The sequence below is a fragment of the Thiosocius teredinicola genome (assembly GCF_002009425.1).
In the GTDB taxonomy this organism is placed as follows: domain Bacteria; phylum Pseudomonadota; class Gammaproteobacteria; order Chromatiales; family Chromatiaceae; genus Thiosocius; species Thiosocius teredinicola.
This window is the reverse complement of the sequence record NZ_CP019936.1, coordinates 2091584-2149254: the sequence shown is the minus strand read 5'-3', so window position 1 is coordinate 2149254 and position 57671 is coordinate 2091584. Positions and strand designations below refer to the sequence as shown.

Annotated in this window: 48 protein-coding genes (2 of these 48 running past the window's edge); 30 read left to right on the top strand and 18 right to left on the bottom strand. The window is 58.5% G+C overall.

What is annotated here, in order from left to right:
- A protein-coding gene (gene ald, locus B1781_RS10300; protein WP_334223956.1) for an alanine dehydrogenase crosses the window boundary here: on the bottom strand, window positions 1-829 show its 5' portion. Its footprint begins 230 nt before the window's first position; the window shows 829 of its 1059 coding nt (coding positions 1-829); it begins with the start codon at window positions 827-829; its stop codon lies off the left edge, out of view.
- Window positions 830-944: 115 nt separating this feature from the next.
- Here ald and trxB point away from each other — a divergent pair, with 115 nt between their 5' ends.
- On the top strand, window positions 945-1907 hold the full coding sequence (gene trxB, locus B1781_RS10295; RefSeq protein ID WP_078119594.1) for a thioredoxin-disulfide reductase: 963 nt from the start codon (window positions 945-947) through the stop codon (window positions 1905-1907).
- A gap of 95 nt (window positions 1908-2002) precedes the next feature.
- Here trxB and B1781_RS22935 read toward each other — a convergent pair whose 3' ends face one another.
- Window positions 2003-2698: a flagellar brake protein gene (locus B1781_RS22935; RefSeq protein WP_164513331.1), complete on the bottom strand. Its 696-nt coding sequence runs from the start codon at window positions 2696-2698 to the stop codon at window positions 2003-2005.
- Between the two features lie 229 nt (window positions 2699-2927).
- On the opposite strand from B1781_RS22935, the gene B1781_RS10285 reads away from it, so the two are divergent.
- The 4 genes from B1781_RS10285 to infA all read left to right on the top strand — a co-directional run bounded on the left by B1781_RS10285 (window position 2928) and on the right by infA (window position 5827).
- Complete coding sequence (locus B1781_RS10285; protein ID WP_334223955.1) at window positions 2928-4076, top strand: GNAT family N-acetyltransferase; 1149 nt, start codon at window positions 2928-2930, stop codon at window positions 4074-4076.
- Window positions 4073-4795, top strand: coding sequence for a leucyl/phenylalanyl-tRNA--protein transferase (aat, locus tag B1781_RS10280; RefSeq protein WP_334223954.1), 723 nt, complete (start codon window positions 4073-4075; stop codon window positions 4793-4795). Before B1781_RS10285 ends, aat begins: the two co-directional genes overlap by 4 nt.
- Complete coding sequence (locus B1781_RS10275; RefSeq protein WP_078119591.1) at window positions 4792-5523, top strand: arginyltransferase; 732 nt, start codon at window positions 4792-4794, stop codon at window positions 5521-5523. Before aat ends, B1781_RS10275 begins: the two co-directional genes overlap by 4 nt.
- 85 nt (window positions 5524-5608) lie before the next feature.
- Entirely contained in the window at window positions 5609-5827 is a 219-nt protein-coding gene (gene infA / locus B1781_RS10270; protein WP_078119590.1) for a translation initiation factor IF-1, read from the top strand.
- Window positions 5828-5863: 36 nt separating this feature from the next.
- On the opposite strand, the gene clpA is transcribed toward infA, so the two are convergent.
- Window positions 5864-8125 (bottom strand): ATP-dependent Clp protease ATP-binding subunit ClpA, encoded by a 2262-nt coding sequence (gene clpA / locus B1781_RS10265; RefSeq protein WP_078119589.1) that lies wholly within the window; start codon window positions 8123-8125, stop codon window positions 5864-5866.
- Between the two features lie 77 nt (window positions 8126-8202).
- Window positions 8203-8526: an ATP-dependent Clp protease adapter ClpS gene (gene clpS, locus B1781_RS10260; protein ID WP_078119588.1), complete on the bottom strand. Its 324-nt coding sequence runs from the start codon at window positions 8524-8526 to the stop codon at window positions 8203-8205.
- A gap of 463 nt (window positions 8527-8989) precedes the next feature.
- On the opposite strand from clpS, the gene B1781_RS10255 reads away from it, so the two are divergent.
- Window positions 8990-9202 carry a cold-shock protein gene (locus tag B1781_RS10255; protein ID WP_078119587.1) on the top strand — a complete coding sequence of 71 codons (213 nt, stop codon included), beginning with the start codon at window positions 8990-8992 and terminating at the stop codon, window positions 9200-9202.
- 100 nt (window positions 9203-9302) lie between these two features.
- Here B1781_RS10255 and icd read toward each other — a convergent pair whose 3' ends face one another.
- Window positions 9303-10559, bottom strand: a complete 1257-nt coding sequence (icd, locus tag B1781_RS10250) for an NADP-dependent isocitrate dehydrogenase (protein WP_078119586.1) — start codon at window positions 10557-10559, stop codon at window positions 9303-9305.
- Window positions 10560-10629: 70 nt separating this feature from the next.
- On the opposite strand from icd, the gene B1781_RS10245 reads away from it, so the two are divergent.
- The 7 genes from B1781_RS10245 to purB all read left to right on the top strand — a co-directional run bounded on the left by B1781_RS10245 (window position 10630) and on the right by purB (window position 16195).
- On the top strand, window positions 10630-11250 hold the full coding sequence (locus tag B1781_RS10245; protein ID WP_078119585.1) for a pseudouridine synthase: 621 nt from the start codon (window positions 10630-10632) through the stop codon (window positions 11248-11250).
- Between the two features lie 18 nt (window positions 11251-11268).
- Complete coding sequence (locus tag B1781_RS10240; RefSeq protein WP_078119584.1) at window positions 11269-11715, top strand: NUDIX hydrolase; 447 nt, start codon at window positions 11269-11271, stop codon at window positions 11713-11715.
- The gene (locus tag B1781_RS10235; protein ID WP_078119583.1) at window positions 11702-12334 is read left to right on the top strand and encodes a hypothetical protein; all 633 of its coding nucleotides are present in this window, start codon (window positions 11702-11704) and stop codon (window positions 12332-12334) included. The genes B1781_RS10240 and B1781_RS10235 overlap by 14 nt, the downstream gene beginning before the upstream one ends.
- Window positions 12335-12404: 70 nt before the next feature.
- Complete coding sequence (gene mnmA / locus B1781_RS10230) at window positions 12405-13475, top strand: tRNA 2-thiouridine(34) synthase MnmA (RefSeq protein WP_078119582.1); 1071 nt, start codon at window positions 12405-12407, stop codon at window positions 13473-13475.
- Window positions 13456-14112: a high frequency lysogenization protein HflD gene (hflD, locus tag B1781_RS10225; protein WP_164513330.1), complete on the top strand. Its 657-nt coding sequence runs from the start codon at window positions 13456-13458 to the stop codon at window positions 14110-14112. The genes mnmA and hflD overlap by 20 nt, the downstream gene beginning before the upstream one ends.
- 69 nt (window positions 14113-14181) lie before the next feature.
- Entirely contained in the window at window positions 14182-14685 is a 504-nt protein-coding gene (locus B1781_RS10220; protein WP_078119580.1) for a hypothetical protein, read from the top strand.
- Window positions 14686-14827: 142 nt separating this feature from the next.
- The gene (gene purB / locus B1781_RS10215) at window positions 14828-16195 is read left to right on the top strand and encodes an adenylosuccinate lyase (RefSeq protein WP_078119579.1); all 1368 of its coding nucleotides are present in this window, start codon (window positions 14828-14830) and stop codon (window positions 16193-16195) included.
- Between the two features lie 100 nt (window positions 16196-16295).
- Here purB and B1781_RS10210 read toward each other — a convergent pair whose 3' ends face one another.
- Window positions 16296-17039, bottom strand: coding sequence for an OmpA family protein (locus B1781_RS10210; protein WP_078119578.1), 744 nt, complete (start codon window positions 17037-17039; stop codon window positions 16296-16298).
- 259 nt (window positions 17040-17298) lie between these two features.
- Between B1781_RS10210 and B1781_RS10205 the strand changes: the two genes are divergently transcribed.
- From B1781_RS10205 to B1781_RS22930, 7 genes are all read left to right on the top strand, one after another.
- Window positions 17299-18180: a DMT family transporter gene (locus B1781_RS10205; RefSeq protein WP_078119577.1), complete on the top strand. Its 882-nt coding sequence runs from the start codon at window positions 17299-17301 to the stop codon at window positions 18178-18180.
- Window positions 18181-18371: 191 nt separating this feature from the next.
- Window positions 18372-19559, top strand: coding sequence for a JmjC domain-containing protein (locus tag B1781_RS10200; RefSeq protein WP_078119576.1), 1188 nt, complete (start codon window positions 18372-18374; stop codon window positions 19557-19559).
- Window positions 19552-19992 carry a GNAT family N-acetyltransferase gene (locus B1781_RS10195; RefSeq protein WP_334223953.1) on the top strand — a complete coding sequence of 147 codons (441 nt, stop codon included), beginning with the start codon at window positions 19552-19554 and terminating at the stop codon, window positions 19990-19992. The genes B1781_RS10200 and B1781_RS10195 overlap by 8 nt, the downstream gene beginning before the upstream one ends.
- 82 nt (window positions 19993-20074) lie before the next feature.
- Window positions 20075-20830 carry a secretin N-terminal domain-containing protein gene (locus B1781_RS10190; RefSeq protein ID WP_164513329.1) on the top strand — a complete coding sequence of 252 codons (756 nt, stop codon included), beginning with the start codon at window positions 20075-20077 and terminating at the stop codon, window positions 20828-20830.
- Window positions 20831-21026: 196 nt separating this feature from the next.
- A complete protein-coding gene (locus tag B1781_RS10185; protein ID WP_078119573.1) occupies window positions 21027-22610 on the top strand; it encodes a GNAT family N-acetyltransferase in 1584 nt (527 codons plus the stop codon).
- 353 nt (window positions 22611-22963) lie between these two features.
- Entirely contained in the window at window positions 22964-23554 is a 591-nt protein-coding gene (locus B1781_RS10180) for an EF-hand domain-containing protein (RefSeq protein ID WP_078119572.1), read from the top strand.
- A 539-nt stretch (window positions 23555-24093) separates the two neighbouring features.
- On the top strand, window positions 24094-24330 hold the full coding sequence (locus tag B1781_RS22930; protein ID WP_125932011.1) for a hypothetical protein: 237 nt from the start codon (window positions 24094-24096) through the stop codon (window positions 24328-24330).
- Window positions 24331-24773: 443 nt separating this feature from the next.
- Here the strand turns inward: B1781_RS22930 and B1781_RS10175 are convergent, their stop codons facing one another.
- On the bottom strand, window positions 24774-25049 hold the full coding sequence (locus tag B1781_RS10175) for a hypothetical protein (protein WP_078119571.1): 276 nt from the start codon (window positions 25047-25049) through the stop codon (window positions 24774-24776).
- Window positions 25050-25874: 825 nt separating this feature from the next.
- Between B1781_RS10175 and B1781_RS10170 the strand changes: the two genes are divergently transcribed.
- The gene (locus B1781_RS10170; protein ID WP_078119570.1) at window positions 25875-27284 is read left to right on the top strand and encodes an undecaprenyl-phosphate glucose phosphotransferase; all 1410 of its coding nucleotides are present in this window, start codon (window positions 25875-25877) and stop codon (window positions 27282-27284) included.
- A gap of 101 nt (window positions 27285-27385) precedes the next feature.
- Here B1781_RS10170 and B1781_RS10165 read toward each other — a convergent pair whose 3' ends face one another.
- The 6 genes from B1781_RS10165 to B1781_RS10140 are packed head-to-tail and all read right to left on the bottom strand — an operon-like array spanning window position 27386 to window position 33443.
- Window positions 27386-28216: a glycosyltransferase family 2 protein gene (locus B1781_RS10165; RefSeq protein ID WP_078119569.1), complete on the bottom strand. Its 831-nt coding sequence runs from the start codon at window positions 28214-28216 to the stop codon at window positions 27386-27388.
- The gene (locus tag B1781_RS10160) at window positions 28213-29247 is read right to left on the bottom strand and encodes a glycosyltransferase family 4 protein (RefSeq protein ID WP_078119568.1); all 1035 of its coding nucleotides are present in this window, start codon (window positions 29245-29247) and stop codon (window positions 28213-28215) included. The genes B1781_RS10165 and B1781_RS10160 overlap by 4 nt, the downstream gene beginning before the upstream one ends.
- A 15-nt stretch (window positions 29248-29262) precedes the next feature.
- A complete protein-coding gene (locus B1781_RS10155) occupies window positions 29263-30120 on the bottom strand; it encodes a glycosyltransferase family 2 protein (RefSeq protein ID WP_334223952.1) in 858 nt (285 codons plus the stop codon).
- On the bottom strand, window positions 30117-31328 hold the full coding sequence (locus tag B1781_RS10150) for a hypothetical protein (RefSeq protein ID WP_078119566.1): 1212 nt from the start codon (window positions 31326-31328) through the stop codon (window positions 30117-30119). The genes B1781_RS10155 and B1781_RS10150 overlap by 4 nt, the downstream gene beginning before the upstream one ends.
- A 16-nt stretch (window positions 31329-31344) precedes the next feature.
- The gene (locus B1781_RS10145; protein WP_164513328.1) at window positions 31345-32217 is read right to left on the bottom strand and encodes a hypothetical protein; all 873 of its coding nucleotides are present in this window, start codon (window positions 32215-32217) and stop codon (window positions 31345-31347) included.
- The gene (locus B1781_RS10140) at window positions 32214-33443 is read right to left on the bottom strand and encodes a glycosyltransferase (RefSeq protein ID WP_078119565.1); all 1230 of its coding nucleotides are present in this window, start codon (window positions 33441-33443) and stop codon (window positions 32214-32216) included. The genes B1781_RS10145 and B1781_RS10140 overlap by 4 nt, the downstream gene beginning before the upstream one ends.
- A 1340-nt stretch (window positions 33444-34783) precedes the next feature.
- Between B1781_RS10140 and B1781_RS10130 the strand changes: the two genes are divergently transcribed.
- The 6 genes from B1781_RS10130 to epsG all read left to right on the top strand — a co-directional run bounded on the left by B1781_RS10130 (window position 34784) and on the right by epsG (window position 43601).
- Window positions 34784-38122, top strand: coding sequence for a DUF4838 domain-containing protein (locus tag B1781_RS10130; RefSeq protein ID WP_078119563.1), 3339 nt, complete (start codon window positions 34784-34786; stop codon window positions 38120-38122).
- A gap of 53 nt (window positions 38123-38175) precedes the next feature.
- A complete protein-coding gene (locus B1781_RS10125) occupies window positions 38176-38862 on the top strand; it encodes a sulfotransferase family 2 domain-containing protein (protein ID WP_078119562.1) in 687 nt (228 codons plus the stop codon).
- Window positions 38863-38920: 58 nt separating this feature from the next.
- Window positions 38921-40159 (top strand): XrtB/PEP-CTERM-associated polysaccharide biosynthesis outer membrane protein EpsL, encoded by a 1239-nt coding sequence (epsL, locus tag B1781_RS10120; protein ID WP_125932010.1) that lies wholly within the window; start codon window positions 38921-38923, stop codon window positions 40157-40159.
- Between the two features lie 251 nt (window positions 40160-40410).
- On the top strand, window positions 40411-41259 hold the full coding sequence (gene epsE, locus B1781_RS10110) for a polysaccharide export protein EpsE (RefSeq protein ID WP_334223951.1): 849 nt from the start codon (window positions 40411-40413) through the stop codon (window positions 41257-41259).
- Between the two features lie 15 nt (window positions 41260-41274).
- Window positions 41275-42636 carry a chain length determinant protein EpsF gene (epsF, locus tag B1781_RS10105; RefSeq protein ID WP_078119558.1) on the top strand — a complete coding sequence of 454 codons (1362 nt, stop codon included), beginning with the start codon at window positions 41275-41277 and terminating at the stop codon, window positions 42634-42636.
- Window positions 42637-42722: 86 nt separating this feature from the next.
- Window positions 42723-43601 carry a chain length determinant protein tyrosine kinase EpsG gene (gene epsG, locus B1781_RS10100; RefSeq protein WP_334223950.1) on the top strand — a complete coding sequence of 293 codons (879 nt, stop codon included), beginning with the start codon at window positions 42723-42725 and terminating at the stop codon, window positions 43599-43601.
- A 292-nt stretch (window positions 43602-43893) separates the two neighbouring features.
- On the opposite strand, the gene B1781_RS10095 is transcribed toward epsG, so the two are convergent.
- On the bottom strand, window positions 43894-44619 hold the full coding sequence (locus B1781_RS10095; RefSeq protein ID WP_125932009.1) for a hypothetical protein: 726 nt from the start codon (window positions 44617-44619) through the stop codon (window positions 43894-43896).
- Between the two features lie 746 nt (window positions 44620-45365).
- Here B1781_RS10095 and B1781_RS10090 point away from each other — a divergent pair.
- Together B1781_RS10090 and B1781_RS10085 are read left to right on the top strand one after the other, a co-directional pair.
- On the top strand, window positions 45366-46940 hold the full coding sequence (locus B1781_RS10090) for a serine/threonine protein kinase (RefSeq protein WP_164513327.1): 1575 nt from the start codon (window positions 45366-45368) through the stop codon (window positions 46938-46940).
- Between the two features lie 25 nt (window positions 46941-46965).
- Window positions 46966-47901: a GGDEF domain-containing protein gene (locus tag B1781_RS10085; RefSeq protein ID WP_078119554.1), complete on the top strand. Its 936-nt coding sequence runs from the start codon at window positions 46966-46968 to the stop codon at window positions 47899-47901.
- On the opposite strand, the gene B1781_RS10080 is transcribed toward B1781_RS10085, so the two are convergent.
- The 4 genes from B1781_RS10080 to B1781_RS10065 all read right to left on the bottom strand — a co-directional run bounded on the left by B1781_RS10080 (window position 47889) and on the right by B1781_RS10065 (window position 56342).
- The gene (locus B1781_RS10080; RefSeq protein ID WP_334223949.1) at window positions 47889-48560 is read right to left on the bottom strand and encodes a transposase; all 672 of its coding nucleotides are present in this window, start codon (window positions 48558-48560) and stop codon (window positions 47889-47891) included. The two genes, B1781_RS10085 and B1781_RS10080, sit on opposite strands and share 13 nt — an antisense overlap.
- Window positions 48561-48871: 311 nt before the next feature.
- The gene (locus tag B1781_RS10075; protein WP_125932008.1) at window positions 48872-49183 is read right to left on the bottom strand and encodes a hypothetical protein; all 312 of its coding nucleotides are present in this window, start codon (window positions 49181-49183) and stop codon (window positions 48872-48874) included.
- Window positions 49183-55908 carry an RHS repeat-associated core domain-containing protein gene (locus B1781_RS10070; RefSeq protein WP_078119551.1) on the bottom strand — a complete coding sequence of 2242 codons (6726 nt, stop codon included), beginning with the start codon at window positions 55906-55908 and terminating at the stop codon, window positions 49183-49185. The genes B1781_RS10075 and B1781_RS10070 overlap by 1 nt, the downstream gene beginning before the upstream one ends.
- Before the next feature lie 53 nt (window positions 55909-55961).
- Complete coding sequence (locus tag B1781_RS10065) at window positions 55962-56342, bottom strand: hypothetical protein (RefSeq protein WP_125932007.1); 381 nt, start codon at window positions 56340-56342, stop codon at window positions 55962-55964.
- 443 nt (window positions 56343-56785) lie between these two features.
- Between B1781_RS10065 and gspE the strand changes: the two genes are divergently transcribed.
- Window positions 56786-57671 carry the 5' portion of a type II secretion system ATPase GspE gene (gspE, locus tag B1781_RS10060; protein ID WP_078119549.1) on the top strand. Its footprint extends 797 nt past the window's final position, so 886 of the gene's 1683 nt are visible here — the first part of the coding sequence; the start codon lies at window positions 56786-56788; its stop codon lies off the right edge, out of view.

Here is a 57671-nt window from a genome sequence, read left to right as displayed (position 1 = left end):
TCTCCACACACCCGCCCTGGTCGACCGAGATATCGACGATCACGCTACCCGGCCGCATCTGCGCGACCTGTGCGCGAGAGACGACGCGTGGCGCAGCAGCGCCCGGCAGCAGCACTGCACCGACGACCAGATCGGCGTCGGCAACCTTCTCGTCGACCACCGATTTGGTCGGCACCAGCGCCGTGATGTTCGGAGCCAGGTGATGCATGTGCGCCAGTTGCTGCGGGTTCTTGTCGAACACGGTAACGTTCGCGCCCAATGCCGAGGCAGCGCGTACGGCTGCACCGCCGGCCGTACCGGCGCCGAACACTACCACGTTGCCCCGCTCCACCGCCGCCAGCCCGCCGAGCAGAATGCCGGGGCCACCCTGCGGAATATGCAGCAGGTGCGCGCCGACCTGGATCGCGATACGACCGGCGATGTCGCTCATCGGCACCAGGATCGGCAGACGACCCTGATCGACCACCGTCTCGAAGGCGATCGCGGTCAACCCGATATCGCACAGTTTCCGGGTGAGCGTCGGGTTCGGTGCAAGATGCAGGTAGCAGAACAGCAGGTGATTGCGCTTGAGCCGATGCAACTCCGGTTCAATCGGCTCCTTGACCTTCACCACCAGCTCGGCCCAGTCGTACAACGCGTCTGCATCGGGCAGGATCTGCACGCCGTGATGTGCGTAATCGCTGTCTGGATAGCCACTCGGAATGCCCGCGCCACTCTCGATACCGACCTCGATCCCTTGGTGGGTCAGGTCGCCAGCCGCGGTTGGCGTCAGGGCCACACGCCCTTCGAGCGGTTTGATTTCCTTCGGTACACCCACCTTCAAACTCATGGTTTTACCTCCGTACGGGGTCTCTTATAGTATGGCCGGCCGTGAGCCGATACCATCGCGCATCGCCGCGCCACAGGCGCGCTCAAAAAAGCCGTAATAGACAGGAGACACTCGCATGAGCGAAACCAAGCATTGCAGACTGCTGATTCTGGGATCCGGCCCTGCCGGTTATTCCGCAGCCGTCTACGCCGCCCGCGCCAACCTGAACCCGGTACTGGTCACCGGCATGGAGCAAGGCGGCCAGCTCATGACGACCACCGATGTCGACAACTGGCCCGGCGACAACGACGGCGTCCAGGGGCCGGACCTGATGGCGCGCATGCAAAAGCACGCCGAACGCTTCGAGACCGAGATCATTTTCGATTACATCTCCGAAGTCGACTTGAGCCAGCGGCCGTTCCAGCTCAAGGGCGACAGCCAGCGTTACACCGCCGATGCGCTGATCATCTCTACCGGTGCATCCGCCCAGTACCTCGGCCTGCCGTCGGAAGAGGCCTTCAAGGGCAAAGGCGTGTCGGCCTGCGCAACCTGTGACGGTTTCTTCTACCGCAATCAAAAGGTGGCCGTGATCGGTGGCGGCAACACCGCCGTCGAAGAGGCCCTGTATCTTTCGAACATCGCCTCAGAGGTCATCCTGGTGCACCGTCGCGATGCCTTGCGCTCTGAGAAGATCCTGCAGGACCATCTGTTCGAAAAAGAAAAGAGCGGTAACGTCACGATCGAGTGGAACCATGTGCTCGACGAGGTTCTCGGAGACGACAGCGGCGTGACCGGCATGCGCATCAAGAGCACCGTCGACGACAGCACCAAGGACGTCGATATCCACGGCCTGTTCATCGCCATCGGCCACAAGCCGAACACCGACATCTTTGTCGACCAGCTCGAGATGCATAACGGCTACATCAAGGTCAAAAGCGGCACCGAAGGCAACGCCACCGCAACCTCGGTCGAAGGGGTGTTTGCCGCAGGCGACGTGATGGACCACGTATACCGTCAAGCCATCACCTCGGCCGGTAGCGGCTGCATGGCCGCACTCGATGCCGAGAAATACCTCGACGCACTCGAAAAGAAAGGCTGAGATTGCGCTGATTACAGCGAAAACGGCGGTGCCAGAAAGGCGCCGCCGTTTTTGTTTGCATCGGATTCGAACGGTGCGCGTCAGGCGCGGCGGTTTCAGTCCCGCTGGCCCCACAAGGCATCTTTCAGCACCTGGTTGGTCACCCAGGCATGCAGCAGGATCTGCTGGAACCGGCTCAGCGCACGAAACTGCACGCCGGTATAGAACACCGAGTGTTCTATGCCTTCGTTTTCCTCTATGCGCTCGGTTGCATTGCGCACGTCGGCCAACAGGCCCAGTTCCTCTTTGCCGCCCGAGATCAGCAGGTGGAACTTCATGTGCAGGCGCTCGCCATCCTCCGCCACCTCGACATCCGTGGCGATCTTGGCGCCGGTCTCGCTGAGGTCGACAATCGTGCCGGGCCGAAAGTTCTGGTCGATGTTCTCGTCCTTGGTGTTGCGCACCGACACGTCGATATCGGCGCTGACCCGCGAACCGTTGCGGATCAGTATCTGTTCGACCTCTTCCGGGTATTCGAAATGCAGATGGGGGTAAGGACGCATCGCGGTGTCGAGCACCCGTGCCTTGAAACCCAGCACCCGCTCACCCTTGAGTACGCGGATATTGAACCGCTGACCTTCACGCAGGATGCTGACCCGGCCATTGTGCGTCGGCGCGGTGGTCACAAGGCTGCCGCCCGGCAGATAGCCGATCAGGCGCACCGAATGTCGCGGTGCATTCTCCGGCGAGGCCGATTGGATCTGCAGCACCGATCCGGGCGGAATACTCAATAGATCAGTTTTCGGGTTCACGGCCATTATGTCGGTAACCGAGCGAGAATCTTTATCCCACCCGCTACCCAGACCGCTGGCGATCGAAGTATTGGGTTGAGCACCAGCCGCGGCGCTTGCGAAAAACTGCTCAAAGCATCGCGGCACCGCGATCGAACACAAAGGCATTTTTGAGCTGCCTTCTGGTTGACCGGCCGGCACAGAGATCATACCGTTTCTCTCATCATTCGCTACATTCGCAAGTGCAGGTGTGACTTTGCGATTGAAGATCGTCGAACACATCGCCGAGATCGACCGCGACGCATGGAACGCACTCGGCGTTGCCGCCTATCCGTTTCTGCGACACGAGTTTCTCGCCGCCCTCGAAGCCGAAGGCTGCCTCGGTGAACGCTACGGCTGGTTACCGCGTCACCTCGCCTTGTGGAACGACGATGGGCAACTGGTCGGCGCCGCGCCGCTTTACCTCAAGTTCAACTCCTACGGCGAGTTCGTGTTCGACTGGGCGTGGGCGGATGCCTACGCGCGCCAGGGACTCGAGTACTATCCCAAGCTGGTCAGCGCCTCGCCGTATACGCCGGCGACCGGCCCCAAGCTGCTCACCCACCCGAACGCACCCGAGGGCACCGCAACGGGCTTGATCGCTGCCGGCCAGGAGCTTGCCGAGCAGATGGGCGTATCGTCGCTGCATTGGTTGTTCACATTGCCGCACGAGACCGAGGCGCTCGAAGACATCGGCCTGATGCGTCGCGTCGGCTGCCAGTTTCATTGGGAGAACCAGGGCTACGCGGATTTCGAGGCGTTCCTGGCGACCCTGAGCTCCGGCAAACGCAAGAACATCCGCAAGGAGCGGCGGCGCGTGGTCGAGGCCGGGGTCACTTTCCGCCTGCTCGATGGGCATACGGCCACGCCGGAGGACTGGCGCATCTTCCACCACTTCTACGAGTCGACGTTCGACAAGCGTGGCGGTATACCAACCTTGTCGCTCGGCTTCTTCGAATCGCTCGCGCGCTCGTTGCCGGATGGCGTGCTGCTGGTCATGGCCGATCACGACGCTCATCCGGTGGCCGCAGCGTTCTGCCTGGTCGGTGAAAACACCCTGTACGGCCGACACTGGGGCTGCAGTGAATTCTTCGACAACCTGCACTTCGAGGCCTGCTATTACCAGGGCCTGGACTTCTGCATCCAACGCGGTCTGCAACGCTTCGAGCCCGGCGCCCAGGGCGAGCACAAGGTGGCACGCGGATTCCTGCCGACCGAGACCTTGTCGGCCCACTGGGTCGCCGATCCACGCTTCCGCGAGGCGATTGCAAAACATCTCGACTACGAACGTGCCGGGATGCAGGATTACATCAACGAGATGCAAACCCGCAGTCCCTACCGGGTGACGGACACAAGGTGATATTCGATTTGGATGGCACGCCGCCGGACGTCGGTTTTCCCGAAACGCGCCTGGCGGAGAAAGACCCGAACGGCCTGCTCGCCATCGGCGGCGACCTGTTGCAGGAAAGGATTCTGACGGCCTACCGGCAGGGCATCTTTCCGTGGTACAGCGCAGGCCAGCCCATTCTGTGGTGGAGCCCCGCCCCGCGCATGGTGTTGCACCCGGACGAGGTGCACGTGTCACGCAGCCTGCGCAAGGTGATGCGCCAAGGCGCTTTCGAGGTCAGCATCAACCACGACTTCGAGGGTGTCATCCGCGCCTGCGCCGCACCGCGCAGCCAGCAGGAAGGTACCTGGCTGGTACCTGAGATGATCCGTGCCTATTGCGAACTGCATCGCAACGGATACGCCCACTCGCTCGAGATTTGGCAAGGTGAATCTTTGGTCGGCGGTCTGTATGGTGTCGCTATCGGCGAAATGTTCTATGGTGAATCCATGTTCAGTCGCAAGCCCAACGCCTCCAAGCTGGCCTTCGCCAAGCTGGCCGAGATTGCCCTCGAACATCCCTTCCAGCTGATTGACTGCCAGATCCACACCGATCATCTCGCGAGCCTCGGCGCGCGCGAGATCGGCCGGGAGGCCTTTCATTCGAAGATCGCGGCTGCCGTCGACAAGCCGGGCCGCCCGCTCGGACGCATCGAACGCACCCCGGTTGCACACATGCGGTGGGCGCAATGAACCGCATGAAGCGTCACCTGCCCCTGTACCTGTCGGCGCCGCACGCCTGCAGCTACTTGCCCGGGCGACAGAGCAATACGCTGTTCACCGACCCCGACCAAGCGATGGACATGTCGACCTACAGCGAATTGCTGCGCTACGGTTTCCGACGCAGTGGCTCCATGGTGTATTCGCCACGCTGCGATCATTGCCAGCAGTGCGTTTCGGTACGCGTGCCGGTCGACGACTTCGCCCCACGTCGCGCCCACCGACGCGTGATCAAGGCCAATCGCGATATCGAGGTCTACGACCACCCGGCGGTATTCAACGACGAGCACTACGCGCTCTACCAACGCTACACGCGCGCCCGGCACGAGGATGGCGACATGGCCAACGCCTCGAGCGACGACTATATGAGCTTCCTGCAGACCGACTGGTGCGATACCCAGTTTCTGGAGTTTCGCCGCAGCAAGCAGTTGATGGCGGTTGCCGTTACCGACATGCCGACAGACGGCTTGTCGGCCGTGTACACCTTTTTCGATCCCGACTATGCGGATCGCTCGCTGGGCACCTTCGCCATCCTGAGCCAGATCCGCTACGCCCGCGCCCGCCGATTGTCCTACCTGTACCTGGGCTACTGGATCCAGGAATGCCGCAAGATGGCCTACAAGGTGAATTTCCGTCCGATCGAACTGTGGCAGCAGGGGCAATGGCTTCGGCTTGAAGCCGGCGTTCCTTTGCCCAGTTAAACGTTTCCAGCCCTACTTCGCTTTGCTATAATACCGCGCCTTGTGAGCGGCCCCTGGTCGGGTACGCATAATCGGACAGGAATACATGGCGAAAGAAGACGTTATCGAAATGGAAGGCACCGTGGTCGACACGTTGCCGAACACGATGTTCCGCGTTGAGCTCGAGAACGGGCACGTGGTAACTGCACATATCTCCGGCAAGATGCGCAAACACTACATCCGCATCCTCACCGGCGACAAAGTGAAGGTGGAACTCACCCCCTACGACCTCACCAAAGGCCGCATCGTCTACCGCGAACGCTGATTGCCGTTGCCCTTTATCAGGGCAGACAGCACCAGCTCAGTGCACCAGCGCCCCTTCAAAATCGAACGTCAGTTCACCGTCGGCAACCCCGATCCGCACAGCACCACCCTGCGATAGCCGGCCGAACAGCAGCTCCTCCGCCAACGCCTTCTTGATGTGCTCCTGGATCACCCGGGCCATCGGACGCGCACCCATCTTCGGATCGTAGCCTTTGCCTGCCAGCCACTCCCGCACCTCGGGCTCGACGCTCATCGCGACTTGCTTTTCATGCAGTTGCTGCTCGAGTTCGAACAGGAACTTGTCGACCACGTTCATGATGGTCTTCTGATCGAGACCGTTGAACTGAATAATCGAGTCGAGACGGTTGCGGAACTCGGGCGTGAACAGCTTTTCGATCGCACCTATCGCATCGCTGCTGTGATCCTGGGTCATGAACCCAATCGAGGCACGGCTCGATTCGCTGGCCCCGGCGTTGGTGGTCATGATGATGATCACGTTGCGGAAGTCGGCCTTGCGACCATTGTTGTCGGTCAACGTACCGTGATCCATGACCTGCAACAGCAGGTTGAACACATCTGGGTGCGCCTTTTCGATCTCGTCGAGCAGCAGCACCGAATGCGGATGCTTGTTGATCTCTTCGGTCAGCAGACCGCCCTGGTCGTAGCCGACGTAGCCGGGCGGCGCACCGATCAATCGCGACACCGTGTGCCGTTCCATGTACTCGGACATATCGAAACGGATCAGCTCCAGGCCGAGCACGCGCGCCAACTGCCGGGTCACCTCGGTCTTGCCGACACCGGTAGGACCGGCAAACAGGAAGCTGCCGACCGGCTTCTGATCCGTGCCCAGGCCTGAGCGGTTCATACGGATCGCCGCCGACAGGGCCTCGATTGCCTGGTTCTGACCGAACACGACCATCTCCAGGTCGCGCTGCAGGTTGCGCAGTGCCTCGGTATCGGTCGCCGACACCTTGCGCGGCGGAATGCGTGCGATCTTGGCGACGATTCCTTCGATGTCACCGACCGAGACGCTTTTCTTGCGTTTCGACACGGCGAGCAACTGGTTGGCCGCACCGGCTTCGTCGATCACGTCGATCGCCTTGTCGGGCATGTGCCGGTCGTTGATGTACTTGTCGGCGAGCTCGGCCGCCGCACGCAGCGCCTTGACCGAATACTTCACCTGGTGATGTTCTTCGAAGCGCGTCTTCAGCCCCTTGAGGATCTGAATCGTCTCCTCAACCGAAGGCTCGTTGATATCGATCTTCTGGAAGCGGCGCGCGAGTGCGCGGTCTTTTTCGAAGATGCCACGGTATTCCTGGTAAGTGGTCGAACCGATGCAGCGTAGCTCGCCCGACGCCAATACCGGCTTGATCAGGTTCGACGCGTCCATCACACCGCCGGAAGCCGCGCCGGCGCCGATGATCGTGTGGATCTCGTCGATGAACAGGATTGCCTCGGGCTGACGCTTGAGGTCGGCCAGCACCGCCTTCAAACGCTTCTCGAAATCGCCGCGATACTTGGTGCCCGCAACCAGCCCGCCCATATCGAGTGCGTATAGGGTGCAACCGGTCAACACATCGGGCACCTCGCCATCGACGATCTTCTTGGCGAGCCCTTCGGCGATTGCGGTTTTACCGACGCCGGCCTCACCGACGAACAACGGGTTGTTCTTGCGCCGGCGGCAGAGGATCTGCACGGTACGATCGACCTCGAGTTGACGGCCGATCAGCGGGTCGATTTTGCCGCGACGCGCCTGATCGTTGAGGTTGGTCGCGTAGGTTTCGAGCGCACTTTCCTGGCGACCTTCGCCGGTTTCTGCATCCGCCGCTTCGTTGTCGGCGGCATGATCGCTCGGTTCGTCGCTCGATACCTTCGAGATTCCGTGCGAGATGTAATTCACTACGTCGAGGCGGGTGATGTTCTGGCGGTCGAGGAAGTACACCGCCTGCGACTCCTGTTCGCTGAAGATCGCAACCAGCACATTGGCGCCGGTAACCTCTTTCTTTTCCGACGACTGCACGTGAAACACGGCACGCTGCAGCACCCGTTGGAAACCCAGTGTCGGCTGCGTCTCCCGACTGTCGTCGTCCATGATCAGGGGTGTCGTTTCTTCCAGGAAACTGTCGATGTCTTTGCGAAGGCTTTCGATATCGGCACCGCAGGCACGCAGCACCTGGGCGGCAGCGGGGTTATCCAGCAACGCGAGCAGCAGATGCTCGATCGTCATGAACTCGTGCTGTTTCTCCCGGGCATTTTTGAAAGCCTGGTTGAGGGTAAATTCCAGCTCTTTACTCAACATGTCTCAGCATCCAGTAACCGCTCGTTATGTTTACGCTCTGAGTTAACCCAAAGCCCGCAGGTTCCGCACCTCGATGATCAGGCCTCTTCCAGCGTGCACAGCAAGGGATGCTGGTTCGCACGCGAGTGTTCGTTCACCTGGGCCACCTTGGTCTCGGCCACGTCCTTTGAGAACACCCCGCAGACTCCCATGCCCCGGGTGTGGACGTGCAACATGACCTGAGTAGCCTTTTCACGATTCATGCCAAAGAACTGCTCCAGCACATGAACGACGAACTCCATAGGAGTGTAGTCGTCGTTAAGGAGCAGCACTTTAAACAGTGGCGGTCGCTTCAGTTTCGGCCGCGATTGTTCGACCGCGAGATCACCGTCACTACCTTGGTGTTCGTTGTCTTTGCTCATAATCCGCCTAAGTCTAGTCCAATCGTTCAACCTTACATGCAGCCGATTCTACCAGTGTCGCACGCTCTTCCTATGGCGGATTAGGCGCTGAAAAGTAGCGATGGGACGCGGTTGAAAGTGCGGTTCGATCGATCATTTTTCAAGGCTCGAAACAGCCCAATTTTTGTGCAAGTGCACATAAATTTATTGGGGAAAAGCACCGAAATAACGCATTTCTTGAACGCCGACTCATCACGTCGGCGCCGAAGGTAGTTCCTGCATCTTCTTGTTTTATCAGTTATTTCAGTATTTGTTTATTACCTGTTTTTATGAAAAAGAATGAGGTTAGTTTGACCATTCTCATTGTGCAGATATACTCCAACATGGTGCACGAAATAAGAACCCGACCAGCGCCTAAGTTCTACTTATGGCTGGGAAAAGAAGGGAGCACCATCGTTGTAGAGTTAGCTTTGGAGGAGTGCTTATGGCCACCGGTGTTGTGAAGTGGTTTAACAACGCAAAAGGTTACGGTTTCGTAACCCCGGATGACGGAGAACAAGACGTATTTGTGCATTTTTCGGCAATCGATATGGAAGGATATCGAACGCTCAAAGAAGGACAACGGGTAGAGTTCGAGGTTGAGCAAGGCCCGAAAGGTTTACATGCACAAAATCTACACGCCGCGTCAGCCGTGTAACGCATATAACCACTGATCCGGCGCATCGCGTCGACAAAAAATAAAAAGCCTGCCGAGCGGCAGGCTTTTTTTATTGTCTCACCGCTATGGCGAGCATCGATTACATATTGGCGATCATCGCGTCGCCGAACTCCGAGCAACTCAGCAGCTTGGCATCGTCCATCAGGCGCTCGAAGTCGTAGGTCACGGTCTTCGCGCCGATGGTCGTTTCCATTGACGTAATGATCAGGTCGGCAGCCTCTACCCAACCCATGTGACGCAACATCATTTCGGCCGACAGGATCAGCGAACCCGGGTTTACCTTGTCCTGTCCGGCATACTTCGGCGCGGTGCCATGCGTTGCCTCGAACATCGCGACGGAGTCGGAAAGGTTCGCACCCGGTGCGATACCAATACCACCGACCTGTGCAGCCAGGGCGTCGGAGACATAGTCACCATTGAGGTTCAAGGTGGCGATGACGTCGTACTCCTTCGGACGCAGCAGAATCTGCTGCAGGAACGCATCGGCGATGACGTCTTTTACAACGATTTCTTTACCGGTTCTCGGGTTCTTGAAGGTGCACCACGGGCCACCGTCGAGTTCGGTTGCACCAAACTCTTCCTTGGCCAGTTCATAGCCCCACTCTTTGAAGGCACCTTCGGTGAACTTCATGATGTTGCCTTTGTGCACCAGCGTTACCGAGGCACGATCGTTGTCGATCGCATATTGGATAGCCTTGCGTACGAGACGTTTGGTGCCCTCGCTCGACACCGGCTTTACGCCGATACCGGAGGTTTCAGGGAAGCGGATTTTGGTCACGCCCATCTCGTTGATTAGGAAGTCGATGACCTTCTTGACCTCGGCGGAACCCGACTGCCACTCGACGCCGGCATAGATGTCTTCGGAGTTCTCGCGGAAGATCACCATGTCGGTGTATTCGGGATGCAGCAAGGGGCTGGGCGTGCCGTTGAAGTAACGCACCGGGCGCAGGCAGACGTAGAGGTCAAGCTCTTGGCGCAGCGTCACGTTGAGCGAGCGGATACCGCCACCCACCGGCGTGGTCAGCGGGCCTTTGATCGAGACGACATAGTCCTTGACCGCCTCGAGACTTTCGTCCGGCAGCCACACGCCTTCGCCGTAGACGCGCGTCGACTTCTCGCCGGCATAGATCTCCATCCAGGCGATCTTGCGGTCACCGCCATAGGCCTTGGCCACCGCGGCATCGACAACCTTCATCATGACCGGGCTGATATCCACACCGATGCCGTCGCCCTCGATGTAAGGGATAATCGGGTTGGCCGGAACATTGAGAGAGTAATCGGCGTTGACGGTAATCTTGTCGCCGTCGCTCGGGATCTGAATCTTGTCGAATGCCATGGAGCTCCATCCGCTTGTGGGTCTTACGAAGAGCTGAATTCTAGCACCGAGTCGACGTAGGCTTCATTCCATGCCTCAATTGATACTGTTCAATAAACCCTACAACGTGCTCACCCAATTCACCGATCGTGAGGGTCGCGCGACGCTGGCCGACTTCATTTCCCTGCCAAACGTCTACCCGGCCGGCCGCCTGGACCGCGACAGCGAGGGCCTGCTTTTGCTAACCGACGACGGCGCCCTCGCCCACCAGCTGACCGAACCGCGCAAAAAGACCTGGAAGACCTACTGGGCACAGGTGGAACGCGTGCCGAGCGACGCCGACCTCAAGCCCCTGCGCGACGGTGTGACACTCAAAGATGGGCCGGCCAAACCGGCCAAGGTGCGCCTGATCGACGCGCCCGGGCTATGGCCGCGCGACCCACCGGTGCGGTTTCGCGCCAACATCCCCACCCAGTGGCTGGAGATCCGGATTCACGAAGGGCGCAACCGCCAGGTGCGTCGCATGACAGCGGCGATCGGTTTTCCGACGCTGCGCCTGGTGCGCGTCGCGATCGGCGACTGGTCACTCGGCAATCTGCAACCCGGCGAATGGAAAGCACTGCAAGTGGAATCGCCTACCCGCAGCAACACCCGGCCACGCTCGCCGGCGCGGCCAAAAGTGCACAAGTCTCCGCGAGGCACACGACGCTGAGGTGGTAGAATCGCCACCATGCGCTGGTCTCCCTCGGTTACGGTTGCGGCAGTTGTACGCCGCCAGGATGCTTTTCTCGTCGTCGAAGAACGCCCGCAAGGCGTGTCCGTCATCAACCAGCCCGCCGGCCATCTCGAGCAGGGCGAAACACTGATCGAGGCGGTGTGCCGCGAGGTGCTTGAAGAGACCGGGTGCCACTTCACGCCAGCAGGACTGGTCGGCGTTTACCAATGGCAGGTACCCAGCACCGATCGCAGCTACCTGCGTTTCTGTTTTGCCGGCGACGTCGGCGATCCGGTGCCGGGCCATTCGCTCGACCCGGACATCATCGCCACGCATTGGCTGTCACGCGCCCAGATCGCGGACGGTGCACTCCAACCACGTAGCCCGATGGTGTTGCAATGTATCGACGATGCCCTGCATCGCTCCCCCCTACCGCTCGAGGTGCTGCATGCGTTTGTTTAGTACCTTGATTGTCACGCTCACCCTTGCCGGGTGCATAGTCGCTGAAGACAACGTCACGCCCTATGCCGAGCTCTACCGTCTGTATGACTACCCGCAGACCTTGACTCGCGAGCAGGTGCCGGTGTGCTTCCACCATGGCTGCGCGAGCGTCAAGCATGTCGAGATCGACGAGCGCCACTGGCAGCAGGTCAGCCGACACCTGCGCCAGCCGGCCGCAGACGCCGCGGCCGAACGCGAGCAGGTGCGCGCAGCGGTCGCCGAAATGGAGCACGTCACCGGCGAGCTGGCCGGCACATCGGGTGATATCGCGGGCGACCTCGGCAGTTTCGGCACGCTCGAACCGCAGATGGATTGCATCGACGAATCGGCCAACACCACCACCTATCTGACGTTGTTCGAGCAGGCAGGGCTGTTGCGCTTTCACCGGGTCAGCAGTCGTGCCAACCGCGGCATGATCTTCTATGGCGGCATGCCGCACTACTCGGCCATGCTCACCGAGAACCAGACGGGCAAACAGTGGGTCATCGACTCGTGGTTTCGCGACAACGGTCAGCCGCCGGACGTGGTCGATCTGCAAACCTGGAAAGATGGCTGGAAGCCGGATGGCTTCACGTTCTGAATGGTCGCCCTGCCCCGATACTGACCGTCAAATCTGAAGATGTCTTGTTCAATCGCAGCGTGTGCAACCCATGAAAGGTAAAGTCATTGTCGGCCTGTCCGGTGGCGTCGATTCGTCGGTCGCCGCCTTGCGCCTGCTCGACCAGGACTGGCAGGTCGAAGGCCTGTTCATGAAGAACTGGGAAGAAGACGACGACGCCGACTACTGCGCTGCGGCCGAAGACCTTGCCGATGCACGTGCGGTCGCCGAGCAGTTATCGATCCCGCTGCATACGATCAACTTCGCCAGCGAGTATTGGGATCGGGTGTTTGCCTATTTCCTCGACGAGTACCGCGCCGGTCGCACCCCCAACCCGGACGTGCTGTGCAACCGCGAGATCAAGTTCAAGGCATTCCTCGACTATGCGCTGCACCTGGGCGCCGACAAGATCGCAACCGGGCACTACGCGGGTGTCGCCTGCGACGAACAACAGTGCCACTTATTGACTGCGCACGATGCCAACAAGGACCAGACCTATTTTCTGTATATGCTCGGACAACATGCTCTGCGCCATACCCTGTTTCCGCTGAACGACATCGACAAGCAGGACGTGCGCAGATTGGCCGAGCAGGCCGGCTTTCCCAATCACAAGAAGAAAGACAGCACCGGCATCTGCTTTATCGGTGAGCGTCGATTTCGCGACTTCCTCGCGCAGTACCTGCCGGCCAATCCCGGCGAGATCCGCACCGCCGACGGCAAATGCATCGGCGAGCATCAAGGGCTGATGTACTACACCCTGGGACAACGCCAGGGGCTGGGTATCGGCGGCGTCGCCGATGCGCCCGACGAACCCTGGTACGTCGTTGCCAAGGATCTGGTCAACAACCGCTTGGTGGTTGCCCAAGGTCACGACAACCCGCTGTTGTTCCGCGACCGGCTCACCGCAAGACAATTGCATTGGGTGGACGGCGCCGGCCCGACGCAGACGATACGCTGTATGGCGCGCTGTCGGCATCGTCAACCGTTGCAGGCATGTACGGCATCGGTAGAAGGCGATACGCTGTCCGTCATATTCGAGCAACCGCAACGTGCGGTGACCCCGGGACAGTCGGTCGTTTTGTACGACGGTGAATGCTGCCTCGGTGGCGGAATCATCGACTGATCGCAACATGGCCAGCTATTCGAACAACGATCGCATCATTGCCCTGTCCGGTGTTTTTCAGGCGGCCAAACTGGCGCGTGATATCGCGCGCACGGGCCAATGCGATGCCAATGCGTTTCGTGCGGCGCGCCAATCGCTGTTCGATTTCGAGCCCGAATCGGTGGCAGGCGTGTTCGGCGGCATCGGCGGTGTAACGATCGGGTTGCGCACGCTGACCTCGCAACTGGAAAAACCGCAGCGACCGGATATGGAAATCTCACGGTATGTCATCTCGGTCATCCACCTCGCCGACCGGCTGATGCGCAGCGATAACGGGATGCAGAACCTGCACACCGATCTGTCGGCCCTCGCCCGCCGCCTCAACCACTTCGATCTGAGCGAATCAGTGCAGAACGAGCAGCTTTCGCAGATCTATCAAGAGCAGATAAGCCCACTCGGCCCGCGCATCATGGTGCAAGGCGAGCCGCTGCATCTGCAGAACCCGGAAAACACGGCTCGCATTCGCGCCGTATTGCTTGCCGGCATCCGCGCGGCCGTTCTCTGGCGCCAGGCCGGCGGCAAGAAATGGCAGCTGCTATTCAAGCGCCGTGCCATTGCCGAGTCGGCGCGTGACATGGTCGACAGATTTGCCAACTGACTCAACTTGCGCGGCAACTTTTCGGGTGATTGACTGTTTCAGCTATAACAATCGCCGGAGAGCAGACACATGAAACTTTGGAAAATCACCCTTTTGTCGCTGCCGTTCGTGCTCGGCGCATGCAGCCAGGAAGAAAGCACCGATCAGGCAGCTACCGAGCAACCGAGCGAACTGCAGCAAAAGGTCGATACCGCGGTCAAAGAGACCAAAGAGGCCGGTAGCGCGATCGGCGAAGCTACCAAGCAGGCCGCCAGCGACACCGCCGAGGCCGGCAAGGGCTATTACGAAACGGCCAAAGAGAAAACCTCCGCAGCCTACGAGGCGACCAAGGAGAAATCAGGCGAGTTGTACGACTCGGCCAAGGAGTCGACGTCCGAAGCGTATGACGCCACCAAAGACAAGGCCTCGGAAGTCTACGATGCCGCCAAGGAGAAAACCTCGGCCGCCTACGATGCCACCAAGCAGAAAGCCGGTGAGCTGTACGATTCGGCCAAGGAGAAGGGATCGGAGATCATCGACGAGGCCAAGCAGAATCAGCGCGAGGGCGACGGCTTCCCGCCGGCCACCGAGTAAGCTCCCGCTTACCGACCGCTTTGATATCGAAACCCGGCTTCGGCCGGGTTTTTGCTGCCGGTTTTTCTGGCCTTGCAGGCCACATGAGGCGTCTCACCCCGTATAATGCGCGGCTTGATTTTTGTCTCGGAGACCGCTTCCCATGGAGCTCGACAGCCTCACGGCGATATCGCCGATCGACGGCCGCTACGGCAGTAAAACCGCAGATCTGCGCCCCGTCTTCAGCGAGTACGGCCTGATCCGGCACCGGGTGATCGTGGAGGTACGCTGGCTGCAATCGCTGGCCGCGCACGCCGGGATCACCGAGGTCGCGAGTTTCAGCGATGCAACCGAGCAGCAACTGAACAAGATCGCCAACGACTTCTCGCTCGGCGATGCCCAGCGCGTCAAAGAGATCGAGCGCACCACCAACCACGACGTCAAGGCCGTCGAGTACCTGCTGAAGGAAAAGATCGCGGGCAATGCTGAGCTTGAAAAAGTCAGCGAGTTCATCCACTTCGCCTGCACCTCCGAAGACATCAATAACCTGTCGCACGCGCTGATGCTGAAACAGGGCCGCGACGAAGTACTTCTGCCGCAGGCCGACAAGGTGATCGACGCGATTCGCTCACTGGCACACCGCTACGCCGATCAGCCCATGCTGTCGCGCACGCACGGTCAGCCGGCATCACCGACAACATTGGGCAAAGAGATGGCCAACGTGGTCGCCCGCCTCGAACGCCAACGCGCACAGATCGCCGCAATACCGCTGCTCGGCAAGATCAACGGCGCGGTCGGCAACTATAACGCCCACTTGTCGGCTTATCCGGACGTCGACTGGCAGGCCCATGCGCAGCAGTTCGTCGAATCGCTCGGCCTGAGCTGGAACCCGTACACGATCCAGATCGAGCCGCACGATTACATGGCGGAACTGTTCGATGCGGTCGCCCGCTTCAACACCATCGTGATCGACTTCTGCCGCGACGTGTGGAGCTACATCTCGATCGGCTACTTCAAACAGAAGACGGTCGCCGGTGAAGTAGGTTCCTCAACGATGCCGCACAAGGTCAACCCGATCGACTTCGAAAACGCCGAAGGCAACCTCGGTATCGCCAATGCCCTGCTCGATCACCTGGCGATGAAGCTGCCGGTTTCGCGCTGGCAGCGCGACCTGACCGATTCGACCGTGCTGCGCAATATGGGCGTCGGCTTCGCCTATTCGACCATCGCCTGGCAATCCGCGCTGCGCGGCATCGGCAAGCTGGAAGTCGACGCCAAGCGTCTCGATGCCGATCTCGATGCCAATTGGGAAGTACTCGCCGAACCGATCCAGACCGTCATGCGTCGCTACGGCATCGAGCAGCCGTACGAAAAGCTCAAGGCGCTGACGCGCGGCAACCGCGTCGATCAGCAAGGCATGCAGGCATTCATCGACACGTTGGATCTGCCCGAACAGGTCAAGACCGAGCTTAAGGCGATGACCCCCGCGAGCTATATCGGTAATGCAGCCGAACAGGCACGCAAGGTATAGATAGCGCTCACGCGTAACGCGTACCGCTGTTGATCGCGGCGGCGCAAACAAAAAAGCCGCACCCGAAGGTGCGGCTTTTTATTGGACGCGATCTTGCGAATTACTTCGTCAGGATCTCAACGCGACGGTTCATCGCACGTCCTTCGCGGGTGCCGTTGTCGGCAACCGGCGAGCTCTCACCCATGCCCTTGACGGTCATGCTGTTCGGGCTGATGCCCTTGCCGGCGAGATAGTCAGCGGCAGCCTGAGCACGACGCTCCGACAGGCCCTGGTTGTAAGCCTCTGCACCGGTGCTGTCGGTGTGACCGACGATCTCGAGCGTCTCGTCACCCTTCGAGGCATTCACCTGGTTGGCGACGTTGTCGAGTTCGGCTTCCATCGCCGGCTTCAACGTGGCGCTGTCGAAATCGAAGTGATCGGTGGTGGTGTTGATCACAACGTCGCCAGCGATCTGGCAGCCGTTGGCATCGACCTTCGCACCTGCCGGGGTACCCGGGCACTTGTCTTTGTAGTCCGGTACGCCGTCGCCATCGCTATCCAGCGGGCAGCCATCGGCATCGACCGGCGCGCCAGCCGGGGTGCCGGGGCACTTGTCTTTGTCGTCCGGTACGCCGTCGCCATCGGAATCGCCCGGCATGGCAGGCGCGGTACAACCGGTGGCCGAATCCGAGCCGCCGACACCCTGCCAGCACTCGCCGTAACCGGTCACGACGCCTTCGCCCTGGTTACTCGTAACGAAAGGGCCTTCGTCAGCTGCCTGAACGGCTCCGGCCGTCAGACCTAACACCAGACCTACAGGTGCCAGCAACGCAGCGATTTTATTCTTACCCGCACTTTCAAACATGGTTTTCCTCCCCAGCTTGTCGAGATTTTTTTGCGGAAATCTATTGTTAATCGAGAATCAGCCAGCGCCTGTCAAACCAGTACGAGCTCCGTAGAACTGACCCTACAGGGGCGCATTAAACCAGCTATGGCGCGAACTGCAAGCCCCGGCCGGGAAATTCCGGCGGATTAGACGCCAACTGCCGGCAAATAGCCTTTTTTTAGACGCGAACTGGCCACGATTGCTAGACTGAAGCCCTATTCTCCGCCTGCGATGTACCTTGGTTGATAACCGCCTGATCAGCGGCGCGCTGTTGATTGTCGCCGCCGAACTGATGTTCGCACTCATGGGAGCGAGCATCCGCATGGTATCCGTTGATCTGAACAACGGCATGGTGGTTTTCGCACGCAACGTCGTCGGGCTCGCGCTGCTCGCCAGCCTCGCCTCGCACCCCGATTACCGCGACATGCGCACCCGTGTTCCGCATCTTCACCTGTTGCGCGGTGCTGCCGGCCTGGGTGCGATGTATTGCTTCTACTACGCCATCGCCCATATGCCGTCGCTCGCCAATGCAATGCTGTTGAAACTCACAGCGCCCTTGTTCATACCCCTGGTTGCCTTGCTGTGGCTCGCCGAGCGTTTTACCTGGCACGTGCTGGCCGCGATCACTATCGGATTCGCCGGCGTCGCCGTTATTCTCACCCCGGACTTCAGCAGCATGGCACCGGTCGCACTGATCGCCTCGCTGGGCGGCATACTCGCTGCCATAGCCAAGGTTGCCGTGCGCAAGCTGTCGGCTACCGAACCTGCCTCACGCACGGTGTTCTATTTCGCACTGATCGGCACCCTCGTTTCGGCGATACCTTTAATTTGGCTGTGGCGCACACCAACTTCATCGCAGCTCCTGTGGCTACTGATGGTCGGCGGACTGGCGACCGCCGGCCAGTTGCTGCTGACACGCGGCATGGCCTGCGCACCGGCAGCACGACTCGGTCCCTTCACGTTCTTTTCGGTCGTGTTCGGCGCCGCGCTCGGTTGGTTCTTTTGGCAGCAGACATTGGGTTGGTCAACCATTGCCGGCACGCTGCTGGTGCTGTTATCGGCCGTCCTGGTGGGACGCGGCATGCCCCACAGCACGCCGTTGCCGGCCAAGGCCGGTTAAATTATGTATGGGTTCGAATGTGATAAGCGCCTCAACATGCAGACAGTGATGATCCTAGGCTGCGACGTGATCCCAAGGGTGTCGTCGACGGTAGCCAACCGCCGAACCCACGGCACCTGGGCTCGTAACTCCCTACGGACCGCCCTCGTATCTGAGGCCGGTCCGTTTTTTTGTGTCGATGCGGCAATTCGATGACCGGGCAACACACAACGATCCGGTTGCCCGACGGCATCGACCGCGAAACCTTTCTGCGCGACTACTGGCAGAAAAAGCCACTGTTGATGCGCGCTGCAATCTCGCCACAGCACTTTCAGCTGATGCCCGACGAATTGGCCGGGCTGGCCTGCGAAAACGAGTTCGAATCGCGCTTGATCATCGAGCAGAGTGAAACCGCATGGACGGTTCAGCACGGCCCGTTCGACGAACAGGACTTTGCATCGCTGCCCGAATCGCATTGGACGCTGCTGGTGCAGGATGTCGACAAGTTCGTACCGGACGTCGCCGCTTTGATCGACCTGTTCGATTTCGTGCCGAGCTGGCGCATCGACGACATCATGATCAGTTACGCCACTGATCAAGGCGGCGTCGGCCCGCACACCGATGCCTACGATGTGTTCCTGATGCAGGCGCAGGGCAGACGCCGCTGGCGCATCAGCGATCGCCGCTACACCGACGACGACCTGATCCCCGGCCTCGAGCAACGCATCCTCTCGCATTTCATCACCAGCGACGATTGGCTGCTTGAGCCCGGCGATATCCTGTATCTGCCGCCGGGTGTCGCCCATTGGGGTACCGCAGAGGGCGATTGCATGACCTACTCATTGGGTTTTCGCTCGCCCAATCAGCAAGAGCTGGCGGCCGATTGGTTTCAGTACCTGGTCGATCAGTGCGCCGCGCAACGCCTGCAGGACCCCGACGATATCGACGCCGACCACCTGGGACAGATCACACCTGGCGCGATCGACAATGCCGCGCGCCTGTTCGCCGCCCTACCGACGCTCGACAGCACGGCGTTCGCGCTGTGGCTTGGCGATCACCTGACCGAAGCCAAGACGCAGTTTCAGATCGAGCCACCGGAATCGCCGTGGAGCGACGCCGATCTGACGGCGTGGCTGCGCGGCGGCCACGCGCTCGTGCGCCATCCGTTCGCCCGCCTGGCCTGGCAGGCATTGCCCGACGGCGCGCCTGCGTTGTTCTATCAGGGCGAGCACCGCATCTACCCTGCCGCGGCAACGGCCACGGTGAATACGCTGTGCATGCATCGCCGACTCGATACACGGACGGTCTCGGCGCTGCTGGCCGACAATGCAGACAGCCGCACGGTCGTGCTCGACCTGCTCAACGAGGGCGTGCTCGAAGCGGAGGATGCCGATGAGTGACTACCAGGTCGTCGAGGCCGATTGGAGCTCGCAACAGGACGCATTGCTGGGTATCCGCTTCACGGTGTTCGTTGACGAACAGTCCGTGCCACCCGAGCTGGAACGCGACCACTACGACCGCGAGGCGCTACATCTTTTGGCATTGAACGGCGATGGCAAACCCATTGCGACCGCACGCATGCTCACCGACGGGCACATCGGGCGCATGGCGGTGCTTAAGGAATGGCGCGGGCGCGGCATCGGCTCGGCCTTGATGAACAGGCTCATCGACATCGCCCGTCAGCGTGGTTATGCGGAGGTGTTTCTGCACGCCCAGTGCACAGCCGAGCCGTTCTATCGACGCCTTGGCTTTGTCGCCGAGGGGGAGGTGTTTGTCGATGCCGGTATCGATCATCGCGCGATGCGCATGTCACTCGATGCCGAGAACGCCTAAACTCTTAGTGATTGGGTTATCGTCGGGGCGCGCCATGCGATGTAATCGTCTGATTCCACTTCTACTGCTGTTCGTGAGCTCGATGGCTGCTCACGGTGAGTCGGCGGTCATCCAAATCCGCAGCCAACCGGCCGCCGCGTTGGTCGATACCATCCGCCCCTTGGTCGGCCCGAACGGCAGCGTCTCGGCCTATCACGACAAGCTGGTCGTCAGCGGCACACCACAACAGATCGCCACGGTGCGCGCCACGTTGCAACAACTCGACCGACCGCCGCGCCGCCTGATCATCGAGGTGCGCCAGTCCGGCAGCCTCAGCAGTTCGCGTCGCGATATCGGTTACGGGGTGAACACCGACAATGTGCGGTTAGGCCGCGTCCCACCGGGCAGCAAGGCACAGATCACCTACCAGGAGGCACAGACCCGCGGGCAGGACGACAGCCTGCAACGTGTCCAGGCGCTCGACGGACGCCCCGCACTGATTCGCGCCGGTCAATCGGTGCCGGTCTACTCGGCACACCAGCAGGTGATCGGCAACAGCGTGGTTCAGGGATTCAATATGCAGTACCGCGACACCGGCAGCGGTTTCTACGCCGTTCCACGAGTGCATGGCGACCACGTCACCGTCGAGATCTTCCAGCAACACAGTCGCGCAGCATCCGGTGGACGGTTCATCAACCAGGAAGCATCGACGGTACTGCAGGGCGCGATCGGGCAATGGTTGATGCTCGGCGCAATCGGCGGCGACGACTCGAACAACCGCAACGAGTTCGGACGCCACGTTCAGACACATCGCTCGCAGGATCGCAGCCTCGAACTGCGCGTGATCCCGGTCGACTGATCCCATTTCGCCGCCCTGCGCTCCCCTGCGCCTGAGCCCGTGGGCGACTGCCGATTTTCGCCCATTGCCACTGCGCTCGCCGAGCCATCTGGGGCGGCGAAAAAATAGTCGTTGCAACTGCTTTTTTCGGCGATCCACCGCGCTAGAATCTATCGAGTTGTACCACTACCCCTGCACCCTTGTGTTCGGAGACCCTATGTCCGCAGACGACCTTTCCAACGCCCTCGACGACCCGCGCAGCCGCCTCGAGGTGCGCAACGCCAAGCTGACCGATATCCCAGCGATTGCTGGGTTGAGTGCCAAGGTCTATACCGGCACCGGAATGTACGGTTACACCGAAGGGCCGTTGACCGGACAGATCAACAACTTTCCCGAAGGCCAGTTTGTGGCCGTCATCGGCGACAAAGTCGTCGGCTATTGCGCCACGTTCCGCGTCGCGGAGAGTGAAGGCCTGGGCAAACACAACTGGACCGAGATCACCGGCAACGGCTATGCGTCGCGCCACGACCCGCAGGGTGACTGGCTGTACGGCATGGAGGTGTGCGTCGATCCGGATCTGCGTGGCTATCGCATCGGTCAGCGCCTGTACAACGAACGCAAGAAGCTGTGCCAATCACTCGGCCTGAAAGGCATCGTATTTGCCGGCCGTCTGCCGACGCTGGCACGACGCATCAAGAAATTCGGCAGCGCCGAGGCCTATGTCGAGCAGGTGGTGCAGAAGAAGCAACGCGATCCGGTGCTGTCGTTTCAGTTGCGCAACGGTTTCGAGGTGATCGGGGTGATCCCGCACTACCTCGATGCCGATCAACAATCGATGGGCTACGGCGTTCACCTCACCTGGAACAATCCGAAGGTCGACCAGGAACAGCTCGAGGGCCGTCAGAAGCGCTACGGCGGTCGTCTGCCGGACACGATCCGCGTCGGTACCGTGCAATACATGCAGCGACGGGTGAAATCGTTCGACGAGTTCCTGTCGTTCATCGAATACTTCGTCGAGGTGGTTTCCGACTACAAGGGCGACTTCGTCGTGTTCCCCGAGATGTTCGCCCTGCAGTTGCTGTCGATCGAAAACCAGGAACTCAATCCCGCCGAATCGATCGAGGCCTTGAGCCGGCATACGCCGCGCTTCAAAGAGGCGCTGCGTGACATGGCGATCCGCTACAACATCAATATCATCGGCGGTTCGCATCCAACGCTGATGCCGAACGGACGCGTCGAAAACATCGCCTACGTGTTTCTGCGCAACGGTGCGATCTTCGAACAACCCAAGATCCACCCGACGCCCAACGAGGTGTACTGGTGGAACATCGAAGGTGGCAGCGTACTGAACGCCATCGATACCGACTGCGGGCCGATCGGCGTGTTGATCTGCTACGACTCGGAGTTTCCCGAACTCGCGCGGCATTTGGCCGACCAGGGTGCGCAGATCCTGTTCGTACCCTTCTGCACCGACGAGCGGCAGTCGTATCTGCGTGTGCGTTATTGCTGTCAGGCACGTGCCGTGGAGAACCAGTTCTACGTCGTGATGTCGGGCAACGTCGGCAACCTGCCGGGCGTGGCCAACATGGATATCCAGTACGGCCAGAGCTGTATCCTCACACCTTGCGATTTTCCGTTCGCACGCGATGGCGTCGCCGCCGACACCACGCCGAACGTAGAGATGGTCGCCTTTGCGGACCTGCGCCCCGACACTCTGAAGATGGCGCGCAACTCGGGCACGGTGCAAAACCTGCGCGATCGTCGCCACGATCTGTACAGCGTGCAATGGCGCGGTAAGTAAGCCGAGCCGCTCCCAACACAATGCAGCGGTCACTGCCGGGTTGAACACCCCGGTGGTGATCGCCCATCGCATCATTCGCTGCATATCAACCGATCGGCTTGGCCGGGCTGAACGCTCGGTGCATTTACGCATGCCGAGGCCGATTTCCACTCGTTTGACTCAAGCCATTGTCGGCCGACAATCTCCTGGCGACGCAGGTAGTCGCAGAAACAGCTGTAGAAATATCCACTTAGCGCAACACTGCGCAAGTTTGCGGATATTGGCACCTCACTTGCTCCCTGGTAAGCACACCGTTACCGACCGACGCGTTGTGTAACGAAGGTTTGAACAACGAGAGTTACGAGGAGATATCCATGAGCAAGCATGTTCACACGAAACGATTCCCGCGCGTTGCAGCGATGATTGCTGCACTCAGCCTGGTCGCCCTGCCGGCCACCGCGGCTTTCGCAGGCGACACCACCGATACCGGCATCTACAGCAAAGACAGCGAGAAACTCGGCGGTGCCGACTACAGCCAGTTGCGCCCTCAAGGCGACGACGGTAACCCAGGTGTCGTAGAGGCCGGTGATTCACCGTCGGCCGAAACCGGCATCACCGGTGAAGACAGCCGCAAACATGGTGGCCCGGACTACAGTGGTATCCGTCCGGAAAGCAGCGGCGACATGGCAGAACAACCCAGCGGTCCTGCTGCGCAACCGAATGCCGAAACCGGCATCTACGGTTCGGACAGCAAGGAGCACGGTGGTTCGGATTACAGCAGTCTGCGCCCAGAGGATGACGAGTTCGCCAAGTATGACGAAGACGGCGACGGCAAACTGAGCCGCACCGAAGGCGCCAAGAGCGAACAGTTGAGCCAGTCATGGCAGGACATGGATACCAACAACGACATGGAAATCGACCGCGCTGAGTTCAGCGCCTTTGAGCTGAAGCCCGATCAGCAGTGATGCAGCAGTAATCGGGTAAGCGTTAGCCGGCAGCATCGCTGCCGGCACCAAGACAGGCGAATGATGGGCACTGAATCCACTAGCCGAGATTGCCCGACACTGCCGAACCGGCCCGGCGATCAGGCGAGAAACCTTTGTCGGCCTGCACAACGACACATCTATTCGCGCAGGGTCCGGACATCCACTACGAAGCAGTTGAACGCAGATATAAAAGGATCAGGGACACCTATCACATATTGATACCCGAACAAATAAAGCGGATTGCCGCAAATCGTTAGATTCCCAGCCGTGCAAAATGCCTATTTTCAACGTTTTTTCAATGGCTTAACTTACGCAATATTTTTCCGCACCGCACAAATTCGCCCAAATCCAACGATGTGCCGGGAAACGGATTTAGATTGAGTACAGCCCGGCATTTAGTTGTAAACGACAAAATATAAACGCATGCCTGTTGGGGTTATTACTAATTTACCTTGTTGCGATAGGCACCGCATGCTGTCTCGCACTCAACAACGCAGAAACGCGACGGGGAGACGGACATGCGAGGAACCCAGGAAACCCGCAGTATCGGTGAGCACGCCCTACGAGCGGAACGCTGTGATTTCGATTTCGCCTGCCTTGAAGACACCAGCTTCTGTGCCTGCATGAAGTACACGAACAGAGATGTCGATGTTCTGAAGTGTCTGGAGACATGCCCCTGCGGCCACCGCAAGAGCTGTGACGGCCTGCAGATCTGCACCTGCTCAGTGAAGCTGCAGCAATACGAGCTTTCTTAAGCCCGCACTATCTGTCGAGAGCGGCCTCGTGCCGCTCCCCACCCACCCGGTCACGCCGCTAAACCGCCACCGCGTGCCCGGATCGTTGTCGGCGCGTTTTCTGTTGCTGTCGGCAACATCCAAGTACTGAAGTACGCACCTCAGCCAGCGCTTGGCGAACAACCTATTCCTGAATTGTCGATCGCGCGCTCATCGGTCTGTATCGCTGACGAATGGGTATGGCACATCCGAGCCTTTGATCATCACCATCCGACAGCTTCGCTTAAAGCCCTCTACCCAGCTCAACCAGAAAACTGGGCAGCAAAGGCAACTTCCCCAGCAGTCCGGCGTGTCCCAACACAAGATGGCAGCATGCCCTTGTTGATGCGCAGTGGCTTCCACCGAAGTATCCCGTCCCTTCGATGGCCGCTCTTGCCTATTGATCTCGATGGGTATCTGCGGTGCTACTCGTGAACTGTCAGGCGTCGCCGTAGCAGCATTGCGTGATGGCGGTGTGCGCGAAACTCCGGCGGAACTCCACCCAGGCCACCCGCCAGCTTTACCACCCGCTTCCGGCCAGTGTCGAGCGCGCAGCCGTCAGTGGGATAAGCAATGGCCTTTCTGTATTTCACCGTCTGGGTCTTAACCCGGCGTCGATCACGCGCGACGCTATGCCATTGGAACACCATGGCCATGTGCCGCAGTTCGCGGTGCTGACCGATCAGGTTCTCCGATGCCATATCGGAACAGTTTATTAGCCATGCAGTGACCGACGATCATGGCGTACCCACGCGGTGAGTTGCGCAGGCACCTGATTAGCGAAGGACGGTTGGTGCCGCTCGGTCGCAGTGGCACAACCAGCGCATGATGATTTCTCGCGACCAGCTGATCCCTTCAAAGGAATGCATCTGACGGCATTGCGCCTTCATCCTGCGCATGAAGCATTCCACCAGGCCGTTCTCTGATCAGAGGATCGCAGGGCGAGACGATTGCCTGCTTGCACACACCGTGGAGTCAGCACGGTATGCGCCCCAATACGGCCGGCCCCTTATAGTTAGCTTTCAAGTGAAAAACTGTGACTCAGTTATACAAACTGATAACTATAGAAGTGCGCATTTCACCCTTTCGCAAATCGCGTAACCGACTGGTGATCAGTGTTTTGATCACCACTTTGATGCATCGCAGCAATCACTGCACTAAGAACGACCGGCCAAGCAAATACCGAAACTTCTAACTATTTGTTTTTGCTGCATTTAGTTATGTGGCATGCGGCTTGCTTTGGTAAACGAAGTAGAATCTTGGGGCGAAATGCATGACTTTCAAAGCACGTTGCACATCTGATTTTCGAGTTTTTATTGAGCGTGCATTCTCGCCATTTGAACAGTAGATCGTTTACCAACTCTGTTCACATTGCTTAACCAACAACGGTCACAGTTTCGTTACGTTAAAAAAGTAAACTAAAAACCGCCGAGCGACGTAGTCCGCCGAAAAAGGCACAGCCTCAATCCGATGCTGGAAAGCCTGTAGGACTGATTAGAATTTCGCCTGCATTAGGAGTAGTAGTTGTGCACGGACAAGGTTTACTTCGGCAGCACCAGTCAAAGCTGGATGCTATCTATCGGATATCCGATACGTTATTGATCTGCGGCACATTGCTCATTTCGACAATGCTTGCAGGCGCGGAGTTTGCGACTCCTTACTGGGTTGCCATGCTGCTGGCGACGACTGTGTTTGCAATCACCGGCGAAGCGCACTCGGTGTATCGATCTTATCGCGGCGCCAGCGTCACGCAGCAAGCGATACCGATTCTGGTTGCATGGGGACTCACCGTCTTCTTTCTCCTTGTGCTTGGGGTTTTCCTCGGGGCCGCGGGCAGTTTCTCACGCCCGGTCATCATCACGTGGATGTTGGCTACGCCAATAGCCGTGATCGCTTGGCGAATTGCGATTAAATATGTTCTCTCGATGTTGAGGACTGCCGGTTACAATAGCCGTCGTGTTGCCATTATCGGTGCCGAGAAAAACGGTGCAGAGTTGGGCAGTATTCTGGAAAACTCACCGGCCTACGGGCTCAAACTCGTAGGTTTCTTCGACGACAGGCACAACAACCCCGACCGGGTCTCCGCTTCCATTCCCAGCGAGCAACTGCGGGGTTCGATCAATGACGCCATCGTTCTGGCCAGAAACGGGGACGTCGACCTGATCTATATTGCCCTGTCGTCGACCGGCCGCGATCGCGCCTTGCGGATCATCAACGAGCTCGCCGACTCCGCCGTCGCCGTGCACGTTGTGCCGGACCTGTTCGTCTTCGACCTGCTGCATTCGCAACTTATCAATATTGGCCGAATTCCAACGCTGAGCGTTTACGAGTCTCCTTATTTCGGTACCAGCGGATGGTTGAAGCGCAGCGAAGACATCGTGCTTTCGCTGATCATTCTTTCTATCTGTGCTATTCCGATGTTGGCCATCGCAATCGGGGTCAAGCTCAGCTCGCCCGGACCGGTCATTTTCAAGCAGAGACGCTATGGCGTGGACGGGAAAGAAATTCGGGTATGGAAGTTTCGGAGTATGACGACATGTGACGACGGCGATAAGGTCGTTCAGGCAACAAAGGGCGACGCGCGAGTCACGCCGCTCGGCGCCTTCCTGCGCAAGACCTCACTCGATGAGTTGCCGCAGTTCATCAACGTCTTGAAAGGCGATATGTCTGTCGTCGGCCCGCGGCCACATGCCGTCGCTCACAACGAACACTATCGTCGGATCATTTCAGGCTACATGTTGCGGCATAAAGTCAAACCGGGTATCACCGGATGGGCACAAGTCAACGGTTGGCGCGGCGAAACGGATTCACCCGATAAAATGTCGCGCCGCGTTGAACATGATATTGACTACATCCGCAGCTGGAGCCTTTGGCTGGATTTGAAGATAGTCGTGCGCACGATGCTGGTCGGGTTCAATGATAAATCGGCGTACTGATTCATCATTCCACTAATCAATAACGCCCGATTTCGATATCCGAAATGGGCTCGCTAGCGGCCGGAAAGTCATGGTTCACCACAAAATAAATGTGAACCACATCACTTTAGTATTCCGGCCACACCCGGTGGACGAAAGACCGGTACACAGAACTTGCGGCGAAAATAGAGCAGGCTCTTGATATGCATCTTGCCCGCCCAGCTGAAAGGTTGGGCGGCGCTGCTTCGCTGGTGGTCATGTACCAAACGCGCTTGCGGCAGGCAGACCACCGAAAAGCCGGCCCGCCAGACCCGTGCACACAGGTCGACATCCTCCATATAGAGGAAATACGCCTCGTCCATGCCCTCGATCTGCTGAAAAAGCTCTCGACGCACCACAAATCCGGTGCCCATCACCCACTCCGCCTCGAATGCGTCTCCGCTGTGCCACGCTTTCACCATCAGATGCCTGTCGACCAAGCGCTTGAATGGCCACCAGTTGCCAATGGGTAATCGCCTGGCCGCCACATCGACGAGACTGTAGAAGCGACGCGCCGAGAACTGCCGCTCGCCGCCCGGATAAACCAGGTTGAGACCGAGCAGGCCGGTTTCCGGATGCTGCTCGAAATAATCGATGGCCCTGGAAAATGACCCGTCCTCGAAATAGGTATCGGGATTGAGTACGACAACGTAGGGCTTGTCGGCGTGCGAAACACCGATATTGACGCCCGCGCCGAAACCGTCATTTTTCTGCGACGCCAGCAACTGCACGTTCAGCGCCTTGAGTGGCTCGGTGAGTTTTTCCAGCGAATCGTCGGGAGAAGCGTTTTCGACAACAATGATGTCGCCCGCGGCGGCTACGCCGTGCTCGATAATCGAATGCACACACTTCAGAACCAGGTCCGGTGTTCGATAGTTCACGATCACCGCGTTGACACGACCCACTGTACTCATTGCATGGCACTCCCGTACGCCGGTGTTTTGCCCTTGGCCGCCCTTTCCACGACATCCCACAGCTGGTCCGCCGAACGTCTCCAGTCGAACGCACGTGCCCTCGTCATACCCCTGGCCACCAGATCGTCCCGCAGCGATGCCTCTTCCGCCAAACGGTCCAACCCTTTGGTGATCGCAGAAACATCGTAGGGATCGACAATGACCGCCGCATCCTGCGCCACCTCCGGCATTGCCGACACGTTCGACGTCAGCACCGGCACCCTTGAGGCCATCGCCTCGATGATGGGAAGACCGAACCCTTCATAAAGAGAAACGAACGCCACTGCCAATGCGCCGCGATACAGCGCCGGCAGTTCCTCGTCTTCCACCCATCCGAAGAAATGCAGCAGGTCCTGGATGCCCAGACGACCGGCCAAACCGGTCAATGCGCTATCCGGATGACCGGTCAGCCCGAGGCGTATACCCTTCTTCGGCAACCGGCTGGCCGCATAGGCCTTTATCAGTCGGTCCAGATTCTTGTACGTACGTCGATTTCCCGGATACAACACATAGGGGAATTCACAGGGATACGTTGCTTCATTGGCGTAAAACTCAGGCGTCACGCCGTTGTACACGGTCGATACCCGGTCGGGCGAGATACCGGACCACTCCAAAAACTCGCGCCGGGTGTAGTCCGACACACACACGATCTGCGTGCACCGCCGGTACAACGGCTTGTAGACCCAGTTGTAGTAGAGGGCGTGCTTGCGGCTGTAAAAATGCAGATGCGTCAGATCATGGACCGTCACCACCGACGGGAATCGGCCCGGAAGCGGAGGAACAAAGCCCGCGGACCAGAACACGCTGTCTTGTGCGTCGTACGTGTTCAGCGCGCGACTGATGGCCAACGGCGACATCGGACTGCCGACGCTGCCCGGGATTTCCAGATCCACGACCGACAGATCGTTCGGCACATACATCTTCATCGCCGCCAACACGTTGCCGATGCCGGTCTTCTCAGGCCATCGCGAATCGGAAAATACCGTTAGCACCTGTTACCTCGTTGCTCAGGCCAATCCACGCCCATCGCGCCATCCCATGAAGCGTTGCGATGCGGCGATCCAGTAGTAGCGTGCGCGCCCGAAATCGAACTTCAGTGCGGACACGGCGCATCCCGCGATAGATCGCGCGATGAGATACATTACGAAATACGACGGGTAGTTGTTCGTCCCCAGAACCCTGCCAAACCCTCGGTTGTAGAGTCGCGCCCGGCTGAACGCCTTCTCGTTCATCTCCAACAAGGGCTCCGGATGGAATATGCAGAGTTCGGGGTCGTAGGCCACGTGTTCGCCCGAATCGATGACACCGAGCAGGTAATTCACCTCTTCGCCGGCGCCCCACTTGGTACCCGATCCGACGCCCAGCGCCTCATCGAAGCCATTCAATCGTTGCACTGCTTCGGCCCTGAGAAAGATCGTATACGAGGTCGCACAGGTCCAGACGTTGAACCGCGTAACATCCATGGGCTGTTCTGCCCAGCGGCCTTGCGACCGATTACCGTGGCCGTCTTCACTGCAGCCAGTCAGGCCGGCCAAGTCCGGCCGGCCTTCGAAACGCTGCGCCACATAGCCCAGAATATGCGGCGCATACCAGCAGTCGTCATCCGGGAAGGCGACGAGCTGTCCGCTCACATGCTTCAAACCCACGTTGCGCGCCCGAGAAAGCCCCTTTTCGGACCGCAGATACTTGATATCGATCCGATCGCTGTACTGGTCAACGATTTTCGATACCCGGTCATCGTCATTCTGATCGATGACGATCACCTCGAAATTCTGATACGACTGTGCAACGAACGAGTCGAACAGCCGCACGATTTCGTCCGAACGCCCGAGCGTCGCCATGATGAGAGAGAACTTGAGGCTCAAGAGCGACATCCTGCAGCTGTGGCTGCGTCATGTGAATCTGTTTGCACGCCGACCGGCGTCGTTGCCGTGACCGTTGCTTGAGCCTGCTGAAGTCTTGCCCACGCAACCAGGTAGCCGAGCATCAGGTATACGATTTCGGACTGATGCATAGGGTTGATCAGCGACCAAGATGCCACCGGCGCAAGGATCAATACCGCGCGCCAGCCCAAGCCGACCCCCGCGAAGAACACCAACCAGAACAATACGCCGAACGGACCCGCGATCAGCAGGAAGTCAATCGGTGCGGAAAACACCGAGGCCACCCCGTAGCCAAGCCCCTGTACCGAGATCCACCATCCACCGAAATGTGCTTCGACAAAACCGAATCCGTAACCCAGCCAGTCGCGCTGGATGAGATCCCAGGACAATACGGCCGCCAGACCGCGCTCATCTTCAAGCCGGACCCGCAGTAGATCTCCGCTCAATTGCCACGCAAACAATTCGATGAATATCGCCCCGCCCACGATCACGCCCAGCACTTTGAGCGTGAGATGGCCGCGAAACGCGAACAGCAACGCGATACCGCCCGCCACCAGCACAGACTTGGAGCCACTCAGCAATGTCACAAGCACGCAGATGGCGAGAAACTCAATCGCAGAAAGCATGCGCGAAGGCGTCTTCAACATAACGATGTACGCCATAAAAAAAAGCATGACGGCAAACCAGTTACGCTCCCGGAATGTGCCGTGGAGAGAACCTTCCTGAAACTGCAGCGGTTGATGGATCACCGGCAGCTGAAAATGCTGTATCAACCATTGAACAACGACGAATCCCGCGATGAACCAGACGCCTAAAGGCAAGCGACGCTTGAAGTAGTACTGACCATAAAAACGTCCGACGATGAAAAACGCCGGATAAACCACCGCGAATTTCAGAATCTGGAACTCGTCCTTGATTCGATGAACATCGACCATCACCGTATTGATCAGCGCCACGGTAAAGAAGGCAAGAAAGATACCCAGTTCGATCGGCGTGGCGGTTACGCGTCGCTGCAGGATCAGGTATGCCAACATGGCGCTGGCCCAGAGGTGGCCTGTTTGTGCCGGACCGGCCGACACAACCTGCAGCGACAACAACATCAAACCCGCGAGAAAACTCCAGTCGAGCAGCGCGAAACGATCCGTTTTCGCGCTCGTGGCAATCGTATTGACTGAAGCAGTATCGAGCATAGCGACAATGAGCGACTCAACGTCCGACCATGGTTTCCTTGATCTGCTTGGCCCGTTTGATCATGCGCAACGCTTTGGTGCCGACGCGTCCGATGTCTCCATTGTGTCGCAGTGCCTCGAAACTGGCTGGCGGCAGACACGCATCAGCCGCCACCGTCATCTCCAATTGGGTAAACAGCCGATGCAGGAAACTTCCTTCCGGTGGCAGCATGTTTTTAGGAATCTCCCAGCGCCGCAAGAACTCATTCCACAGGTGCACACAAACGGAACTCTGCACCCGCCGCTGACATTCGTCCGCGTCTTCCTGGCGTAGCAGCATCGCCGTCTCAAGGTAATGCACAGGATAGAAAGCCAATGGCGGCGCGACCTTTACGCGCTCCGGCCGATCCGCAAGATATTGGGTAATCAGTTGCGGCCCAATGTCGCCCCACTCAAACACAAAGCCCTTGGCATTCGCCAATCGCTCCAGTTCCGCGGCGGCTGCGGTGTCGCCGACATACAGTACGGCGCCGTTGAGCTTTCCCTGGGCCTCTTCCCCAACCAGAATGCCACTGACGCCCGCTTGCAGCTTTTCCAACTCCGCCCCGTCTTTCAGACATACGACATCGGTATCGAACCACCAGCCGGGCTGTTTCTGTAACACGCGGTAACGAAAGATATCGGTGAAAGCAGCGATCGAACCGGCATGTCCGCCCTGGGTATAGGCAAGCACCTCGGATTCATCGGCCAGCAGCCGCGCATCGACAATCTTTACCCCTTCGGGCGCCCGCAGATGTTCGTTGAACGTGTGCAATCGCACCTCGATGCCCTGCCGCACGAACGACTTGAGGCATGCGGATTCATAGAGACTCAGGGACGGTCCATGCCAAAAGAAATTTGCGTTGATCACTGATGCGTTCCTTCTACACTTTCGCGCGGATCTGCGCCGCCAATAACGTCGGCGAACCGCGCCGCCACGATGCGCCAATCAAGTTCGTTCTCCACTTTCTGCCGCGCAGCTTTGGCCTGCGCCGCGAGTGCAGCCGGATTTGATTGGCACCATGCCAGCTGTTCCACCGCACCCTCCATCCAATCGCCCTTGATGTACTGGGCCGTGTCGTCCGAGAGATAGTCCGCAATGCCGCCGACACCGTTGGTCAGTATCGGCAGGCCACACGCCATCGCCTCGAGAATCGCGTTGTTTGCGGTCGCATCGAGCAGCGGCAGGTAAAGAACCTGACATTTGATATACAGGTCGCGAAGATCCTCATCGCTCACGCCCGAGTACCACTGCACGTTGTCGAAACGGGCCAACCGGAAGTGTTGCTCAATATTGCGCGCGCCTGCCGGCACGACCAGGTGGAATACCCAGTCGGGATGTGTCGACAAGGCTTTGCTCACCGTTCGCTCCAGGGCTTCAAAATCCCGCAGCCATTTCCCGCAGAACAGCACATTGAACCCCGGTAGCGGAGGTACCGTCGCGCTGTCGCAAAAGAACTCGCTATCCACACCATGCGGCAGACGGTGAACGTTGGGGTGACCGACAGCATCTGTCAGATAAGTCTGCGCATGCCGGGAGAGGCAGATCACCTCATCGAAGGCGTCGAGCCGCCCTTGCGAGTCAGGCGCAAACAGTCGCCACCAGCCCGGCGGCTGATGCGATATTCCGATTACGCGCAGGCCGGGAAACCTTTCTCTGATGGCCGCAAACTGTTGGAAGTAGTCCTCGATGGATTCAAACACCACGGCATCGAACTGTTCGCTCTTGAGCTTGCGGATGGCGCAGGTCTCCACCGTCCATTTCTGCAGATCGTAAAAAGGGCTCCAGGATAGCTTCCGCGACTTGCCCGTCACCTTGTCGCGCAGTTTCTGTAGGGCTCGCCGCAGCAATACCGTCAGCTTGTCCAAACGGCTCGGCGCGGTACGCACGAGATCAAAACGCGCCGACAAAGCAGCGACCAACGGCGTCATTCCGCTCCTTTGCCCCATGTGATGCCACGGAGCGCCTACCATGAGCACGCGGCGGATCGGGGTCACGCGTCTCTCCGGCGAGCTATCCGTAGTGCTGTAGGTTTTTGGTGGTCGATACTCACCCGCGTCTCCCTGCTTTTCATACCGGCCTGCCAGCGGGTTCATCCAATATCACCTGTGAATAACGCTTCGTGTTTCATGCACGCTTGAAACGGAATCGCCAGTCCTCTTTGTAAGGCAGTCAGCGCACAGCCGCGTTCGAGCATTGCTGGAGCATCGATCGGCAAACCGGGTCTACGTGTTGGAGGGCGGTACCGACCCGCGGTGGCCGTTTCGCCCAGTACGGCTGATATGCGCTGTCGCAGAACGGCACCGGCGTTTGTCTGACCACGAATCAATGAGTCGGTGTCGTATGAATCGGGGAACGCCCCGCTTGCCGCGTCAACCACGCGGGCGGTCGCTATGCGATATTGGTCAATGAACATCCGCACCACTGCCAAAGAGCAAACGCATTTCGGAACCGGGCCAGCCAGGGCCAAGCTGAGCTTCACTGCTGTCACAAGCCGCATCAAACAATGTGAAACCCGCTGTATATCCGGACTTCGTGACAAACGTGTGTTTCGCCATCCGCCAAGAGATCAAAACGTACCTATGCCAACACAACACTAACGGGGCGTGCAGATGACAAACCCGACCCCAAAAACCCAACGACGTCATGCCTCACCGACATCCGGCAGCCCACACGCGCAATAGGCAAACCTTAGCGTGAATTCACACCAGGGTTCTTTGGTGCGGTCGACAAAACGCGTGCCAAACTGTGAGCACTCATCGACTGAAGCAAAATGTTCGTCCACTTCTGCCATCGCCGTTGTTTTGTGGTTCGTCGTGTTCTGCAACATGGTGGATCGGGCGAAGCAAAATTGACGCCAGTGGAGACAAAAAATACGTGCTGCGACGTGGATGCTGGATGGCGCGAGCGTAAGTTAATTGCATGGCCGTTTGCGTGAACCAATCGTAAATTTTCGCCCCGTAAGTGATCAGGAGAGCCCCCTTTTGGCACCAAATTTGGGCATTGATCCGTCTAGCAGAACGTGGTCACCCTATCCGCCCCCTGCGATCATGTGACGTACCTCTCACTTGAGACCGCAATCAGCTTGGCGACGCCATCGGCAACCGTTCGAAACCCAGCGCCGTTGGCGCGCTGCTCGGGCCAACCCGATGACTCAATCAACAGAGCGCGCGATTAACAATGTCTCGCACAACGGTCCGGCAGTTCGCTGTCCTTCAATGACGCCGATGAACCACGCCTGCACACCGCAAAAGCACGGCCCTGATGTGCGCTCAAGAACGCTTGAAGCGTCGTGTACCACAAGCAAAACGTGGTGCGTTCGACGTTAACGTCCTTTGCCCGGGCCTGCCGCTGTACTTCCCAATCGTGTGCATGGAAACTGATTGGACGGACTGCCCGGTTAACTCAGGACTATGCGACAAAATTGGTAGCTGCAATGCCCCTGGATCGTCAGCGCGTGTTGTTGTTTTCGCTTGTGATCTTGGCGTCGAGTGTCGTTGCCGCTGTCGACGGGCGAAACGAGTCGTTGTTGCTGCACGACTTCGAGAACCGCAATGCGTGGCGTGGTTCGGGTAAGCCAACCGCGCATGAAGGACGAGAAGGCAATGGGCTGGCCGTGCACGGTGGCTTTGCCATGTCACCGTCGGTTGGTCGCATCGAGGTCTCCAACCCACGCGATCTCGAAGTGACGGCGTGGGTCAAATGCACCGATTGCCGCCCACACAGCGCCGGCATCGCCGTCCTGGCAAAGAACGCCGGTGACAAGGTGCTCGGTTCCTGGCTTGAAGGCGAGATACCGCGCTACTGGATGGACCGGGGCCAGTCGGCCGTGCTGGCAGCCAACGAGACCGCGGGCTGGGAACGATTGACGGGACGAATCCCGGCACAGCACATACCCGCGGGTACACACTATCTCGACATCTACCTTCGAGCCGATCTTGATGCCGCGGATCACGCAACCGCGGTGTTCGATACGCTGAGCGTAAACGCACTGCCACCCGGCGTCGTCGAGCCGACACGCATCATGCGCAACGGGGGATTCGAGCAAGGTCGACGCCCCTGGTGGGGAAAGACGGGAAAGATCGTCGATTCGACGTCGTTTGCCGGCAACCATGCACTCGAACTCGACAGCGGATTTGTCGCGCAAGACCGACGACCGGTGCAAGCGGGACAGAACTATCGGATCTCGCTGGCCGTGAAGTCTGTCGGTGCACCGAATGATTCGGTGTTTGTACAGCTGAGCTTTCGAGGCAACGGTGTCTCACCCGGATGGTTCGGACCGGAGCGCATCAAACTGAAGCGCCGAACGGAACGTGCGTTACTGGTAACCGGAGGCGATTCGGACTGGCGTCAATACTCGACCGTAGTCACTGCCCCTCATGGCGCAAATGAGCTGCTGCTGTACCTGCGCAAAAAGAAGGGCACCCCGGGCTTGGCCTATTTCGACGCCATCGAAACCGTGGCCACGACCGAAGCCGCTGCAACCCCGGCGTCAATAAAACTGAAAGAACTTCGCGCAAAGCTTATCGGACAAATGCCGCCGGGGCGCTTACCGTCCGGGTGGAACGACGACTCGACCGCGCTGCTGATTGCCGACGCACAGGTACCCCATCTGCGTATAGCCGTGCAGAAATCGCCGGACGTGGTCGTCCTGAACGCGGTCGGCGAGCTGGCCGAGTACCTGCAACGCATGTCGGGCGCCGACTTTCTACCCATACAAGAAGGTATGACACCGGATGCACAAGGACTCATCGGCGTGGGTGCAGGCCCTGACTGGATGGCGCGCTTTTTCCCGGCGCTCGATACTGACTCGCTGGGGGCCGACGGATTCGCAATCCGCGCTGAAGGGCAGCGGATCGTGATCGGCGGCGGTACAGCCCGCGGTGCCATGTATGGCGTTTATTGGTTTCTCGACCGCAAACTCGGCGTGAAGTGGCTGAGTCCCGATTTCACTCATGTGCCCAACATGCATCGCCTGTCTGTCGAGCATTTCGACACTGTGCAGATCCCCAGATTCTCGTACCGTGAAATCCTGAGCCACGAAGGCGAGGACAAGCGTTTTCGCGCGCACAATCTGCTCAACGGCGAATCCCACGGTCCGTCGTTCTTGGACTCGCCTCCGGAGATCGACGTCTGGGACCAGAGCTGGTTGGCCAAGGGCGGCTCAGCGAACTTCTGGCAACTCGCGCAGCGCAAGAAGAACGCCAAAGTCCATCCCGAGTGGTTCACCGGTGGACAAGTCGCCATGATGAACCCTGCTCTGCGCCGCAAGACAGCCGAATCCGTCATCGAACAACTGCGCAGACAAAAAGACTACCGGGCAATCTGGTTCGGCATCCTCGATATGGACTGGGGATGGGACATGGACCGACAAAGCGCGGCCTTCGCCGAACAGCACGGCGGCATGCCCTCGGCGCCGCGGCTCGACATGATGATCGAGGTGGCCGAGATCGTGCGCGAATCGCTACCTGGCGCCAAACTTGCATTCAATGCCTATCACTGGAGCATGACACCGCCCGACAAGCTGAGCGTACCGGACCACATCCTGGTTTTTCCGATGACCATCAATGTCGACTACTCAAGTGCGCTGAACAAGGGCAACAACCTGCAACTGGGTGCCGACCTGGTCGGTTGGAACGAGCGCGCACGACATGTTTTGGTATGGGATCACATCGCCAACTTTTCGGGCTTTCTCCAACCGACGCCAAACATTTACCCTATCGCCGAAAGCGTCAAGTGGCTCGCAACCTTGGAGAACGTGCAGGGGTACTTTGCCGAAGGGAGTTGGAACACGCCCTCGGCCGAGTTTGCCCAGTTGCGGGCATGGATGCTGTCGAGACTTCTATGGAATCCGGACCTCGATCCCGAGGAAGTCGTTCGTGAGTTCTGCGAGCTCTACTACGGACCCGCTGCACAACCGGTCATGCAGTACATCGACCTGATGCATCGTGCGATCCGACAAAGCGGTGATGTACTGGCCGAGAAAACCCAGGTCGATCTGAAGATGTTCAATCTCGAATTTGTGTCCGAGGTAGACGCCTTTTTCGATCGGGCGGAGAAACTGGCAGCCGACGATCCCGTTCGGCTGAAGCACGTCAGAGCGGCACGCATGCCGATCGACTATGTCGCGGCCGCGCGCCACCTGGATCTGCGAAACGAAGCGGATGCAAAGGGAATCGTCTGGCCGCGTGACAACGCGGCGCGCATTGCAAGACTGATGGCTTCCGCCAAGGCTGCGGGTGTGAAATGGTATCGCCAAGGCGGCGACCTCAAGAAGATGGAGCGCATGCTGCGCGTCAAACGGAAAGATCCAACGCCCCCGCCCGCCTCGCTGCTGACGGCGGCCAATGATTGGCACGATTTTCAGGACCTGTCGCTCAATCGATACGCGGCCACGTCGATCGTTGCCGATGCCGACGCCTCCGATGGCGGTGCCGCGCGGATTCCGGCCGGCAAGAAAGGCTGGCTGATTCAGTTCAAGTTGGACAAGTTACCGTCGGTCGGCGCATGGGATCTCTACGTCGCCATGCGCCCCGAGCGTACCGCGGCAGTGAGCGCAGAACCCTATGCGAATGTCGGCAGCTATCCACCCATGACCCTGTTTCGCGCCGTGCGCAAAGCGGCCAATGATTCAGGATATCAATATATAAAGGTGCCCGGGGGACCGTTCGAGCGTGAGGTAAATCATCAGCGAGGAATCTATGTTCAATCCCAGACCGACAAAGATACGACCGGCGTACTCGTGGATAGAATCGTCGCGGTGCGAAAAAAATAGTGTTTTACCGCACAGTTTTGACAAAAGATTGGCTGTTGAGTTGAGAATATCTAATGATTTCGCATGATCATCATTGTATTTTTGTACATATCCCGAAGGCAGCTGGAACCAGCATTGAAACGGCTTTCGGCCACCTCGACGGCCACGCTGGACGCGAAGGCCAGGACCACCGGACATTCCGCATGATGCTGTGGCCATCGCTGGCGCTATCCAGCTTTTCCAGCGTAGACAATGTAAAAGAAGTCATTAAAGCGACGGTTTATCCTTTCACGAGTCACCCCAACGCACGAAATAGAGTTTCTGCCAACAAACATCAGATCGAACAGTACTTCAAATTCACGGTCGTTCGAAATCCGTGGGCAAGGGCTTTTTCCTGGTATCAGAATGTTAAACGCGACGCCGAGCATCAGCGGCTACTGGGCGTCGATGCCGACATTGACTTCAAGACGTTCTTCAAGCGATTCCGCGGCCGAGGCATGCTCAAACCACAGACACACTGGCTGAAAGATTTCGATGGCAAGATCCCAATGGATTACATCTGTCGATTTGAATCGCTGCAGCAGGACTTCTCGGTAGCCTGCGAACGCATGGGCATCGACGAAATACAGCTGCCGCATGCCCTGAAAGGTTCCGGCAAACACTATGCGGATTTTTACGATGCGGAGACCAAAGCGTTGGCGGATGAAACCTACGCAGACGATATCGAACTGTTCGGCTACCAGTTCGGTGACAAGAGTTAGCCCGCTTTCCCCAGATATGCATGCCCCCGAAGATCGAGAAGCACCGTTGCAACAGAAGATGGAAACAAGTGGCACGACAGCCGGGTTCGAGCGCACGCGGCCACTACGCGGGCTGCCCGGCCTGACGGCGGTGATCTGTTTGATTGCCGTGACATCGAGTCACGCCGCAGACGACGAAGACCCGCTCCAGTTCGTGATCAGCCAATCGTTTCGGCATGACGACAACCTGTTTCGCCTGTCGGATGATGAATCCCCTCCCGGCGATGGCAGTCGCTCCGACACCCTAAGCGTTACCTCGGCCAAGGCCCGGTTCGCAAAACGCTACAGTCGCCAATTCGTCAGTGCATCCGCGCGCGTGTCATCCGTCGCCTTCGATAAGTGGGACGAGTTGGATTACACGACGAAAGGCGCATCTGCCGCGTGGCGATGGGCCGTGGGAAGCCGGTGGACGGGTCTGCTCAACGCGAACTATGACGAAGTCCCGCGCGACTTTTCCGAGATCCTTACGATTGACGACGAAGTCAGTATCAACGAACAACGAACCCTGGGGGGAACGGCAAACTATTGGTTTCACCCGGATTGGGCAGTCAGCGGTGGCGTTGAGCAGTACGACTCCTCGCTCAGCGATACCGCGTCGGAGTCGGCCGAGTACCAGGCGATGATCTACGACCTGGGCGTCACGTACCGCCCGGGGTCGGGAAACCGTTTGGCACTGACCGGCCGATATACCGACGGCGAGTACCCCAACCGGATCGCCACGTCCACCCAAGACGAAGGCTACACGCAGAAAGATATCCGCCTTGCCGGGGAGTGGAAGTTCACCGGTGCATCCAAGCTGTCCGGCTACGTTGGCCTGACGGAACGCGAGTACGAAAACCTTGGCGCCAAGGATTTCTCAGGCGTGACTGCGCGCATTCAACACGACTGGGATATCTCGGGCAAAACCAAGCTTCGCACCACGGCACGCCGGGAGATCGGCGCGCGAGAGGATCTGATCAATAACTTCGTTGTCGTCACTGCCTTCTCGGTCGCGCCGTCATGGACGCCGACCGAACGCATCAGCGTTTCAGGTCTGTGGGAGATCAAGAAACGTGACTTCGAAGGCGATCCGGGTTTCGTCGTCAATTCGACCGACCTCGACGACACGACCAATCGCTTTCGGGCCAGCGTGGCGTACCAACCCTTGGACAATCTCAATCTGGAATTGTCGCAGACTTACATTGAACGTGAGAGCGACCGAGCGTCTGCCGAGTTCGATGCAAATGTTACCGAATTGACGATGCGTCTCCTTTTCTGATGATGAAAGCCATGCACCTTTTCGCTGCCGGCATGTGGGTTCACATCGAAGCACCCTCGCTCACGGGCGTGACAAAAAGCGAGAAGCCGGCGACGGGCCGAACCTTTGCACGGTATTTGAGATCTATGCATTTGCCCTTCGCCGCCGGGCGGGCAGAATTGATACGGCATGCTCACCACGATGCGAGCCTTGCAGCACTTTCAACCCGGGACGTCGCGGTGTCGATGTAGCGGAACACGGCTATGGAAACAATGAAATCGAACAGAGGCATGATGAAACTCGACAACACGTCGCCGACCTGGAAAGTCAACGGACTTGCCGCAGTGATGCTTTTTATCCTGCTGGCGATGGGCACTCAATCCTGGGCGCAAGACCGGGAATACGCCCTCGGGGCCGGCGATGTGATTCGGATAACGGTGTTTCAAAACCCGGATCTGACCACCGAAGCCAGGGTGTCGGAAAACGGCAACATAACCTTCCCGCTGATCGGCAGCGTCGCCGTCGGTGGACGCAGCATCGCCAATGCCGAACGTAACATTGCCGATCATCTGCGCGACGGAGGGTATGTCCTTCAGCCGCAGGTCAGCATCCTGCCGATTCAGATCAGGGGCAATCAGGTTGCGGTATTGGGGCACGTGAATCGACCCGGTCGCTATCCCCTCGAAACCCTCAAAACACGCTTGTCCGACATGCTCGCCACGGCGGGCGGTATCTCGTCGACAGGCAGCGATATCGTAGTCCTCGTCGGCGAGCGCGACGGCAAGCCGTTGCGGGTCACGGTGAATATCCCGGAGGTTTTCGCCGCAGGCGACTTCAGCAAGGATATGCTCCTGCACGACGGCGACCGCATCTATGTGCAACGGGCCCCAAGCTTCTACATCTATGGTGCGGTCAACAAACCCGGCATCTACCGTCTTGAAGACAAGATGACCGTGATGCAAGGATTGGCGACCGGGGGCGGTATCAATCCTCGCGGAACGCAAAGCGGGCTGCGGATTCACCGGCGTGGTAAATCGAACAACATCGAGGTCATCGAGCCGGACTTGAACCAGGCGCTCGCCCCGAATGATGTCATCTATGTGAAGGAAAGCCTGTTCTGATCAAGGCACAATGCTATGACCATCATCCAACTACTGAGGCTGGTGCGGGCACGCTGGAGGATAGTGCTGCTCACGTTTGTGCTCGTCGTCGGTGCGGCGGCTGCGCTGAATGCCTACCTGCCGGAAAAATACACCTCCACGGCATCGGTAGTGATCGACGTGCGTCAGGCGGATTTCACCTACGGCTCCACCCTGCCTGGTCAGACGCTCACCAGCTACGTCGCTACGCAGGTCGACATCATCTCTTCGGTCCGCGTCGCGCAACGCGTGGTCGAGATGCTCGAACTGGATAAACTGCCCGGCGTACGCGAGCGCTGGCTCGACAAAACCGGCGGTGAGGGAACGCTCGTCTCGTGGATGGCCCTGGTGGTCAAAGACAATCTCGAAGTCTATCCCGGGCGTGACAGCAACGTTATCTATATCAGTTACAGCGGGGCGAATCCTGAACGCGCCGCGGCTATCGCAAACGCTTTTGCCCAGGCGTACATCGAGACAAACCTGGAGCTCAAGGTCGACCCCGCACGGCAGTATTCGGAGTGGTCCAGCGGCCGGTCGCAGTCGTTGCGCGACGAACTGGAAAGCGCTCGCAAACGCCTTTCGGACTATCAGCAGGAGCACGGCATCGTCGCCGTCGACGACGAGCGCCTGGATATCGAGGTTGCCCGTCTCAGTGAGTTGTCGAGCCAGTTGAGCACCGCGCAAGGTCAACGGGCGGACAGTGCCTCCCGACTGAGTCAGAGCAGCTCGCCGGACACCCTGCCGGAAGTCATGCAGAACAGCCTCATTCAATCGCTCAAGTCGGACCTTGCCAAACTGGAAACACAGCGCGATCAGTTGTCCGTGAGACTCGGGAGCAATCACCCCGAGCGGCAACGCGTCGAGACCGAGATTGCCGGCCTGCGCGGCAAAATCCGCGCCGAAACGAAGCGTGTTGCCAATTCGCTCAGCACGACAAATCTGGTCAGCGAAAGCCGCCTGACCGAGATCAAGGCCGCCGTGGAGGCGCAGAAAGCCCATGTATTGCAGCTGCGGGCGCAACGCGACCAGATAGCCGTATTGCAGCGGGATGTTGAGCACGCCCAGAACACGTTCGATCTGGTCACGCAACGTCTTGCGCAGAGTAACCTGGAGAAACAGACGCAGCAGACCAACGTTGTCGTCCTTACCCCGGCGATACCGGCGACGCGGCCTTCGAGTCCGAAAGTGATGCGCAATATGGCATTGAGCGTCGTGATGGGCATGACCTTGGGCTTCGGTCTCGCTTACCTCCTGGAATTTTTCAATCCACGGGTTCGCTCGCGAGACGATCTGGCAACGTCGCTCGAGGCGCCTGTGCTGGGGGTTATTCCCGGCGCCAATATGGCATCCAAGCACTAGAGGATCTGAATCATGCAACACTTGCGTCATCGCCCCAGTTCATCCTTAATCGGTTTATGACGTCTCGAGGTCTTCGGGTGAACGCTATGCAAAACAAGCCGGCGCAACTGACTCCGTTTCAGTTTCCCAACAACGATGTGCCGATGGGGGCGATCCTGATCCGTGCGGGCCGCCTGAGCCCCACCGATGCAGAACGAATCCTCCAGAAGCAATCCGAAGAGAATCTGCAGTTTGGCGCCGCGGGGCTCAAACTTGGCCTCATCACCAAAGACGACATTCAATACGCGCTGAATCGCCAGTTCGATTTTCCCTGCCTGTCACCGCAAACCTCGTTGATATCGACGGAGGTTACCGCTGCGTTCGATCCCGGCTCACCCCAGATCGAGGCACTACGCGCACTCAGAAGCCAGCTTCTGCTCCGTTGGTTCTCCGATGCCCCTTCGCGCAAAACGCTCGCGATCGTCAGTCCGAACCAAGGGGATGGCCGCTCCTGGCTGACCGCAAACCTGGCCGTGGTTTTCTCCCAGCTGGGTCAAAGAACACTGGTTATCGACGCCAACATGCGGCAGCCGACCTTGCACCGTTGGTTTGGTCTCGATAACCGCCTCGGGTTGGCGGCCGTGCTCTCCAGGCGCGGTGGGCCTCAGTGCATTCAGCCCGTACCGGATATCAGGGCTTTGTCGGTTTTGCCTGCAGGGGCCCAGCCCCCCAACCCGCAAGAGCTGTTGGCAAGGCGCGCTTTTGCCGGGCTGCTGAAGCAAAGCGCCGACGCGTTTGACGTCGTGCTCATTGATACGCCGCCCGCGGGGCAATATGCGGATGCGCAGACGGTATCGGTGAGGGCCGACGGAGCGCTGGTGATTGCCCGCAAAGACTCGACCCCGGTCGATGTGCTGAAGACACTCCGGCAAGAGCTGCATCAAGCCGGTGCTATCGTTTGTGGTTCGGTACTGAACCAGCACTGAGCTTCGGCCACACCTTTCCCCTGCAGCCACCGCAAGAGCTGCGACGGCTGGCATATCGGCGCCTGCTCGGCGAAGCTGCATCACTGCGAGCTTTCTTGAAAGGAGTACGCGTTTCTTAGTCGGCCTGATCGAGCGATCGGGCGATGCATGGCTAAACAAATGCGCTTGGATTGACCGTAACGATCACACAACTGATCGTAAACCAAGGCAGTTCACCCGATATCGAAAAAGGCAGGACCCTTCGCCCAATAGCCCGTCGAAGCATCCTGCCCTATCAGCGGCTTTAACCTCCCTAGGTCAGCATTTGCTTTCTGCTTGCACCCATTGCAGCCACGCCGATCAACAAGAAAGCGAAAGTAGCCGGCAACGGCACGCCGGTTGATTCATCCGTTGTCGTCAGGCCCAACTGATCAAACGTCCACGCCCCACTCAATACCACTGGGTCTGCACGCAAACGCACGCCCAAGGCGCTCCAGCCATTGTCGATCGCATCACTCACGACAGATTGCACGTCGAAGCTGAGAATGTCGCCGACTGAGAGCGGCGAGGTGTCGAAGGTATCGATCACAATCGACGTGGCGATAAAGAAATTGTCGGTGACATCCGAGAAGGTGAAATTGCCATCGGCTTCGAATGCCTCGATCGTGATCGGGCCGAAAAACGGAAAATCGTTGTTCGGCACCACTGGGGCGACATCGAGAAATAGACCGCCGTCGTTGTACACGTCGAACGTCAGATAAGCAGGCGAGCCGCTTGTGACACCGGTCAGATCGAATTCAGAGAACCCGCGAATCTCTTCCACGAACCCCGGCTCTCCTGAAAAGGCGCCAACTTCAGCCTTGTCCGGAGGATTGCCAAACGGAGAGGAGTCACAGCAACTCGGATCGGAATGCGTGTGGATTTCGCTCGGTGCCGAAGCGACTGTATAGGTGAGTCCCTCGGTTATGAGCGCAGCATGTCCGTAACCTGATAACGCGATAGCAGCGGAGAATCCGCCAATCGTGATCAACCTATTCATAATCATCTCCCTGATCAAATGAATGTGTCGTATCGATAACTACCATCTGCAGTAGCCCGACGATCAAGCCACTCAGCGTTTCGAAGCCCTATCCCTGCTACTCCCACGAACACTTCGAAAGAGTCGCTGCTCGATGCCCGACTGATGCACATTACAGCCGGTAAGCTACCCTGAAGAGCTTGCGCCGTTTCACAAGTTAGATCAACGGTTCGATGAAATATAAAGAAAAAGATAAACGGACGGGCGTTGTGTCGCTTTTGCACTGCACAATATGATCCATCCCGCCAAGAAGAATAAGCGACAAAATATCAATGCCGGGGCATCGGTTTTGCGTAAACATGTACGTTCGTGCGGTGCCATGTCGCAAGTTGCGTCCAAACTCTGCCACTTTGTCGCCGGCGGCCACCCTGCGCGTTCGAGCCGCCCCAGCGGGTGTCGAGTGCCCGCCGGTTCAAGCGCCGCGATACCAGGTGCACATCCAGCATCCGGCTCGACGTCGGAAAATCCTCATGATGCGGCCGCACCCGCCGCTACAGGGAACTAACCGATCTGGATTTAGCTTCCTGACGTGCCGTCGGCCGCTCAGCGCGCCCTATTCCCGGCACTAAACCGCAACTGACTCGAATGCTGGCGAGATGGTAGATATCGAGACAATTTGCCTGAACTGCATGGCCGTCAAAGGCGACCAGGCACTGTGCCCACATTGCAACACAGCGCCCGGCAGTCTGCCGCGGAGCCCGGTCGCGATGCCTGAAAGCACCCTACTCAACGACCGCTTCGTGATCGGCCGGGTGTTGGGAAAACCCGGCGGGTTCGGCATCACCTATCTGGCGTGGGACAAGGTGCTCGAAACCGCTGCGGCGATCAAAGAGTTTCTGCCGCTGTCATCCGTGTCTCGCGAGGCGGGGACCATCTCGGTATTGCCGAACTCAGACGAAGATGCCGCAGCCTTCGATACCGGCCTGCAGGTCTTCATGAAGGAGGCCAAGACGCTGGCGCAGTTTTCGCACCCGAACATTGTTCGCGTGCGCGATTATTTTCCTGCCAACAACACCGCCTACCTGGTCATGGACTTTCACCGTGGCCAATCGCTGGACGAGTTCGTCAAGAGCGAGCAAGGCCCGCTGAGCGAAACATTGGCGCTGCAGATCATGCTGCCGATTCTCGACGGGCTTAAAGAGGTGCATGCGAAGGGATTCCTGCACCGCGACATCAAACCACAGAACATCTACCTCACCGACAAGGCGACACCGATGCTGTTGGATTTCGGTGCAGCGCGTATGGCCTTGGCGGGTGTCACCAAGACCATGACCGTGATGTTGTCGGCTGGGTTTGCGCCGTTCGAGCAGTACCATGCCAAAGGTCGCCAAGGTCCGTGGACCGATGTCTACGGCGTTGCCGCTACCCTTTACTACATGGTCACCGGCAAGGTTCCACAGGACGCCATCGAACGACAGCACGAAGACAAGCTGTTGCCGCCCATCGTGTTCAACAAGAACCTGAGCAAGCGATTCAGTCAGGCGATCATGCGAGGGCTCGCCGTCGAACCCGGGAATCGCCCCCAAACCGCCATGGCGCTGCGCAACGCGCTGAGCGGCGACTTCCATCAAGACGGCACCGCTACCGTCGCCACGCTCGCGCCAACTGTCGCCTCCGCAGCGCCGCCACGACCGATCGCAGCGTCGTCGCCGCAGACGGTCATCTTCGACAGCCAGCCGCCGGATACCCGCGGGGGGCTGAACCGTTGGATCGCATTGGCTCTGATCCTGGCTGTCGGGCTGTTGGTCTGGAGCAAATGGCAGCCGGACACGCCGCAGAGTGGCGATCAAGTGGCCCGACCGAACATGCCGGCCAAGCCAACAACCGTCGTACGAGCACCTTCGCCAACGCCGCCGAACCCAACAACCGAGACGACAGCTCAGCCAGCGCCGGTCGAGCATCAACAGCGACAACCGGCAGAAGTTGCCGGCGCGCCACGCGTCTCTGGCCAGCCATCGGCACCTCAGGTGCTCGCACCACCGCCACCTGTCGAAAGCGCACCTCCACCATCGACGCGACCGCGTGAGGCAGCGACTGCGCCACCGCCCGAAAGACTCCGGCCGACACAGCCGGCGTTCGCAAATCAACGACCGCGGCCACCTCAGCAGGCGTTCGATGCCTGCCGCAATCGTTCAGTGGGCAGCACGTGCAAGATACGCAGCCCGCGCGGAGAGGAAACCGGCCAATGTGAATCTTTCGACACCAGCGGCGTAGCATGTGTGCCAGACTTCCACCGCGCCGACGGAAGACAGCCTCCCGCTGCCCGCTCCGCGCGATTCTGAAACCTGTTTGTGCACGCGGCTGCCGATGAGCGACCAAGACTCGATAACACAAAATCTCGCTGAAACGATCCTCGAGAGCACCGTTGGCGACGATAGTCGACCCGATACAACGCCGAAACCTGAACCTTACCTCGTCATCCTGTCGGGTTCAGACGAGGGTCAGTTGTTTGCACTGGCGCGTGCACGCAACAGTTTCGGACGTGGCCACGATGCCGACATTGTCCTGACCGACCCCAAACTGTCGCGTAGCCACGGCGCCTTTCTCGTCGACGGCGAAAGGATCGAGATCATCGATTTTCAATCGACCAATGGAACATTCCTCGATGGCGAGCGTATCGATCGCGCGATCGTGCAACCGACCTCCAGAGTGCTTGCCGGCGCCAGCGAGATGAAAATCGAGTTCAAGCGCGCTACCGAGATCGAGGCGGAGCGCAAGCTCTACGAAGCGGCCAATACCGACCCGCTCACCAGCGCGTTGAATCGGCGTGCCTTCATGGCCCGTGCCGAACAGGAACTGGCCAACGCAGAGAGAACGGGGAGTCGTACGTCGCTGATGATGTGCGACATCGATCATTTCAAACGCATCAACGACAACCACGGCCACCCGGCCGGCGACCATGTGCTCAAAGAACTTGTCGATATTCTTCGCAGCCACATCCGCAAAGAAGACCTGCTCGCGCGGTTCGGCGGCGAAGAATTCGTGCTGCTGTTATGCAGAACAGAACAGGATGCTGCCGGCGATTGGGCCGAACGAATCCGGTCGGCGGTAGAGCAACACCAATTTGTCTTCGACGGAAAGTCCATTCCCGTGACCTTGTCGATGGGCATCAGCTGCCCTGCGCAAGCGGCAGGGGTGCCGCTAGATAAGATGATTCAAGACGCTGACGGCGCGCTGTATCGTGCCAAACAAGCCGGGAGGAATCGGGTGGTTGAAGCCGAATCAAGGGGTCAGAGTTCTTGATCGCGAAAGGCCTTGCTTTTGCGGTCGCCACCATGGCGATAGGGTCGGACCCGACGATTCAACGCTAGCTCTATCTCGTCGCGAAATCGATCGTTGCCAATCACAGCGCCTGTCTCTGTGGCCAAGCGAATCTGCCCGAGCGTTACGACATCCAGTTGCCTTTCAAACAACTGGCGATACCCTTCCCTACAGCTCGCGAGGTCCTGACCCAACCTTTGATACACGTCATGCGATGAAAGCAAGCTGTCCGCCTGACCCTGCGCATTACCCCGGTAGCTCGACCAGCGGTATTGCTGTGGCGCGCTCACCATACCAGCGCGTATTGGATTCATCTCTATGTAGCGACTACACACCAAAAGATATCGCTCAGAATCGACGATGGCCGACTTGAAACGCCCTTCCCACAACGTGCCTGTTCGCCGGTAGGCTGTGTTCACATACCGTACATAGCGACGACCGACAGACTGCATCACTCGTGAAGGTCCGTCCTCACTAGAGGGAGTCAACAGCAAGTGCACATGATTGGTCATGAAGACATATGCATGTACGGCACATTGATAGCGGTGTGCCGCGTCTTGCAAAGCTTCATAGTAGAACTGATAGTCTTCGTCGGCAAAGAATATCGCCTGCCGATTGTTACCACGTTGGATGAGATGCAATGCTTGTCCTGGCACTACGTGTCGAGGTCTACGTGCCATAGTGCAGTCCTTTGCGTTGGCAAGTTGAAGGCATGAATGGGAAAGACTAGTCGCTCGGAGCCTGGCGGATCAACAGATCAAGTACTCTGACCCCTTGATTTTTTTTGCGTTGGCAAGTTGAAGGTATGAATGGGAAAGACTAGTCGCTCGGGGTCTTGTGGATCACCAGATCAAGAACTCTGACCCCTTGATTTCTGCGATGGTGATTCCACAACAGAACGCCGACCACCCCATGATATCGAGTACTCGCAAAAGGAATCGGACTCCATTATTCAACTATCAAATCCCCTGTCGCAAACATCAACTATTCGGCCAGTTGCAATGGTCTTGCCTTCCCATAGGGATATTTCCGAATTTGCCTTAAGCGATTCGAAGGCTTTATCGCGATTCAAGAACTTGATCGGAATCGCATACTCCTTCCCAAGCTCAAAACACGTCTTGCCGTCGAGGACAAATCTACAGTCAAAACCTTCATCGCCGAGCATTAGTGGGCAACCGTAGCTATCACTCACGATTGGCGTATTTCTTCCACCTTCCTCTTGGGTCAAAAAACGTACAGTAATAACAACATCAGCTTTCATCATTAGTGCGGTAATGCCATATAGTTGAGGATCTCTGGCCGTAAACTTTGTAGCGAATCGTTCGACAGCACGTAAGCTGGAATTCCCCCGTCTACACTCACGGGAGTCGGCAGCGAAGATATCCGAACTCTTGTGGACACTATCGTATAGGCCGGGTCACCAAAAGAATTTACTGCCTGTCTCGCGTAATCGGAAGCGTATGCAGCCGAACTAGTGAAATACTTGCCTTCCGCGGATCCGCGATTTATTAACTGGCCTGTTGCCTGAATATCTAAGAGTTCAGCAGGCCCCACCGCGCGATAAAGAGTTATCGAACGCAGACCATTAAACAAACTTCGCACCGCGCTGAAAAAACCGCTTCCTGGCACCACCATCGAAGACACGGTCAAAACAAGCTGCTCGTTCTTCGTCATGCTGCGCCCGGGCGTTCCATCGTACCCATGGCAGCTACCCTTGCAAATCGATTGTCCCTCATTGTTGAACAGATGGGAGAACGCTGCACTTATGGCACCGTTCCCGAATTTCCCTCCACCGAGGGTAGACGCAGTCCCACCTGCTACGGCTGCTACGGTTGTCCGTGCCGCCACGCCCGTAGCTCCCTCCATGTTGCCAAAATAGTGTTGGGCTCTGCGACCAGCATAGTGCCCCAGCGCACCACCTAGGAATCCAGACTTAAAGTCTCCTCCAGAAAGTTCGCTGACAATCCCTTGCGCAATACCATGGGCTATGTCCCTTGCAACTGCGACAGCGCCGTCAAAGGCACCCTCCAGCCAATTTCCGATTGAACCGTGCCCGATATCGAAAGCAAGACCAGCGCTTATTCCACCAAACAAAGCTCCTTTTAATCCTGCCTTCAGGCTTCCACCTAGTATTGCTCCACTTACGAACCCTCCAACGGCTCCAGCTGCGATACTGAACGCCAGCGTTCCTGAAGTGAAGCCAAGCGCCCCAGCAGCAGCCGGCCCTATGAACGCTGCTGCTGCAATCGCAACGATCACCCGACCATATTTCTTCAGAAACTTCCCAATGGACTTGAACGCTTTCTTGATGCTCTTAAACAGCTTCTTAAAGAAATACCCACTCGGATCCGTATACTTCAACGGATTGTTCATCGCGTAGGCATACCGGTTATAACTCTGCGAGCTATACGGCGCCTGCACATGCGGATCGGCACTCAGGAACCGCCCAAGCTGCGGGTCGTAAACCCGCCCGTTCATATGGATCAGGCCGACTTCGTCTATATGCTCGTGCCCGGTGAAGCCCCGATTGGTGTACAGCGCAAGGTTCAGGCCCCCGATCGTGCGCCAGTCGCCGGCGCGTCGCTCACCGAACGGTGAATACCCGGTGCGCTCGACGATGACGCCCTGCCCATCGGTGATCGTGTCGATACTGCCCAGCGCATCGCGGTGCAGGTACCGGGTTTCATCGCGCGATTCGTCGATGACGCCGTTGCCGTCTTCGTGCTCGATATGGATCGCGGCCAGACCGTCGTCGGCGTAGATGAAGTACTTGTGGGTGACCTCGCCATTCGACTTCTCGACCCGTTCGTAGCTCTTGCCGAGGTACAAAGTGGTTTCGTCGAAGCCGACCATGCCGCCCACGGTTTTCTTGTAGCGCGCGCGATCCGGACCATAGTGGAACTGCACCACGGTGCCGTCTTTCTGGAAGCTGGTCGGCTTATTGAAGCTCGTCCAGGTGATGGTACGGCCACCGCCTTCGGTGATCGAGCCGTTGTCGTCGTAGATGTACTCGTCGTTAGCCGCATGGCTAAGTGCATGCGGACCGGCATTGCCGACACTCTTGGCAGCGTTGCCGTACAGGTAAGTTCCGACATCGGACTTGTTCAGCATATTGCCGAGGGCGTCGTACACATAGGTGGTTTCGGCGTGATACGCAATGCCATCGGCCGTGCCGTCGACCGTCGACGTTACGAGGCGGTTGAGTCCGTCGTAGTCGAAGGTTTCGTGCGCATCCTGAATGCGGTCGCGGCGTGCCTGCACATTGTCGAGCGCGTCGTACTCGTAATCGAGGTGGCGGATCAGGTCGCCGTGACCGAAACCGGTCTGGATGGTGTTGAGCTGACCGGTTGCACGGTCGTAGTCCTGGATCGTGACCAGGCCGTTGCCGGTGCGGTGGCCGGTGAGACGACCAGCGGCATCACGGCTGGTAGCTCGCCACCACGTGACGTAGGCCGGGTCGGCCAGCATCGCATCGAGCGTTTCCGACTGCGACGCATCAACCCACAGCTCGGCCTGCTCCATGCGATCGCGCAGACCACCGGCGACGACGATCAGTTGCTCGGCCAGCGTCAGGGCATTGTCGATATCCGCAGACAAGGCTTGTGCCGCGTAATGTGAGAGCTCGGCTGCCTCCTGTAGATGATCGAGCAGGTCCTGCGGGAGGTTGACTGCAGTGTCGCCCAAGGCCTCGTATTCTGCCGCCTTGGTCAGGAAGTAGGCCTGTCGATCGAGCAGGTCTGCAGCAGCATCCAGTGCCGACTGCGCACTGGTGACGGCGTCATCGTAGAGGCCGGCCAGATGCTGGGCATCGTAGTCATTGACGTGGTTGCTCGGACTGCGCTTGGCCAACAGGTAGCCGTACTGGTTGTAGAGGTTTTCGGTCTCGAAGCCGTTCGGGCGCCAGCTCTTGGCGACACGGCCGAAGGCGTCGTATTCCACCGCGGTGTTGAACACCTTGCCGTCGAAGGCATTGACCGAGACGATCTCTCGCCCGAAGTTGTCGTAGCTGTGTTCGGTGCTGTACAGCAGAGTGCCCGTGGTGTCGAACTGCTCGACCTTGTACAGCTTGCCGATACCTTTTTGCGCTGTGTCGTACGTCCAGACCGTTTCGCCTTCCGGTTCGACGCGTCGGATCATACGGCCCAGGTTGTCGTAGGTCATGGAAACAGACCGGTTCTTGGCGTCGGTCTGGCTGACCAGTTCGCCGAAGGCGTTGTGCTGGTAGGTCCAGTAGCCCATGTCCGGGTCTTGCATAGCCGTTTTCTGGCCACGCACGTCGTACCACAGCTCGGTAGTGACCACCTTGGCGCTGGCGTCATCGTGCTGATGGGTCTTCAGCAGGTTACCGATGGCATCGTATTCATAGGTGACCTTACCGCCCTCTTCTTCCTCGACCAGGACGACTTTGCCCAGGGCATTCTTCGTGGTGCGTTTGACCTGACCGAGGGTATTGGTTTCGACCGTCGTCAGACCCTGGTAGTCGATCTGCGTGACGACCGTGCCTTTGCCGGTATCGAAGCTCTTTTTGACGACGCGATTGACTTCGTCATAGTGATTGATCACCCAGTAGGCGGGATCATCGACGAAATACGGCAGCGATGAGCGGTACTCACGCCCTTGTTCGTCATATTCGGTATCTTGATAGATGGCTTTGCCGTCAAAACCGGTGCTGAGTTTACGGATGACTCTGCCTAGCTGGTCGTAGTAGACCGAGGCCGGCGCGCTGCCGCTAATCTCTTCGGTGACCTTGTAGTAGGCGGCGACCGGTGCATGGGCATCGCTCGCATCGACCCAGGTGCGCGTGGTGAGGGTTTCGGTGCCGTCGGCACGCAGTTCGCGTTCGACACGCGCCAATCCGTCGTATTCCCATCGTGTGGTCAGATTGTTCGGGCCGGTCAGGCTCAGCGCCTTACCGGTTGCATGATCAAACGTGCGTGCTTCGGCATGGCCGAGCGCATTCTGCACGCTGGTGGCAAAACGCCCGCTTGGATCATAGCCCGACGTACTGATGCGCGTGGGCAGCCCGTCGGCCGACACGGCGACGCGTACTTTGTTGCCGAAGGCGTCGTACTCATAGGTGGTGACTTGGCGGTAGGCCGGTTGGTCCGGCTCAATGATTTCATCCTTGAGCAGACCTGTTTCCGCATAGTAGGTGAACGCGGACTTGCGCGTTTCGGTGCTGCCGTTCGAGTGAGTATGGACAACAGTTGCATCGCGCAAACGGCCAAGATGCCATTTGTCAGCGGTGACGATGTTGTCGTAGTTACTGGTCGTGACTTTGGAGAAGGTCTCGCCACCGGCTTCGGTGATGACCTCGACCGTGCCGACGTTGCCGTAGGCATCGTAGTTGGATTGGCGCGTGATCGCCGTTGATACCAGTGTGCCGTCGAGTTCGTAGGATTTCTCGACCTTTTCTACCAGATACGGGAAGTGGGTTTCGTAGTCCCACACCGAGCCATCAGGGCGAGTTTCGGGGTGGACCGCGTAGAGATCTTCGTAGGTCGTTGTGGTTGACGAAAGAACCGTACCATCCGCGGCATAGGTGGTGACCGCTTTAGGCATGCCGGTAAACGGATAGTCTTGGTGGTATTCGGTGCGTGTGGTTACACCGGTTGATTCGTCAGTGGCTTCGTCCCAGGCGAAGCCAAGCAGGCCGCGGCCTTGTACGTGGGCTCGCAGGCCGCCGTAACGATAGCCGGTACTCGTCGTTCCTCCTAAACCATTGCTTTTCTCGACGTCCGAGACGACCCACATTGGCATCTGCAAGTTGGGCGTTGGGTGAACTCCTCCTTCACCTTTCACATAGAAACCCTTGGTAGTAAGAGCGTCATATCGCACAGCAATCTTTGCGCCCAAGCTGTCCTTGAACTCCGTTATGTGCCTCGATACTCCGCCGATGTTTGAATGCACCCAAACTCGGCCACCCGATTTACCCTGATAGTGCTGGACAAAATCCGACAATCCGTCGCCGGTCATGTCAACAAATGCTTGGTGCCAGTCGCTATTGAAGTTCGGCACTGTATCCGAGCGCCAAATCGCCCGGGTTTCAAAGCCGCTACCGGTGTTAACGCCGACCCATACCCTTTCGCCCGAGCTACCTTGATAGTGGCGGACATGGTCCGGCAACCCGTCACCCGTCATATCTACGAACTGCTGGTGCCAATCACCATTAAACTTAGGAGTTGTATCGTGATCCCAAATGACACGATCCTTGAAACCGGCAGCCGTGTTCTCGTAAACCCAGACTCGGCTACCCGAACTACCCTGATAGTGCTGGACAAAGTCCGGCAATCCGTCGCCCGTCATGTCCGCAAATGCTTGGTGCCAATCGCTATTGAAGTTCGGCGCCGTGTCTGAGTGCCAGATCTTCCGGGTTTCAAAACCGCTGCCAGTGTTGATGCCAACCCACACCCGGCTACCCGAGCTGCCTTGGTAGTGACGAACATAGTCCGGCAACCCATCGCCAGTCATATCCACAAACTGCTGATGCCAATCACTGTTGAAATTCGGAGCCGTATCGTGGTCCCAAATGACACGATCCTTGAAACCGGCAGCCGTGTTCTCGTAAACCCAGACTCGGCTACCCGAACTACCCTGATAGTGCTGGACAAAGTCCGGCAATCCGTCGCCCGTCATGTCCACAAATGCTTGGTGCCAATCGCTATTGAAGTTCGGCGCCGTGTCTGAGTGCCAGATCTTCCGGGTTTCAAAACCGCTGCCAGTGTTGATGCCAACCCACACCCGGCTACCCGAGCTGCCTTGGTAGTGACGAACATAGTCCGGCAACCCATCGCCAGTCATATCCACAAACTGCTGATGCCAATCACTGTTGAAATTCGGAGCCGTATCGTGGTCCCAAATGACACGATCCTTGAAACCGGCAGCCGTGTTCTCGTAAACCCAGACTCGGCTACCCGAACTACCCTGATAGTGCTGGACAAAGTCCGGCAATCCGTCGCCCGTCATGTCCACAAATGCTTGGTGCCAATCACCGTTAAAGTTAGGTGCGGTGTCTGAGTGCCAGATCTGACGATTCACGATAGTGTTGGAATTTTCCCCGTCCCAAAGGAAGATCGTAGGCGACAAACAAGGTCCGTCCGCAAGACACTGAGTAATCGAAGTCAACAACTGCAATATCGAAGCGCCAACCTCTTCATAGGCCAATCGGTAGTCGCTGATCAGGCTGCCTTCAGCGCGCACCTCGACCTTGCTTAGTCGATTCGAAAGCCCCTTCGCTGTACCACTTAGGTGATACATCTGAACGCGACTGGCGGGCTCATAGATGAATTGAACAATATTGGCCGCATACTCAATGCGGTCGATCATCTGCTGTCCAGTTTGCGGGTCCTCGACATAGATCATCGCCATGCTGTTTCCGACTGCATCGGTGATCTTGTTCTGCGACCAAGCCTGGACTTCGCTACGGCCTTGCGCTTTGGCGCTCGAATCAGCCGTATTGCCGTATTCAACCGTCAAACCCGCTTTGGTTTGGACGCTGAACGAGGCCGGCCCCTCTCCAGCCTGACCGTGTGCACGGATTCGCGTAAATCCATCAGTTTCAGTTCGATACTCCGAGCCATCCTCGCCGTAAGTACCACTCACGAGCACCAAACGCTGGCCATCCAGGCAATACCGATCAGATCGTTTCCATTCGACGGTTCCCAATTGACCGTCTTGTACCAAGGTCCGGCCGCACCGCGTGATAGCTGACAGCCCACTCAGCGACCAACCAACACCAAGTGTACCGTTGCCGCCGCTACTGCTGTAACTAAACGCCAACTCCGGCTGAACCCCTGCAACGCCCGGCGGCACCGCAATCGGTACCGAGTAGTTCGCAGCACCCTGTTCGACACTAAATCGCCCCGCAAGACTGCCAACAACGTAGCTCTGTAGTTCAGTCGGTGCGGCTGCGTTGGTTTGCAGCGGCAGGCAGAAGGCAGCAACGAGCAGCGCCGAAGCGCCTGATTTCACGATCGAGGAGAATTTCATGGCACTTTCCCTGTGTCTGGGATTGTTATTGGCTGTTATTCAGTAGAAGCAAGTCAGTCGCGAAGTCGATCCAGCCTTGCTTGTAAGGCGGTCAGTTTTTCCGAGCTTGCGTTGTTTTTGTCAGCGTTTTTCGGCGGCGACACGCCGGCCGCTGACAACGCTGCATCCGCTCGCGCGATTGCATCGTCGGCGGACTTCACGGCGTTGGCCGTTTCACTCGTAGGCGAATGTCCGATGGCGCCGACATCGTCTTTGAGCGAACGCACGGTACGATCCAGCGACGACGATGCAGTTGACTTGTAGGGCGATTCACCAGCTGGCGCAGATTCGTCGCTTGGCCGTGTTATCGATGTTTCGCCGGAATCAGTTTTTGACTCGGCTGCGTCGAAAAGCGATTTTTCCTGTAGGGGCTCGCGCGATACGGATGCCCACACGATCAACCCGGTGACGACAGCGAAAACGCTCGCTGCAAATACGGCCCTTGGTTTCGGCACAGTCTTTCCCTAGAAACGTTTTGATTATGTGCGCACCAGCGACCGATGCGCCTATTTGTTTTTTAGGATAATGACAAATGTGAAACTCATTCAATCGTGGATAGACAACAAACGATAATCTAGAGAATTTTGTTCCTTTCGCGTTCGTTCGCAGGCCCTACCCGTTAGGACTTCCGAAACTCCAAGTTGGTGACCCCGGGATCGCCGAATTCGACGACAGACGACATCACGACGTCATTCACTTGCAGATGCCATCTGCTGCTGCTAGCAGTTCACCGACCGCGTGACGTCGCGTCAACGTCAACCAATCCTTCACGATACCCATTCCTGAACCGCGCTATCATTCCCTTCCTATCGGTTAGCAACTCGATTCAGGCACCACCATGACCGCCACCCTGGGCGACATCCTCATCAGTTCCGGCAAACTCGCTGCCGATCAACTCGAGCGCGTGCGCAACCTGCAGGCCGAGAAAGGCGGGCTGCTCGGCCCCCTGCTCGTGCAGTTGGGCTTCGTCAGCGAACGCGATCTGGCGGCAGCCTTGGCCGAGTCGCTGGGCAGCCCGCTGGCCGAGAAGAAGGACTACGAGGAACCGGCCGAGGTCGATGGTCAGATCTCGCCGGAGTTTCTGCGCAAGCACCACCTGGTGCCGCTGCGCGTGTCGCACGAAGAGGTCGAGGTTGCGCTGGCCGATCCGGGTGACGGCTTTGTGATCGATGCGGTGAAGCTTGCGTTCGGCCGCGATGTGGCGGTGCGCATCGGGCTGATCAGCGATATCCAGGCGGCGTTGAACCGGCACTATGCCGAAGAGGCCGATGAAACCGCGGCCGAGTCATTGAGCACGACCAACGAGGTCGACGAGATCGCCCACCTGCGCGATATGGCCAGCGAGGCGCCGGTGATCCGCCGCGTGAACCAGCTGATCGGCCGGGCCTTGGAGCTGCGGGCGTCCGACATCCATATCGAACCGTTCGAGCGCGACGTGGTGATCCGTTACCGCGTCGATGGCGTATTAAGAACTATCGACTTTCCGAAAGGTGTCACACCGGCGGCGATTGTGTCGCGCATCAAGGTTATGGCCCATCTGAACATCGCCGAACGTCGTCTGCCGCAGGATGGCCGTATCAAGTTGCGCGTCGAGGGCCGCGAGATCGACCTGCGTATCTCGACCGTACCCACGTTGTATGGTGAGAGCGTGGTGATGCGTCTGCTCGACCGTGGCGATGTCACGCTCGACCTGCCCTCGCTGGGTTTCGGCGACCAAACCCTCA

Coding starts and splice junctions, on each gene's coding strand:
- B1781_RS10220 (WP_078119580.1), top strand. CDS start 14,182: ATGAAACTTTGGAAAATCACCCTTTTGTCGCTGCCGTTCGTGCTCGGC.
- B1781_RS10150 (WP_078119566.1), bottom strand. CDS start 31,328: ATGCTCGATACTGCTTCAGTCAATACGATTGCCACGAGCGCGAAAACG.
- B1781_RS10175 (WP_078119571.1), bottom strand. CDS start 25,049: ATGGCATCGGAGAACCTGATCGGTCAGCACCGCGAACTGCGGCACATG.
- B1781_RS10180 (WP_078119572.1), top strand. CDS start 22,964: ATGAGCAAGCATGTTCACACGAAACGATTCCCGCGCGTTGCAGCGATG.
- mnmA (WP_078119582.1), top strand. CDS start 12,405: ATGAAAGGTAAAGTCATTGTCGGCCTGTCCGGTGGCGTCGATTCGTCG.
- epsL (WP_125932010.1), top strand. CDS start 38,921: ATGGAAACAAGTGGCACGACAGCCGGGTTCGAGCGCACGCGGCCACTA.
- B1781_RS10140 (WP_078119565.1), bottom strand. CDS start 33,443: ATGAACCCGCTGGCAGGCCGGTATGAAAAGCAGGGAGACGCGGGTGAG.
- B1781_RS10275 (WP_078119591.1), top strand. CDS start 4,792: ATGAACCGCATGAAGCGTCACCTGCCCCTGTACCTGTCGGCGCCGCAC.
- epsF (WP_078119558.1), top strand. CDS start 41,275: ATGACCATCATCCAACTACTGAGGCTGGTGCGGGCACGCTGGAGGATA.
- B1781_RS10200 (WP_078119576.1), top strand. CDS start 18,372: ATGACCGGGCAACACACAACGATCCGGTTGCCCGACGGCATCGACCGC.
- B1781_RS10090 (WP_164513327.1), top strand. CDS start 45,366: ATGCCTGAAAGCACCCTACTCAACGACCGCTTCGTGATCGGCCGGGTG.
- purB (WP_078119579.1), top strand. CDS start 14,828: ATGGAGCTCGACAGCCTCACGGCGATATCGCCGATCGACGGCCGCTAC.
- B1781_RS10190 (WP_164513329.1), top strand. CDS start 20,075: ATGGCTGCTCACGGTGAGTCGGCGGTCATCCAAATCCGCAGCCAACCG.
- B1781_RS10185 (WP_078119573.1), top strand. CDS start 21,027: ATGTCCGCAGACGACCTTTCCAACGCCCTCGACGACCCGCGCAGCCGC.
- icd (WP_078119586.1), bottom strand. CDS start 10,559: ATGGCATTCGACAAGATTCAGATCCCGAGCGACGGCGACAAGATTACC.
- B1781_RS10210 (WP_078119578.1), bottom strand. CDS start 17,039: ATGTTTGAAAGTGCGGGTAAGAATAAAATCGCTGCGTTGCTGGCACCT.
- B1781_RS10165 (WP_078119569.1), bottom strand. CDS start 28,216: ATGAGTACAGTGGGTCGTGTCAACGCGGTGATCGTGAACTATCGAACA.
- B1781_RS10240 (WP_078119584.1), top strand. CDS start 11,269: ATGCGCTGGTCTCCCTCGGTTACGGTTGCGGCAGTTGTACGCCGCCAG.
- B1781_RS10070 (WP_078119551.1), bottom strand. CDS start 55,908: ATGAAATTCTCCTCGATCGTGAAATCAGGCGCTTCGGCGCTGCTCGTT.
- infA (WP_078119590.1), top strand. CDS start 5,609: ATGGCGAAAGAAGACGTTATCGAAATGGAAGGCACCGTGGTCGACACG.
- B1781_RS10255 (WP_078119587.1), top strand. CDS start 8,990: ATGGCCACCGGTGTTGTGAAGTGGTTTAACAACGCAAAAGGTTACGGT.
- B1781_RS10095 (WP_125932009.1), bottom strand. CDS start 44,619: ATGAATAGGTTGATCACGATTGGCGGATTCTCCGCTGCTATCGCGTTA.
- epsG (WP_334223950.1), top strand. CDS start 42,723: ATGCAAAACAAGCCGGCGCAACTGACTCCGTTTCAGTTTCCCAACAAC.
- clpS (WP_078119588.1), bottom strand. CDS start 8,526: ATGAGCAAAGACAACGAACACCAAGGTAGTGACGGTGATCTCGCGGTC.
- B1781_RS10235 (WP_078119583.1), top strand. CDS start 11,702: ATGCGTTTGTTTAGTACCTTGATTGTCACGCTCACCCTTGCCGGGTGC.
- B1781_RS10075 (WP_125932008.1), bottom strand. CDS start 49,183: ATGATGAAAGCTGATGTTGTTATTACTGTACGTTTTTTGACCCAAGAG.
- B1781_RS10245 (WP_078119585.1), top strand. CDS start 10,630: ATGCCTCAATTGATACTGTTCAATAAACCCTACAACGTGCTCACCCAA.
- B1781_RS10195 (WP_334223953.1), top strand. CDS start 19,552: ATGAGTGACTACCAGGTCGTCGAGGCCGATTGGAGCTCGCAACAGGAC.
- B1781_RS10130 (WP_078119563.1), top strand. CDS start 34,784: ATGCCCCTGGATCGTCAGCGCGTGTTGTTGTTTTCGCTTGTGATCTTG.
- trxB (WP_078119594.1), top strand. CDS start 945: ATGAGCGAAACCAAGCATTGCAGACTGCTGATTCTGGGATCCGGCCCT.
- B1781_RS22930 (WP_125932011.1), top strand. CDS start 24,094: ATGCGAGGAACCCAGGAAACCCGCAGTATCGGTGAGCACGCCCTACGA.
- B1781_RS10085 (WP_078119554.1), top strand. CDS start 46,966: ATGAGCGACCAAGACTCGATAACACAAAATCTCGCTGAAACGATCCTC.
- clpA (WP_078119589.1), bottom strand. CDS start 8,125: ATGTTGAGTAAAGAGCTGGAATTTACCCTCAACCAGGCTTTCAAAAAT.
- B1781_RS10125 (WP_078119562.1), top strand. CDS start 38,176: ATGATTTCGCATGATCATCATTGTATTTTTGTACATATCCCGAAGGCA.
- epsE (WP_334223951.1), top strand. CDS start 40,411: ATGAAATCGAACAGAGGCATGATGAAACTCGACAACACGTCGCCGACC.